Genomic DNA, 57,671 nt, shown 5'->3' with positions numbered 1-57,671 from the left:
TGCTCGATCTGTTGGCCAATCATGAAGAAGGTCGCTTTCCCTTGGCACTTTGCGAAGATGTCCAGCACCTGCGGGGTATACAGCGGGTTCGGACCATCGTCGAAGGTGAAGGCTACGGCCTTCTCATGGGTAGGCACACGGGTAATGACATCGTAGCTCGAAGACATACGGCTGCAACTCCTTTTAATATGAATGGATTCGTAGTTTTGTCATATAAATTGCATAATTCCCATTGAATATTTGAAGTGCATTTTCAGCGGTGGTATCCAAAACAGATGACGTAGGTACACTTCCGCTAAACGGACTAAATTCCATGACATCTATCGTTTCAAAGGTAGCTTTAATTTTTTGAAAAGCTCGGGTAAGCTGCTCCTTGTTCGTAATATCGGCAGCAAAGCCTTGAGCATTAATACCCATCTGTACAAATTTCTATTATCTTCTACGCAGTTCCGCAGGCTCCTCATTTGGCTTCAAATGGACAAGCGTTTTTGTATCGTTCCATAATTTTAGTGCTCGTTTTTCATCGTATGATAATTTTGAAGAACGTGTTTCGATTAATTTCCCATCATTTGATTGAAAATATTTCCCTGATCCTTTGGCATAAGTGGAATCGGCAGTAATTTTAGCAAGTGCTTTTCCTGAAAAATCTACGCTTCCCATAGTGACACCGGTACGCTTTAAAACCCAATTCATGAAAGAACTATCGCTGAGCCTCTGCATAGGTTTTGGCATGGCTCTAAGGAATCCTGTTCCTGAAGTAAGCCCGGGATCATACGCAATCGAAGCTATCGTACTACCCGATTTTCTTAGCCGGCGATCTAATTCATAAGCGTAAAGTATCATGCATAGCTTTGATGTTGCGTATAGCTTAGCGGCGTTAGGCGGCTTTTTACCGTCTTTACCTATATTGGCAAGCCCTATTGCGTCATATTCCGCCGCAATACCCAACATTCTTCCATCCACCGTGTCAGGATCGTGCGTTCCACTTGCCGTGTAAACAATACGACCTTGGTCCGATACGCGGTCAAACAGCAATTCGACCAGCAGGAAATGTCCTAAGTAGTTGGTGGCGAATGCCTCCTCGTAGCCGTCGGAGGTGTAAGAGACAGGACCATTGAGCCGTACACCTGCATTGCAGATAATGCCCTGTAGGGAATCGATCTCGCCATTGTCGAGCATGTTGCGGCATTGAGCAGCAGCAGCCCTTACTGAAGCTAGAGAGGATGTATCTAGCTTAATTGTACTCACTTTGACACCGTATTTCGTACGTAGTTCTTGCGCAACTGGTTCCATTCTCTCCAGGCTGCGGCCCCCAAGAACAAGATTAAGTCCATAAAAAGAAGCGAGTTGTCTGGAGCATTCAAGGCCAATCCCGCTGTGTCCGCCTGTTATCAGAATTGTAGGCATTACAAAAACCTCCTAATATTTATTTTGAGTTGATACGTCAACCAATGACAAACTCACTATAACACCACCATGTTGACGTGTCAACTCGAGTTATAATATAATTATCATATGAATTAAAATCAGCTGAATGAAAAGGAAATTTTTTATGGATAAGAACGAGCTAAATGAAAAAGAATTGCAACTATTTTATATGTGGAAGGGCACCTTCAAGAAAATTTTTGGTCGTGTAATTAAAGACATGTCTGAACACACAGGACTATCAGAGGGCGACTATGGAGTGTTAGGTATGTTAGTTGAAGCAGGTAATGGTGAGCTTCGCCAACAGGAATTAGCCGCCTTGTTGGATTGGACGAAGAGCCGATTATCTCATCATCTAACGCGGATGGAGAAGCGTGGGCTTGTTCTGAGGAAGTCTTTAGATACAGGGAATGGAGTTAATGTCATCATCACTCATACTGGAAAATTAGCATTTGATGCTTCCCGCCCAGTAGTTGCAATGGCGATACGCAAACATTTTCTTGATCAACTAACAAATGAGGACATTGAGTTGATAACAAAATTGGCTGAAAGGACAGAGTAATGGTCCTTGGACGGGGTTTTTATTAAGCCTATTGCCTGGTTAAATAAAATTAAGCGGTCTCTACTTTCGCAATATCTGCGATAATAGGACCGCTCTTTTTAATCTTGATTATCCCTTCACCGCACCGGCGGTCAAGCCGCTGACGATGTATTTCTGTCCGAACAGATACAGTATAAATACCGGCAGCGAGGTGAGCACCAGGTTGGCGAAGATCAGGTTCCAATCCCGGCTGTATTTACCGTAGAAATTATAAATCGATAACGGCATGGTCCAGGTGGAGCTATCCGTCAGGAAGTACAGAGGAATCGTGATGTCGTTCCACACTGACATAAATACCATGATGGCTACCGTGGCATTTACCGGTAGAATCAGTGGTGTTACGATGCGGAAGAATACACTGAACACGTTCGCTCCTTCCAGGAAAGCGACTTCGTCGAGCGCTTTCGGGATCGTCTTGATGAATCCGCTATACAGGAACACGCTGAATGCGGTGTTCAGGGAAGCGTAGATCAGAATAACGCTGGACATACTTCCGTAGAAGCCCAACCATTGCACGATGCGAATCGTGGTTATCGTCGACATGGGAGCAATCAGGCCCATGAAGAAATACATGTACAAGGTGTTGGCAAATTTCGTATCCCGGCGAGCCAGAATAAAGGAAGCAGCCGAAGAGGCGATAATGTTGATGACCGACGAAATTCCGGTAATGATTAAGCTGTTCATAAAGGCCCGGGGAATGCCCCCTTCTTCAAATACCCGTGCATAGTTGGAGAACATCCATTTCTCCGGAAGCGCAAGGGAGAAGCTGAGCACCTCGGCACTGGTCTTGAAGGAGCCAAAGATCATGATCAGGATGGGAAAGATAATCAGTAGTGAAGCCAGCAGCAGCAAGGCCTCCACGATATAGTTGCGTATTGCCAGTTTGCGTGTGAATCCCATTATTCAGAGACCTCCTTACGCCGCATGAAGATCAGCAGCGGGATAGCGATGATGGTCACGGCTACGAACAAGAGCGTGTTGATCGCAGTCCCAAGTCCCCAACTGCCTTCGCCAAAGGAACGCAGGATAATCGTACCCACGACCTGAGAGGCGTTTCCGGGTCCACCGCCCGTCAATACGAATACTTCGGAGAAGACCTTGAGCCCGCCGATTAAGGTAAGCATCAAGTTGATATTGATAGCCGGCAACAGCAGCGGCAACGTGATGTTCGTGAATTTATTCCAGGAGTTAGCCCCATCAATGGTGGCGGCTTCGTAATAATCCTGGGAGATGGATTGCAGTCCAGCCAGATAGATAGCCATTTGGAAGCCCGCATGTTGCCAAATCGAGATGATAGCAATCGTCCAGATAACAATCGCTGGATTGGTTAGCCAAGCCTGGCTAAGCCCATGCAGCCCAATAGCCTCTAACAGGCGGTTAACTGTACCTTCAGTACGCAGCATCGGGGTGAATACGATCCCGATCACCAGAATACTCAGAATAGAAGGGGAATAGAAAATAGCACGCAGCAGGTTTCTCGTCTTCAAGCGCATGTTCAATCCGACGGCCAACAGTATCCCGATCAAATTTTTGCCTAGTACGGTTACCACAGCAAAGATCAGGGTGTTCTTCAGTGCGAGAGTAAGCGTCTTGTCATTGAAAATCTTCGTAAAGTTCTCCCAACCGATAAAATTGATGGTCAGCCGATCCAGCCGCCAGTCGGTGAAGGAATAGTAAAAGCCCGCGAACGCAGGAATAACGAAGAAGATCGAATAGATCAACAAGGCCGGCAGCACGAGGTAATAGGAATACAAGCTTTTGATTGATTTTGTTTTCATGTCTCACACTCCATTATAGCTTGGGGCAGCATAAGGCTTGTTCACCTCATGCTGCCTGCTATGTTTCCTTCCGATTTTTAGAAACCGGCGATTTCTTTATCTTTCATCAATTGAGCAAACTTCTCATCCCAGTTCTTCAATACTTCTTCAGGTGTCAAACCGCCAGCAAATTGGTCTTGCAACAAGCGGTACAGTTCACTACGGTCAACCAGCATGAAGGCATCCGTCGTAAGCACGGTTTTCTTAGGTGTGATGTAGTTGTCTACGATTTCTTGCTTGTGTTCTGGCAATTCCGGTGTAGTGACATCGCTCAGGTTCGATACATAACCCTTCGAGTCTACGATTTTCTGAGCTACTTCTTTCTCAGCCAGGAAGTTCAGGAACTGCTTGGCTTCTTCCAGATGCTTGGCTTTCTTCGGAATGAACAATTGACCGCCCAGTGGGCTTGCGCCAAGTCTTGCATTTTCGACTGCAGGGATCGGGAACACGCCCAATTTCATGGATGGGTCTTGCTCAGCTACCCCTTCAATCAACCAGTCACCCATGAACATCATGGCTACTTCTTTGTTCAGGAATTTACCCACGGCCATATCGTAGCTGTCGCTCAGCACGTCCGCATTGGTATAGCCTTTCTTGTACACATCGTATTGCTGTTGCAAGAAGGTTTGGAACTCCGGAATATCGGACCATTTCCGTTTGTTGCTGTTCAGTTCGTCGAAGTAAGTAGGTTCAACGGTTGTGATGAAGTCAGCGAATGCTGCTGCTGGCCAGATATTTGCTGCCCAAGCATCCTTGTAAGGCATGAATACTGGAGTAACGCCACTGGCTTTAATCTTCTCACAGACTTCCAGGAACTCTTCGTAGCTGTTCGGGATGGACAAGCCGAGGTCTTCGTAAATTTGTTTGTTGTACACGACCCCTTGCATCCCGGTATCCTGGCTGACGTGGAAGCTGTACACATGTCCATAGGCCGACAATACGTCTTTGTTCTGAATCCGGCTTACCCATTCCTGGTCGTCAAGAATTTCGAAGTTCCGTTCCAGGTTAAGGTCGGTAGTTGCACTAGCCAGGTTGTACTGAATCAGGTCAGGCGTTTCTTCTACAGCCAGCTTGGTTTGCAGTACCGTGGTGGTTTGCTCGGCTGGAATCAATTGCAGGTTAACCTTGATGTTGGACTTTTGTTCGAACTCGTCAAGGATGTCTTGTTGTATGAATGCGGAGTCCTGAGAGCTCTTGGAGATGGCTAGCTCGATGGTCACCTTGTTTCCTTTGGCGGCGCCCCCGTCTTGTCCATTGCTTGCACCGTTGCCGGATTTGGAGTTGCCTCCGCAGGCGGCCAGCGATACGGCTAATAGACCCGTAATGACCAGCGTAGCCGTTCTCTTGATTTTGTGATTCAAGGTAAATCCCCCCGTCTTTTTTTGTGGTTTTTGAATCCGTTTACAACTAGATTATAGAATGGGTAACACGTAAGGTACATGTCTGAGCATGACTTCTTCTGTGTAAAATTCTGAACTTGAAACCGTTGTCATCCAGTAAACGGAAATGGTACAGTTAGAGCATTAAGTCTGTATCTGAGTTAAATGAGGCATTCAGGCACAGCAAGGAGGCGCTTAACCCTGCGATGAAACCCTACATCTTGGGCAAGGCTCAGTTCAGCTTGCAAACGAAAGTATTCTTAACCTTTGTTGCCTTGTTGTTATTTATACTTGGCTGTTTTGTCGTCTACGTCAACTGGGTCGTAGTCAAGCCACTCAAGGAGCAGACCGTGGAAGACAAGATCGCGGCGGCGGCCAAGGTAAGCCAGCAGCTTGACGATTTCATTGATAGCCAGAACCAATTGTCCCAGCGCATTCTATCGAGTAAGGATATCTTCTCTATTTTGGATCGAGGTTATCAATCTGACCTGAACATTGAGCGGTTGAATCAGAGCCGCAAACTTAAGGAATTAATGTTCCAGGCCATCGGCCCCCGAATGAACATCAAGGATATGATCATTTATGATCCACGAGGACAGCAAATCGTTTCTTATCTGGGAGAGCCTACGCCCTCGTCGTCGTTGCAGCCCTTTTTGGACGCGAGACAATCAGGCGGGAACGGCAACGGGTTTGTTCTAGTGCAATATGAGGGGACCCTGTCGTTTGTCAGACCCATCAGTAATCAAAATGGCAAAGTGTTCGGTTATTTGTCAATCGTCATGAATCAGGTAGATCTGCAAAGAATTACGGGAGGCGGAGGTTCGGGCAAGATTTATGTGCTGGATGCTGAATCTCATCCCATTGCCGGGCATGACCAAGATGTTGATCCTGCCGAACTAAGTATCGGCGAATTCGCAGAAGGAATGTATACCGACAGCTTTGATAACTATGTGGCCTACGTCCAGTCCGACAGCACGGGATGGACCACCTATCTGGTCACGCCAAAGCGGGATGTGCTTGGCTCCGTCAACTCGGTGCAATATATCTCCATGCTGCTGATCAGCTCCTTGCTATTAATCTCGTTTGTATACATTTATCTGACCACACGGAACCTGCTGCTGCCGATTCGCAAGCTGCGCAGCCAGATTTGGCGTATCAGCTATAGCAATATGAATATCAAGATGGAGAATCGGGCGCAGAACAATGAATTAATTTTGCTCAACGAAGCCTTTGAAGACCTGATGGAACGGCTCCAAGAGTCGATTGATCGGGAAAAAATAGCGCTGCATGAGGAAGTCAAGGCGCGGAACTCTGCTCTTCAAGCGCAAATTGCTCCGCATTTCATCCATAATGTGCTCTATCTGATCAGCATTGCTGCCCAGGAGGGGAAGACGCAGGTGGTATCGGATATGTGCAAGCATTTGTCGGACAGCCTGCGCTATATTGTGTCCTCTCCTTATGCTCATGTCACACTGGCGGATGAACTGGAGCATACGCGGCATTACCTGGCCTTGGTGCAACAGAAATATGAAGAGGACCTGGTCTGGGAGATCGAGGCGGACGAGCTTGCGCATAGCATTCAACTGCCCCGGCTGGTCCTGCAGCCTTTTGTCGAGAACTGCATTGAACATGCCTTCGAACATAGCGATCCACCATGGCGAATCCACATTACGGTGAAGCAATTTAACGGACTTTGGGCCGTGGAGATCAAGGACAACGGGGCGGGCTTCCCACCTGACAAAATCCAAGAGATCATGGATAAATTGCGAGAAGACGGACCAGAGAGCCGGGAACACCGCGATGAGCATACCAAGCTGGGGAATATGGGCATCGTCAATAGCGTAAACCGGTTGAAGCTGATGTATCAGAACCGGTTATTCTTTAATATTTTCAACCACGGGGAAGGGGAGACGGGGGCCACGGTGCAAATTATCGGGTCGCTGACGCAGGACTTCTATTAAGGGAGGGGGAGAGTCATGTACAATGTGATGATTGTCGAGGACAGCAAGCCCATTCTGCGAAATATCAAAATGCTGCTGAATTCGCTGGGGCTTCCAATCGAGGTAGTAGCAACGGCGGGGAACGGAGAAGAGGCCTTGGAGCTGCTGCAACAGCAGTCTGTGGATTTGGTGCTGACCGATATTCGCATGCCGAAGATGGATGGTCTGACCCTAATTGAACGAATAAAGCCAATTCGGCCGGATCTGCTATATGTGTTAATCAGCGGCTACAACGATTTTGAATATACACGCAAGGCTCTTAACCTCCAGGTATTTGATTATTTACTCAAGCCAGTAGAGATTAAGCAATTGTCGGAGGTCATGGATCGGGCCATGGAACGTCTGGAGCAGAGGACCTCGGGCGGCACGGAATTGCTGAAGGATATCGTTGATCCGAAGTATTACGCCAGTCTGCGGCTGGGTGACCAGTTCCACCATTATGGGAAAATAGTGCTGTTGCTCCGGAAGCAGCCCTTCACGCCAGGGGGAGAAGGTTGGACGCGGGATTTCATCCAGCAGGAGTTGAATGACACGTTAGCTCCCCATCTCTGCTGGGTGTTCCCTACCCGGACGTCCAAGGAATATCTTGTCCTGGCTCACAAGTCAGCCCTGGAGACCTATTCTTCCGTCTATAGCTGTCTGGAAGCAATCCGCCGCAGCTTGGGGGAGCGAGGACTTCAAGTGGCCGTGGGCGGACAGATGCAGCCTGCGGACCCGGGCGGCTTGCTGGAGGCCTATCACCGGATATCCGGTATTCTGGATGAAGGACAACGCATTCACCAGCCCATCGTCGTTGACACGGAGGTATCGCTTCCGCTGATTCACTCCGAATCTGCTGGGCTGGATCGAGCGACCGGTGCCATATTCGTTGAGTTAATTCGCAACAAGCGCAAGGAGCAATTCTTGCTCAAGCTGAATGAATGGCTAGGCAAATGGCGGGGAGAACCTATCCGGCTCGCCGAACTGGAACGATTCATTGGAGTGCTTACGGGCACCTTCGCTCAGACGGGTGTAGAGCAGGATCATCAATTCCGCATAGCCCTGGAGGCTTCTGCCGCTAGCTTGCTCGTAGCGGATAGCTATGACGGGTTCTGCCAGGAGTTTCAGGAATGGGCCAAGCAAAGCTTCGATCAGGTGCAGTCGCAGAATCGGAAGAGTGCGGAGGATTTGTTCCGGCAGATTGAGGAGTACGTCAGGATGAATCTCTATTCCTATCTGTCCATCACGGATGTAGCGTTGAAATTCCATGTCAGTCCGTCCTATATCAGCCGAATCATGAAGAAGTATACCGAGAGCACCTTCGTCCAGTATTATACGGAATTGAAGATCAAAGAGGCTTGCCGGCTCATGGCCAGCAAGCCGGAAATGAAATTCAGAGAAGTGGCTGATATCTTATCCTTCAGTGATCAGCATTACTTCTCCAAGGTGTTCAAGGAATACACAGGGTATAGTCCTACGGATTACAAGGAGAAGGTCTTGTCTGGCCTGCCTCAGGAGAAGCTGCCGGGACAAGAGCATGAAGAATAAGGTGCTCCTTATCGCTTGCCACCAAACAGATTGGCCAGTAATTCATAAGAGCGTAAGCGGGCCTGATGGTCATAGACTTGAGCGGATACAATAATCTCATTCGCTCCCGTGCGCTCGATCATCTGCTCCAGTCTGGCCGCCACCGTATCCGGTGAGCCGATAGCTGAATAGCCTAATTGGCGCTCGACCAGCGCTTGCTCCTGCGGCGTCCAGTCCAGCCGCTCGGTAGGTGGACTAAGCTGTGCGGTGCGCCGGCGAATCAGATTCAGGAATTGCTGATGCTGCGATGTTGCCAGATATTGAGCTTCCTCATCTGTATCCGCGACAATGACGTTAATGCCGATCATAGCATAAGGCTCTGGGAGCTCGGCAGAAGGCTGGAATTGCGAGCGGTACAACTCCAGCGCGGGCATCAGATAATCTGGCGCGAAGTGGCTGGCGAAGGAGAACGGCAATCCGAGTTGTCCCGAGAGTTGGGCGCTGAAGCCGCTGGAGCCGAGCAGCCAGATCGGGACGTTAAGTCCTTCGCCGGGAATGGCTCTTACCCGCATTGTGGAGCTGGATGTAGGCTGGAAGTAGCCACGCAACTCACTCAGCCGTTCCGGGAAGTCTTGCCCGTCGCTGCCTGGGCCACGGCGAAGCGCCTGCGAGGTGAGCGGGTCGGAGCCGGGGGCCCGCCCCAGGCCAAGATCGATCCGCCCAGGGTAGAGGGACTCCAGTGTACCGAATTGCTCGGCGATCACCAGCGGTGAATGGTTGGGCAACATGATTCCACCTGAGCCGACACGAATCGTGTGGGTGCCTCCGGCTACATACCCAATGGCGACTGCAGTCGCAGAGCTGGCGATTCCTGGCATACTGTGATGCTCGGCCAGCCAGTAACGGTGATAACCCCAGCCCTCGGCATGGCGGGCCAGGTCCAGCGTATTGCGCAGGGACTCGGTAGCCGTACTGCCGATAGTGATCGGCGCCAGGTCAAGGATGGATACAGGTATGTCTACGAGCTGCGAATTAGTCATATATCTAATCTCCTTTATAAAAGCTGAAAGTTTAAGATACTGAGTCATCATGACCCATTCAATTTATTATAATCCAAATTTGAACAAGAACGAAGCGACTTGCTTTGTCTTGCTGCAAGGTTACTCCCCAGGGAGGATTGTTCGGATGAAGAAATATATCCCGTTCACCTATAAAATGTTGATTCCATACCTGCTGCTGGCATTATTAACAGATGTTATTATCGGTTATGTTTCTTACTCCATGCTAGTGGATTCCCGGACAGAAATGGCCGAAACGAATATTCGTACCGGAATGGAGCAGGCCCGAAATAATATTCGCTACCAGATGGACGAGATTCAGCGGATGTCGGATACCCTGTTCGGGGATCTGGCATTTCAGCGTGCCTTGCAGACTCGGGGAGAGCCCTACGATATTTACCTGGTCATGATGGATGTGATTGTTCCCCAGGTTACGGCCCCCCTGAAATTATTCGGCAATGATATCCGCTTGATGCTCTACACGCTGAACGATGATCTGAACATGGTAGCAGGCGACCACTTGGAGGAGCCGATTTATGAGAGCGATTATTATATCCTCCCCTTTGAAGAGATGGAAGGCGCTGCATGGTATAAGGAGCTCAAGGAATCGGGACAGGACAATACGTGGGTACAGGTTGATACGGATGGACAGCTTGGAAATATTTCGCATATTCGGCGTTTGATCTCGTATAACGGCAATATGGCCCTGATTGGCTACCTTCGGATCACCGCTTCGCTGGATGATCTGTTTGGCGATTTCTCCACCTTCCCGGTGGAAGAAGGGATTACGGTACGGCTCATAAATAAGGCGCAGGATAACAAGCCGCTTTACCAGCGGGGAAGTGCAGCGACAGGGGCAAGCGCCGAGGGATACCTGAGTCTGTATGAGCCCATTCCGGGCTCGGATTTCATCATTGAAGCGCTGGTGCCGCAGGCTTATCTGAAGAAGGATGCAGGCCGCATGCAGCAGGTAGTCGTGACGGTATGCGGCATTAGCTTTGTGGGCATGACCGCGATCGGACTGGTTGTAGCACGTCTGTCCGGCAGGAAGATGAACCGGATCGTACGGTTGGTCCGTTCATTTCAGGAGGGGAACTTTCAGAAGCGGATTCGCTTTTCCGGCAATGACGAATTCGTGCATATCGCCGATTCCTTTAATTTGATGGCAGATGACATTCAAAAGTTAATTAACAGCGTATATGTACAGGGTATCGAGAAGAAGCAAGCTGAGCTTATGGCGCTACAGGCGCAAATTAATCCTCATTTTCTCTACAACACGCTGTCCACGATCAGTAGCTTGGCCAATTTGGGTGAGACGTCCAAGGTGACTGAGATGGTGCAGGGCTTGTCGCGATTTTATAGGCTAACGTTGAATCAGGGGCATGTGATTACGACGCTGCAAAATGAGTTGAAGCAGGTGGAGACCTATCTTGAGATTCAGAGAGTCAAGTATGCGGGGGCCTTTACGGTGCATATTGATGTTGACGCCGAAATCTTGCACATCCCGGTGATGAAGCTCATTCTTCAACCGTTTGTAGAGAATACGTTTAAGCATGCCTGGTTTGGAGAGACCATTGCCATTGTGATCACAGGGCAACGGGTGGGAGACTACGTAGAGCTTAAGGTCATCGACAACGGAATTGGTATGAAGCCGGAGGCGGTTGCTCGATTAATGGCGGGACCTGCTCAGTCGGGAGGTTATGGGGTTAAGAATGTCCATGAACGGATCAGGCTCAGGTATGGGGAGCCTTATGGAATCCGTATTGCCAGCATCTTTGGCGCAGGGACGACCGTGCAGATAAGAATTCCGTCAAACCCGGGAGCAGACTCCGCACCAGCACCTTTTTTCCAGGAAAACTAGTAAAATCAGTGAATATGTATATCTTTTCATTGAATACCGCTATGTTCAGGGCCAGGAAGGGCCAGTATGCTCAGAATGGGAGTAATTTAGCGCGGAGGAATGCGTGATGAATGTCAACGTATTATTGGTTGATGATGAAGCGGTTGATCTGGAATGGCTTCGACGTAGAGTGGTTGACAGCGGTCTGGATTTGCGGGTCATTGCGGCCGTGAACAGCGGGTTTAAGGCACTCAAGGTGATGGAACATGAGCAAGTCGATCTGATCCTGTGCGATATTCGTATGCCTATTATGTCGGGCATTGAGTTTGCACGAAGGGTTAAGGAACATCATCCAGGCGTCAAAATTGTATTTATCAGCGGGCATGAAGATTTCGAATATGCCAAAGAAGCTATTAGCATAAGCGTATCAGGGTATCTGCTCAAGCCGGTAGATGACCAGGAGCTCTATGATATGGTCAGCGGGTTGTGTGACGCCATCACACGGGAGCAAGAGCAGGATCGTACCTATACGGAGGCCTTGACCCTGCTGGGTGAAGGCATGCTGCTGCGGTGGCTGAACGGGATATCCCCAGAGCAGGTAGCCGAACATGTTCAGGGACTATTAATCCCAATGCTCCAGGCGGGGACGGTGGCCGCTATCGTGGAAGTGGATGATGTGCAGTGGAAGGCGGGGGGGCTGAATGAAGAGGAGAGGGACCGTCAGCTTCATAAGGTGTTTTCATTTGTGCAGTATTTTGCCGCCGAAATCAAGCTGGGCACGTTCATTATGGATCAACCGGCGCGTTATGTGCTCCTGGCTGGCATGCCGGAGCATTTGTTCCTCGAATGGATGGAGGAACTCGTCCGCGCCGTACGTCAAATCTCACCGTTCTCCATCACGATAGGGGTAGGCAGAGAGGCCAGAACGGAAGAGGATCTGCGCGATTCCTATCGGCAGGCGCAGGCTGCGTTAAGCGCGAAGTGGCTTGTGGGCAAGAATCGCTTGATTCGTGAGAACCGGTTGCTCACCACAGAGAACCGGCTGGTGTCGGAGCAAACGGATGATATCGTGAAGCGGATGCTCAAGGCCGTCCTGGGCTATGATCTGGTAGCCATTGATGATGGCTTGGTGGAGCTCTTCTATCATGGTAGACCGCTGGCTTACAAGAATGATGCGTATGATTTGATAATCCGTATGACCGGCAAGCTGCACGCCGGGCTACGCGAAATTCACGAGGATTTGTATGAACTGCTAAGGTGGGATGCTCATCAGCCAGAGCTTCTGTTCCAGTTCGAGACCATTCATGATATCGTCTCCTGGCTGCGTAAGAGACTCTTTGAATTATCGGAGCTGCTGTACGCCAAGAAGACGAAGCAGAAGCGCCGGGTCATCGAGGAGGTCATTCAATATGTTGAGGATCACCTGGAGCAGAAAATTACGTTGAAGGAAGTTGCGACCCATTTCGATTTCAGCCCCAACTACCTGGGCCATTTGTTCAAGGAAGAGACCGGGGAGCATTTCAGCGACTTCTTAAATGAGCTCCGAACCAGACGGATTTGTACGTTGCTGCAAAATCCGGGGTTTCGGATTTACGAGATTGCCGAGCGGATGGGGTATAGAAACATCATCTATTTCAACCGTCAATTCAAGCAAGCAACCGGTATGACGCCAGGGGAATACCGTAAAGCCCTTCGAGTGTAAGGGCATGCTAAGCTATCTCCCCTCCACTACTGCATGTTGCTAGAGGACGCGTAAGGTCTGTTTCAGGCCGGACGGGTCCTTTTTTTATAGATACTGGGAAATCAGGCGTGATCGTGGAATTAGTATTAGGATTAGTTGTTTTGCTGAATCCCTTTGGAAAGCGCTTAACTTTATACTATTCACTATAAAGAAAATCATCTAAGAGGGGAGTTCGAACCATGAAGCGAAGCGGGCTTTGGAACGATATCAAGAAATACAAGATACTGCTGCTTATGCTCACACCAGCGGTATTGTTTTTCCTGCTGTTCGCTTATGTACCGATGGCGGGGATTGTATTGGCATTCAAGCAATACAACTACACGGGAGGGGTGTTTGGCAGCCCGTGGAATGGACTGGACAACTTCCGCTTCTTCTTTGACTCGGGGGATGCCTGGCGAGTCACGCGCAATACCGGTCTCTATAATCTCGCCTTCATTATAGTGAACAACGCGCTCCAGATTTTCGCCGCTATCTTGTTGTTTGAGGCGGCGGGTCCATGGTTCCGCAAGATTACGCAAACGGTCATGTTCTTGCCTTATTTTATCTCATGGGTCGTCGTTGGGGCTATTGCCTACAATCTGTTCAACTACGATTATGGCACCATTAACGTACTGTTGGGTGCCCTCGGGCTGGAGCCTCTTGATATCTATAATACGGCATCCTACTGGCCACTGATTCTCATTGTGGTATCCGCGTGGAAGGCACTGGGGTATGGCACGATTATGTATTTAGCCGCGATTACCAGTATTGATACGGAGATGTATGAAGCCGCAGAAATTGATGGAGCTAACGTCTTCCAGCGCATACGTCGTATCACAATTCCAAATTTGTACCCTACGGCAATCATTTTGATGCTGCTGGCTATAGGCAATATTTTCAGGGGGGACTTTGGCATGTTCTACAATATGGTCGGCAACAACGGGCTACTGTTCTCCTCCACCGATGTCATTGATACGTTCGTCTTCCGCTCGCTAACGACTTCAAATGAAATTGGTATGTCGGCCGCCGCAGGATTCTATCAATCCATATTGGGCTTTGCCACGATTATGCTGGCCAACTATGCGGTACGCAAATATGATTCGGATCGCGCCCTATTCTAACACGCGGAGGTGAACTAAATAGATGAAGCTGATCGTTCCCAAGCTTACACCAACACAATCATCGGTGGGGAAAAAACGTATGGCCACGGATCGCTTGCTCCTGCACCTACTGGGATACACGGTGCTGACGGTACTGACCGTCTTCTGCCTATTCCCCTTCATCCTGGTGATCTCTTCGTCTCTAACCGAGGAGAGCAGCATTATCAGGGACGGGTTTCAGCTTATTCCCACCTCCTTCTCCCTGGAGGCTTACGCCATCTTGTTTAAATACCCGCAGGAAATGCTCAAGGCGTACGGAATTACCATTACCGTTACTCTGCTGGGCACTTTGTTTGGCTTGTTCCTGACCTCCATGACGGCCTATGTGTTATCCAGAAAAGATTTCAAATGGCGGAATCGCTTCTCGTTTTTCTTCTTCTTCACGACCTTGTTCAGTGGAGGGCTGGTTCCGTGGTATTTGCTGATCGTTAACTATCTTCAATTGAAGGACACGCTGCTTGTGCTTATTTTGCCGATGCTGATGAACGTCTTCTATATCATTGTCATGAAGTCGTTCATGAGCAGCATTCCGGAGGCTATTATCGAATCAACCAAGATTGACGGAGCGAACGATTTTCAAATCTATCTCCAGTTCGTGCTGCCGTTATCGAAGCCGGCGCTAGCGACCATCGGGTTATTTATCGCGCTGGGCTACTGGAATGATTGGTATAACGCCCTCTTGTTCATTTCCAACTCTGATCTGATGCCGCTGCAATATTACCTGTACCGCCTGCTTGGCAATATGGATGGGATGCGTAAGGCTATGATGGCCGCCGGGGCAGTTATGTCCTCGGATATCCCGACAGAGAGCCTGAAGATGGCGATGACGATTGTGGCTACAGGGCCTATTATGATCGCTTATCCTTTTATTCAGCGTTACTTCGTGCAAGGGTTGACGATTGGAGCGGTGAAGGGGTGACCTCAGGGCAACCTGGTTACTAATAGATGCATTTATCTTATTCCATAGGGGGAATTCCAGTCATGAAACAAAACAAGAACTTCATGTTACTGTTAGCCGTCATCTGTGTGTTGGTTGCGGTGCTCTCTGCGTGCGGAGGTGGCTCGGGACCAAATGCCAATCAAGCGAAGGAACCGGCTTCGCCAGGTAATACCGGAGCATCTGAAGCCTCTGAAGGAGCGGTGGACATCTCTCAGGAAGCGACGCTTAAGCTGCTGATGATCGGTAGCAAGCCAACGGATTACGACGAGGTATTCGGAGAATTGAACCGGTTGTTGAAGGAGAAAATGAACGCCACCGTTGAAACTGAATTTCTGGATTGGGCGGATTGGACGCAGAAATATCCATTGAAATTTGCCGCTAACGAAGATTTCGACATTGCTTATACGGCGAACTGGGCTTTCTATAACGACCAGGTGTTAAAGGGCGGGTTCCTCGAGTTGACTGACGAGATGCTGCAGCAATATGCCCCAAAGACTTGGGAGGCGTTGCCTGAAGCTGCATGGGAGCAAGCCAAGGTTAATGGTAAGCTATACATGGTGCCTAATAACAATCAGGAAGTCACGGATAAGGTGGTGTTAGTCCGCGAGGATTTGCGCAAGAAATATAATCTGGACCCCGTAAATAGCCCGGAGACTTATGCCGCTTACCTGAAAGCGATCGCTGCTGGCGAGAAGGGTATCAGTCCATTTGGAGCCAAGCCGGCCGATGGCTGGAAGTGGCATGAACTGGATCAGATCCTGCTGGAGCAGCAAAATGAATGGAATTTGGTCGATTATAATTTTCCGTTGGGCTACAAGTTGGACGATCCTTCCGGCAAAGTGTTTAATGTGTATGATACCCCGGAATTTACGCAGCTCATTGAGTATTACAAGGATTTGGCTGATCAGGGCGCCTGGTCCAAGAACATTGTCAGCAACAAAAATGATGTCTATCAGGATATCAAAGCCGGCAAAATCTCTTCCTATGCACAAAACCTGGGGACGATCTCCAGCAATGTCGGCGAGATTCGCCGTGACAAGCCGGAAATGGAGGTGAACGTAGCCGACTTAACGCCAGATAAGAAAAAAATTGGAGCGATCTCCACGCAAAACGGTATGAGCATTCATGCAATATCCAAGCAACCGGAACGTTCGCTGATGCTGATCGATTTGCTGCAGAACGATAAGGAAATACATGATCTTACGATGTACGGCATAGCCGGCAAGCATTATGAGCCTGTGGGCGATGATAAATACAACCCAGGTCCCAGCTATGCGAATTATAATCTATCGGGCTTCTCCGTATGGGGCTGGAACTCTCTGTTGAACCGTACGGATGCTTCTTATCCTGAAGAAGGTACAAAGATGCTCGAAGAGTGGCAATCCAAGGTACACCACTTCCCGCTGGAGTCCTTTGTATTTGACGACACGAAGGTGAAGAACGAAGTAGCGAACGTAGGTAATGTCATGCTGCGCTATGCGATTCCATTGGAATATGGCCTCATCAAAGATTTGGAGAAAGGGCAGGCCGATCTGATCAAGCAATTGCAGGCAGCGGGGCTAGATGTCATTCAGCAGGAACTGCAAAGTCAAATTGACGCATTTCTTGCCCAATAAGAGGAGGATTCCATGAGTGCAAGAGTGATGAAACATCTTCCAATCAGCGATAAGCTTCCCGTATTGATGCATGGAGCCGATTATAACCCGGATCAATGGCTGCATGATCCACAGGTTCTGGCTGAGGATATACGCCTGATGAAGCTGGCGAACTGCAATGTGATGGCCGTAGGGATCTTCTCTTGGGCGACGCTGGAGCCGGAGGAAGGAATCTACCATTTTGAATGGTTGGATGGGGTGCTGGATTCCTTTGCTGCTAACGGTATTTATGCCTGGCTGGCTACGCCCAGCGGCGCCCGGCCTACCTGGATGTCGGAGAAATATCCTGAGGTGCTGCGCGTGGAGAAGAACCGCGTGCGCAATCTGCATGGCATGAGACACAACCATTGCTTCAGCTCTCCGGTCTACCGTGAGAAGGTGGCGCAGATCAATAGCAAGCTGGCGGAGCGTTATTCCCATCACCCGGCTATTGTGGGGTGGCATGTGTCCAACGAATACGGTGGGGAGTGTCATTGCGATTATTGTCAGGAAGCCTTCCGCTCTTGGCTCAAGCGCAAATATGGTTCCTTGGATGCACTGAATCGTGCCTGGTGGACGGCCTTCTGGAGCCATACGTACACCTCGTGGACACAGGTGGAATCTCCAGCCCCACATGGGGAGACGATGGTACACGGGCAGAACCTGGATTGGCGCCGGTTCGTCTCGGATCAGACTATTGATTTCTGCAAGCATGAGATGCTTCCCTTACGTGAAGTCAATCCAGAGCTGCCTTGCACTGTGAATATGATGGATTTGTACGAGGGCTTGGATTACCGCGAATTTGCCAAGGTGGTGGACGTGATCTCCTGGGACGCTTATCCGACCTGGCATGATGCGACATCTGATGCCAGGACGGCTTCCTGGTTCGCATTTAACCATGATCTGTTCCGCTCCTTGAAGCAAAAGCCGTTCATGCTGATGGAGAGCACGCCTTCCTTGACCAATTGGCAGCCTGTCAGCAAGCTGAAGCGGCCGGGGATGCACAAGCTATCGTCTTTGCAGGCGGTAGCGCATGGCTCGGATACGGTGCAGTATTTCCAGTGGCGCAAGAGCCGGGGCTCCAGCGAGAAATTCCATGGGGCAGTGGTGGACCATGCCGGTCATGAGCATACTCGTGTGTTCCGTGATGTAGCGTCGCTTGGTGAATCGTTGTCCCGGCTGGAAGCTGTTGTTGGCACTTCAGTTCCGGCAGAAGCGGCTATTATATTTGATTGGGATAATCGGTGGGCTATCAAGGACGCTCAGGGCCCTCGTAACCAGGGGATTCATTACGAAGAGACGGTAATGCAGCATTACCATGCGTTATGGGAAATGGGTGTACCGACCGATATCATAGGATCATTTGATGATCTTGACAGCTATAAGCTTATTGTCGTTCCCATGGCTTATCTGCTTCGTGCAGAAACGGGTGATAAGCTGGAGCAGTTTGTGAGGGACGGCGGGACGCTACTCGCAACCTATTGGACGGGAGTCGTTGACGAGAACGACCTTTGCCATTTAGGCGGCTTCCCGGGCCCTCTACGCAAGACGGTTGGCGTATGGGCCGAAGAAATGGATGGCTTGCATGATCATGACCGCAATGCATTGATCATGACCGAGGGCAATCCGCTCAACCTGACTGGAGTGTTCGAGATTCACGAGCTTTGCGAGCGTATCCATGTCGAGGGTGCCAAGGTTATCGGGGTGTACCATCAGGATTTCTATGCTGGCGAACCGGTGCTGACCGTCAATGAGTTGGGTAAGGGCAAGGCTTATTACTTGGCGGCACGTGTGAGTGATTCCGCCTTCTATGAGGAGCTATATGGTCAACTGGTTCAGGAGGCAGGAGTAAGGCGTGCCCTTGATGCCAAGCTGCCGCCAGGAGTAACGGCCGGGCTGAGAAGCGATGGGGAGCACGAATATATTTTCGTGCAGAATTTCTCAGGTCAACCGGCTCTTGTTGAACTGCCTGGAACAGAGTATGAGGATGCCGAGAGCGGTCAGGTTGTAACTTCAAGCTCGATAGAGCTTCCGGCGAATGGTATCTGTGTTCTCAAGCGCCAGGTGAACCTATATAAGCGATGACTCAAAACTTGCTGTTAAATCTCATAAGATGCGAAATACTACTGACATTCAGTTGTCAGTAGTATTTTTGTATAATCTAAATATTAAACGGCCAAAGATGATACAAATGAACTTTGTTTAAAGCTTACTGAAGGAGACTTTACTATGGACACGGATAACAATCCATTTATCTTTGAAACACCCCTCATTGAAGGAGTAATTAGCAGACGACGAAATCGATTCATTATGGAAGTTGAAGTTGACGGCGTCGTTATTGATTGCCATTGTCCCACTACAGGACGTATAGGTGATATTGTTTTTCGCGATATCCCATGCCTGCTTTCAAAAAGCAATAATTTATCAAGGAAAACCCTTTATACGGTGGAGGCCATTTCCGTTGATTTACCCTCCGATGCCAATAAATCCTGGATAGGTATCAATCAAAATGCCGCCAATAGATATGTAGAACATTTTATAAAGAGCGGCCAACTTTCTAATATGGTGAGGAATGGCGGAGCCATCCAAAGAGAACAAAAAATAGGGAATTCCACCCTTGATTTTCTTGTAGGCAATACTTACATTGAAGTCAAAACGCCGCTTACCCGATTGCAGATTGAGGTTAAGGAACATATTGAAACCAAGAAAGGAAGCAGTTTCACCTCATTTGAACGATTTGTTAAGCACGTTGGGGAACTGGCCCATAGTTTGAATGCAAATGACAAAGCCATCTTGTTAGTATGTTTTATTTACGATAGTCCCAAATATATTGGCTCAACTCAGGGAAAGCATAGCAGTTATATCCGGAATTCTGTGCAATTATCAATTAATCAAGGGGTTGAAGTATGGCAGGTTAACTTCGAAATAACCCCCACAGGAGTCAATCTCGTACGTTATTTTGAAACAACCCAAGACATGCTGGGTGGTTGAATTCGAACAAGGGAGTGCAGCTTCAATTGAATAAAACAGAGCGTCTTTTAGCCATTGTAATGGAATTACAGCGAAGCAAATTGTTGACTGCCGATGCTTTAGCAGAGGTCTTGGGTGTCAGTGCAAGAACGATCTATCGCGATATGCAGGCTTTGAGTGAAGCCGGTGTTCCCGTCATGAGTGAGACCGGATCAGGATATTCCTTAATGGAAGGTTATTTTCTGCCACCTATCAGTTTCACTGTAGATGAGGCTGTATCGCTACTTCTGGGTGCTGAATTTATAGAAAAGCGGTTTGATCCTGCTGTTCGCCATAGCGCGCGTTCTTCCCACAGAAAAATTGAAGCCCTGCTGTCTCGTCCCATTCGTGAGGAGACAAGCCGCATACAAGGGAGCATCCGTCTGCTCCAAAAAGATGAATTGGATATCCTGACTAGGGAGAAATTAAATCTGGGAAGCATTCGCGAAGCTATGCGGGAGGGTAAGAAATTACGGTTCACCTATCACAAAGGGGTTGCTGGAGTGGATGGAAACCGGGTTACGGAGCGAACGGTATCGCCATTCGGATTGGCACATGATGAACAAAATGGCTGGCTGTTACTTGCTTTCTGTGACCTGCGGGAGGACATTCGCCATTTCCGAGTCTCTCGGATCAGTGATCCTGTCCTGACGGATGAGACGTTTCAACTTCCAGATAACTTCGACCTTCATTCATATCGGCCAAAGGATACCCGCAGCATTCGGGTCTGTGCCATCTTCAATCCAGCAGTCATCGACAAGGTTGAAGAAGCCAACAACTACTACATGGAGACTACCGAGTCTAAAGAGGACGGCTACCATGTCACTTTCCGTGTACGTCAACCGGAAGAGTTGCTGTCCTGGTTCCTTGGATGGGGGGCAGATGTGGTAGTTACGGAACCTGAATCCTTCAAACACCGAGTAAAAGAAGAAATCGCAAAAATGAAAGAACGCTACTGACATACTGTTGGCAATAGGGGTCTTGTACAATCAAGATATACAAACAACAAGGAGGACATTTATTATGTCAGCAATTGGACCGGATTTCATCTCACTTCAAGTGAGTGATCTTGAAGACTCTGCGAAATTTTATCAAAACTATCTTGGACTGGTTCGCTCACAGGCGGGTCCCCCTCATGCCGTGGTCTTTGATACCAAGCCCATTGCCTTTGCACTTCGTGACCTGATCCCAGGAACAGAACTCGGTTCAGCAACTCAGCCCGGACTTGGTGTTGCTCTGTGGCTTTATGCCCCGGATACGCAAGAAATTCACGACAAGCTTGCAGCAGCAGGCGTAAAGATTACAACCGCACCGATAGATGGACCCTTCGGGCGTACCTTTACCTTTGCCGATCCGGACGGTTACCTCATCACCCTTCACAGTAAAGCCTAGTTACACATGATGTAGTCAGTTCCCCATACAGTAGTCAGGTGAAATAATAATAACCTGTTGCTGTGAGGGGAGCTTTTTTATGTTGACCAATTAGCGCTCAATTGAATTTCTTGGTGAGTTGATTGTATTGATTAATGAGCTTATCCAGCCATACGGATTGACGGATGACATGAGGATGGCTTAATTGCCCATGATATTTTTCTGTCAGTACATGGAGTTTTTCTCTGGCTGCTTCAATGCGATCTTGGAGCCTTTGTAATTCCATATGAACACCCTCCCCATGTCATATTTTAGGGGATTATGTCAAATTCTTGTATAACTCATTGTTGGCATCAATTAATTAATAAAAAAAGACTCCCACAATGTAGGAGACTCTTTGTGAAATATTCAGCTATGTTCCCCATCCATGACCCATTACCTGAATTAAAATAGGTGTTCCAGCAAAAGTAATGAAGCTACACAGAATCAAAAAGTAGTAGATTTTTTTTCTCATTAATTTCATGCACCTCACTTGATAGTGTCTTGAACTTTAATTTGGCATCAGTGCTGGCATATTCTCTATATTTCTCAAATAAGGTGAAGCAAACCAAAATATTTTTCTCACTATTTATCCTAACGGACAATTCTAAACTTGCCAAGAGATACTCTAAAGCCTTCGTAAAATTCTGCTTTTGATTAAAAAAGTAAACGGCGAAATCTTTATAAAATCGAGCATGGGCCTCTTTTATAATGTCTCGTTGGTACGCTCCAGCAATTATGTCTTCAACCTGATAGGGTATGTATCCCGAAAATTTTTCCGCAATGTCGTCTACATTAATCCTGTGCATGTTTGCTACCTGAATAATATGGCACATTGCAATAAATATCTCATCCTCATGCACTGCAACGTAAGAAACATACTCTTCAAGGACCTCTAATTCACCCGACATTAAACGGTAGAGAAGCGTATTAATCGTGGCCCATTCAGTGAATTGAGCAATGATACGCGCTGCCATCTCGTCCTGCTCTCGAATCCAATGTTCACCATCTGCATAGAGGGCTACAAATTTCAACGCCATATTATAGTCGCCATAATGTTCATGAACGGTGGCACGGGCAAGATAGGCATAAAGGATGTAATAATACAATGGCTGTGTTGCTTGGACTTCCTCTAAACGATGTGACTCATTTTTTAAATGATACAAGGAGGATGCAAGTTGCTGTAGTTGAACTGCCAGTGATTCTACCTTGGACCATTTATGGACCATGCCAAAAATGTGCATAAGCTGCTTAAGGGCATCTAATTGTTCCATTTCAGGAAGGCGATTTGTATAAAGTTCAAACTGTGTAGCTGCTGCTAAGTTTTCTTCTAAATTTTCTCCTAATCGAAGGTTAAACAAGCGGTATCGGCAAAGAGCCAGTCGCTCAGAGTGCTGATATCTTTCAGATTCAGCAACCTGACTATAAATCAATGCTGCTGCTTGTAGTTTCTCTTGTTTGAAAAGTAGCTCAGCAATATCAAATAAGGCGATATTGTACTGACGATCCTCCAATAACTTTCCAACAACCTCTTCTATACAATCCAAGCGTCCTAGTTCAGCACAACGTATAATAAAGGGACGAATTCGACGTAAATTACTGGATGAAGCAAAGCATTCCTCAATATATTCTTGAAATAAGCCATCCTCTGGCAACTTCATACCGCTCGTAATTCGTTGTAGTTGCCCTAGGGATATAGGTTTTAACCCTTTCAGAATTCGGCTTAACGTCCCTGTATTAATAGTGGATAACTGCGAGAATTTGGATATAGACAACTCTTCTTCTTGCATATGTTGCTCTAATAGTTCCCGTATTGATCGCCGCAACTAAAGACCTCCAGCCCTGAATACCATATATTAGGATGTCCATTGAAATAATGTATACCTAAATTGAACATCGGTCAACTAGATATAATCACTAAAATGAATTAACTAAAACCTATAGAAATAGCTTGGTTATATTATACACGAAATATATTTCATGTATAATATAACATGTTTTATTTAACGTGATGCATAAATTGCTACTCCTCTATCATAAGAGTGAGAGGAGCAATGGGCATTGAAAATTAAAGAAGCAAGAGAAGCCGCTGGGTATACTCAAGAGAAACTGGTCTATCGGATTAACAACTCTATGAATTGCTCGTTGCGGAATTATCAAAATATAGAATATGGTACTGTAATTCCTAATGTCACATTGGCGCTATTGATTGCTCATTTGCTGGAAGTGGACCCCAGGGAGATAGATGAATGGAAGTTTAAATGGGATAAAGATTTGTAGCTCTGTAAATTAAAAAGCAGCCACCGGGATAAACAAACGGTTGGCTGCTTTATCTTTTATAATTGTATTGCTTGTTAGTCCGATCTTACCCCTTCACCGCACCGGCCACTACGCCTTTGACGATGTATTTCTGCAAGAAAATGAAGACGATGATCGAAGGCAGGACGGCCATAACCATGGCGGTCATTGCGTATTGCCAGTCGGAGGTATATTGTCCGACGAAGGTGTAGGCGGCCAAGGTCAACGTCTTGGTGGCCGGTGAGCCGTTCACCATCAAGAGTGGGAGCAGGAAGTCATTCCAGATCCACATCACATCAATAATGATGATCGTGGTGGTCACCGACTTTAACAGCGGGGAGATCACGCTGAAGAATAAGCGGAAGCCGGAGGCGCCGTCAATCGTGGCACTCTCGTCGATTTCCCGGGGGATGCCCTTCACGAAGCCGTGGTAAATGAACAAGGCCAGCGGAGCACCGAAACCCCAGTACAGGATACCCAGTCCCCAGGTGCTGTCCGACAAGTGGAAGCTCTTGGCCATCTGTAGTACGGTCAGCATGATGGATTGAAACGGAATAAGCATCGGCATGATACAGATGAAATAAATGATTGAGCTGAGCTTGGATTTGGTCCGGGCCAGTTTGTAGGCCGCGATGGACGAGATCAGCACGATGCCAGCCAGCCCCAGCACGGTAATCACCGTATTGTTCAGGAACAGCCGTGGGTAGTTGATGAACTCCCAGACGTAGCTGTAATTCTCGAAAGCCAACTTCTTCGGCAAGGCAATAACGTCAGTCATGACCTCGGAGAAGCTCTTCAGCGAGTTGTTGATGGTCAGGAACAACGGGTAGAGGAACAGGATGGACAGCAGCACCATGCCGATCTCTAAAATGATGCGGCCCACTTTGTTTTTACTCATTATGCCTCAACCTCCCTGCGTTTGAAGATGGTAAGCTGGATAATCGTAATAATCAGCACTGCTACGAACAGAATCAGCGCTTTGGCCGTACCGTAGCCGTACAGATTGTTCTGGAAGGTGTCGCGGTAGATGTCATACGCTACGCTGTAGGTAGTTCCGCCTGGACCACCGCCCGTCAGAGACAAAATCACGTCGAACACCTTAATCGAGTTGGTCAGCGCCATGAAGACGGAGATCGTAATTGAAGGAGCCAGCAGCGGCAACGTGATATTGAAGAAGCGGCGAATCGGTCCCGCACCGTCTACGGTAGCAGCTTCCTTGAGATCATCCGGCACCGATTGCAGGCCGGCGATGTAGATCACCATGTAGAAGCCGATGGACTGCCAGATGGAGACGAACAGGACGGATATGAAGGCAAGACCCGGCTCACCGAGCCAACTTAGCGCGAACATCCCCCATCCGGTGCTCTCCCCAAGCGATTCGAAGCCCTGCATGAAGATGAATTTCCAGATGAAGCCAACAATGACCAGGCTGAGAATATAAGGGATGAAGAAGGCGGCTCTCAGCCAACTCGTCGTCTTCAGCTTCATATCCAGGACCAGCGCTAGCAAAATCGCGAGGACATTGACCAATACGATGTAAAGAATGGCGTATTTGATCGTGAACCAGGCGGCACTCGTGAAGTTGGCGTCGCCCATGAAGATCTGCTTGAAGTTATCCAGTCCGATAAAAGTTGGATTCTTGGAAATCCCGTTCCATTTAGTCAGGGAATATCGAATCGTCATCATGAACGGATAATAAAACACGGCAACAATCGCGATCAGAATTGGCAAAGTGAAGACGCCAAACTCCAGTTTCTCGGCTCGCTTTCTCCCTAGTTTGGACATAAAGCACCTCTTTTTCATGACGTTTAGTGGGTATGCATGGTGTTTGCTTGTTCTACACACATCGCCCTTTTCGGCTATAATGTAATTATAAAACAGCGTTTACATTGCCAAAATGGATTTAAGAAAACAGTTAAGGGTAAAAAGGTGAACTGGCTGCATAGAGATGGACAGGCCGGGAACGGGGGCAGTATGTTGAACTGGATCAAGCGAGTAGTGATAAGGCTTAGGGACCGGGTGTCGCGCCGATTGGTCAATAAGCTTATTCTGTTATTTACGGCGATGATCGTCCTGGTCGTTGGCTTGTTGACCGTTATTTCCTACCAGATGCTGCAACGGGAATCGGTGAACCATAGCATTGATAGTACGAGCAGCAACCTGAAGCTGGTGAATCAGAAGCTGGAGGATTACATGCAGGGTGTCGAGCAGCTTTCTCTACCGCAAATCCGGTATGAGGAGATCCTGCAAGCCGTTGTCAGTGAAGAGACGGAATATGCGTCCAAGATGTATCTGGAGGATTATCTGCGGGAGTTGTTTTACTCACGTAATGACCTGGAGAGCATTTACTTATATCTGATCGATCAGGGGAAGTATTATTCGATTACCAGAGAGGCCTATAACATTACCGTTCGGTCCGGCTTCCGTGAAGGCATTCCGGAGCAAGCATGGTATCAGCGGGCGATGGAGAGCTCGCGGAACCGCTCCTATCAGTCCTTTATCGTGCCTGGTAGCGAATCTGGGTATGGCATGAACGAGGAGCCCAGCTTCATGGGTTATCATCGTGTGCTTCGTTCACTCGTCACGCGAGAACCCAAGGCGGTAGTCTCTTTCTACCTTAAGCCTACCGTGAAGGATCAAATCCTGAACGATGTACCGTTTGAGGATGGAGAGCATCTGTTGTTCCTCGGACCCGATAATGAGCCCTTCCATGTGGACAACCTCGAATTTCTGCGGCAGCTTGAACAGGCTCCGTGGCTGGACCATCTGGGACAGGACCCGTTCATGAAGCCCTTGACGTGGACCAACGAAGAAGGCCACAAGTATTTGGTCGTCTATAATGTGGAGAATACGGAGGGCTGGAAGCTGGTTAAGCCAATTCCCTATAGCAACATCTATGCGGCGGCCAATGCCACCCGGAACCTGGGCTATCTGATTGGACTCGTATTTCTGATCATTTCCATTATTCTTGTCACCTTGATATCCAATGCTATCACGCGCCCCCTGAAGGATTTGTCCCTGCAAATGCGACGGTTCAGCGAAGGGACCTTCGACGCGGAGATTCCGGTCCGGGGCAGGGATGAACTGGCGTATTTATCCCGGCATTTCAACCGGATGGTGCGGCGCACCCATGACCTTATTAATGAACGCTACAAGATGAAGCTGGTTGAGAAGAATGCGATCCTCAAGGCGCTGGAGGCGGAGATTAATCCCCATTTCCTCTATAATGCGTTGCAAGCTATTTCCACCAAGGCCCTGAAGAGCGGTGATGAAGAGGTGGCCGATATGGTGAATGCCCTGGCCTTAACTTTGCGCTATTGTATCAGTGGCAAGGATATCGTGAACGCCCGGGATGAACTAAGGCATATTGAGCGCTATTTGGTCCTCCAGCAGGCTAGATTCGGCAGCCGTTTGCAGGTGGAGGTGGAATGGGACGATTCTCTGAAGGACCTGCAAATTCCGAAGCTGTCTATTCAGACGTTGGTCGAGAATTCAATCAAGCACGGTCTGGAGAAGGTGTCGACGGGTATTGTCATCGTCATTCGGGCGGAGCTAAGTGAGACCCACGCGGTTATCTCTGTCAAGGATAACGGGCCGGGCATTCCTCCCGGGCGCTTGGAGCAAATCAAGCAGTCGTTCGCTATCGTTTGGGACGAGCAGGAGGGAGACAATATCGGGCTCAAGAATTTGTATACCCGGCTAAGACTACTCTATGGAGAAGAAGCCGAACTGGCAATCCGCAGTGAGGGGGCCGGAACCGAGATGATTATGTTAATACCGCGAGGGGGCAGCAGTCATGTATAAAGTATTGATTATTGATGATGAGGAGCCGCTTCGGGAAGCAATACGCATCTTAGGCAACTGGCAGGAGCTGGAGATTGAGGAGGTGCTGGAGGCGACGGATGGCAAGGCGGGGCTGGCTATGCTGGAGCAGCATAAGCCGGACATCATTATGGTAGATATGAAGATGCCGGAGATGAACGGGGTGGAATTCCTCAAGACTGTAGAGCAGGCCTACCCCGAGCTACTGACCATCGTCATCAGTGGCTATAATGATTTTGAGTTCACCAGACAGGCTATTCACTCCAAAGTAGTGGATTATCTGCTTAAGCCAGTCAACCGTCAGGACTTGAATCAGGCCTTACGTAAAGCCATCGACGTGCTCGCGGCCAAGCGGCAGTTGCAGAGCGAATCGATTACCAGAAACATTACCTTCAATATGTCGCTGCCCAAGTTGAAGGAGAAGATATACTTGTCCATTATCGACCGCAGCTTCAAGCAGCAGAGCAATCAGGGGTTCCTCCCCTTAATAGGAGCGGATGATTCAAATAATCGCTTCGGGGTGCTGGTGTTACGCATTCTGAATATGGAGGCCATTCGAGACAGCCGCTTCAATCAGGATACGGAGCTATTGTATTTCGCCGTAGCCAATGTCATTAACGAGGTGGCCGGAAATAACTTGATCTGCTTCAGCTTCGCCAACCCGAAGCAGGAACGGGAGATTATTGCCATCTATACAGCGCATGGTGGTTACCCGCAGGAAGTTGATTTCCGCTCGGGAGAGCTGATGAAGAAGGTGGTGTCGACCTTAAGCAGTTTGTTTGGCATTCTGTCAGCGGGGGGCGTCGGACCTGTCTGTGAGGATGTGCTGGCCTTGGCAGACTCCTATAAGGAAGCCGCAGCCAAGATCGAGTGGATCGATCTGCTCAAGCTTAAGGGCAAGGCCATTATCGGGAGTGGAGGTAACTCGCCTGTGCAGGATGGCTTCTCCTTCACCAGTCGCTTGCCCATGCTTCGCAGCACTCTGGAGGCGGGGAACCTTAAAGCTGCCAAGACGGTGATGAGTGAATACGCCAAAAAGATCAAGTCCGGCGAATCCTTCACCTTTGGCCAAGCGGACCGAACACTACGCGAAATGATCGTTCTATTAAACGATACGGCGACTGAGCTTGGTGTTCCGGCGGACCGACTTCCTGGTGCTGGAGGAGAGCGGGCGCTACGCGCGATAGGGTTGTCTACCGACTATGCTACCTTCGAGCAATACGAAGAGCTGCTCTGGCGACTGACGGCCTATTACAATGAGCAGATTCGTCGTTCGTTGGCAGGGAACAAACCATTTAACGTGGATGATATCAAGGCCTATATCGAAAATCATTATTTTGAAGACATCAAGATTTCAATGTTCACCGAGAAGTATTTTCTCAGCAGGGAATACTTGATGAAGCTGTTCAAGCAGCAATACGGCCATGGTATTCATGAATACGTCCAGAAGGTGCGGATGGAGAAGGCCACGGAGCTGCTGAATGATTCTTCCCTGAAGATTCAGGAGATTTCCGAGATGCTTGGCTATAAGGATAAGAACTATTTCAGCAAGGCGTTCCGGAACTATTACGACTTATCTCCCTCCGAATATCGAGCGCAGCAGGAAGCAGGGGTTAAAAAGTGAACTCGCCAATGATTCCACTTTTTTACCCTCAAATCACCACATATCTACATTTTGTCCGTTAGACCGATTCATTAGAATAAGGGCATAGCAGGTCAAGCATCCTGCTGTAAGGATGTTAACAACTTCAAAGAAGTGGGGGCGTTATGAAATGAAGAAAAAGATCCTTGCCCTGTCGTTCAGCCTCGTGCTGATTATGGGGCTGCTGTCAGCTTGTGGCGGAAACGGCAACAACGCTGAGGGTGGTGGAGCCGGAGGCGCCAATGCGGGAGGCAATAATGCAGCCGCTGACGAATCCAAACCGGTTACCATTAACATGTTCACGGCTTCGCCCGAATACACGGATGCCTTCAACGCCTACATCAAAGAATACAAACAAGTGAAGCCCAATGTAACCATTAATCTGGAGATCATGCAGGCGGACTACAATACCGTCCTCAAATCGAGAATTGCTGCCGGTAGCACACCGGACGTCTTCCAGACTACGGCGGGCGGTGATATCGACACTTTTGCCGAATACAGCGCAGATTTGACCAACGAGCCACTGGCCGCAGCCATGACAGACGCTGTTCGCGCCAATATGAGCTCTACGGACGGCAAGGTGCTGGGTCTGCCAGTCAAGGGCAACCTGTTCACCTTGATTTACAACAAGGATTTGCTCGATCAAGCAGGAGTGACCACCTTCCCGAAAACGACGGCAGAACTGGATGATGCCATCGCCAAGCTCGAAGCCAAGGGAATTACACCATTTGCTAATGCCTATAAAGAATGGTGGGTATGGAAGCATGTCTTCCAACATTTCGTGAATGCCGCGGCTCAAGATGCAGGCGTAACTTCACAGGAACTAGTAAGCGGATTCATTGCCGGAGATGTAAAAATCAAGGATTATCCGGCGCTCTATAACAACTTCTTCAGCTTCATCGACACAACGGTCAAGCATGGTACTGACAAGCCGCTGGAGCGTGACAGTAATGCCGAAGTCAGCGATTTTGCTTCCGGTAAAGCGGCCATCATGACAGGTAAAGGCGCATGGGACGAAGAATCGATTAAGAAAATTACACCGGATATTAAGATCGGTATCGCCGGGTATCCGGTCAGCGACAAGCCGGAACAAGCGACAATTATTACCGGTGCAGACCAAGCCTTGCGCATTAACAAGGATTCGGCTGTGGTCAAGGAGACTGTTGAATTCTTCAACTGGCTGTACACCTCGGATTATGGGAAGAACTGGTTCTCTGGCGTAGCCAAGGTTATTCCTCCAATCAAGGATGCTCCAATGCCAGAACTCGACATGCCGCAGCAGATGAATGAAATTTTGGCTTCTGAGCCATCGGGCGACCTGTCCGTGAACTACTCACTGGATACGTTCCACCAAAAATTCGGAGAAATTATGCAGGCCTACATTGGCGGCAGCAAAACAAAAGATCAGGCTGTGACTGAAATTGAACAGGCCTGGGTACAACTGGGTTCCGCTCAATAACTATACTGCTGCTTGCGATGAACTCAGCACCACCCTTGGTGCTGAGTTCATTTTTTGCCATCATCAAGATCATAACAACCTAAGGAGGAAGCACGATGTCTAAGCTTATTCAATTCATGGAGAACGGTCTTCATCTGGTCCTGGAAATCACTTCGGAGAAGGATGTCCGTCTGCTGCATTTTGGCACGGAGGAATGGGTGAACGAGCTGCTGCATGAAGAACAGAAACCCGGTTTTCGCCTGATGGAGCTGCAATTGACGGGCGAAGACCGGGCGGAATACCATGGGCGGACGCACCGCGCGACTTACCCGGGGCTTCGTATGGTTTATGACGGCCATACGGATGCCAGAAATGAGCTTGGGCGCAAGCTGGAGTTGACCCTGCTGGACCCGGTAACTTCGTTGCAGGCCGTGCAGCATATTCAGTTCTTCGATGGACTGCAAACGATTCGTTCCTGGGTCACATTGCTTAATAAGGGGCAGGCTATGCTGGGCGTGGAATATGTATCTTCGTTTGCCTTAACTGGTCTGGATAAGGAAGGACGGACGGATCGTGATGAGAAGATGCTTCTGTCCATTCCGCATACAGGATGGCAAAGCGAACTGCAGTGGCGGACATACCGTCTGCCGGAGCTTGGACTTTCCCATATGACGGACCGCAGCTCCAAGCGGATTACCTGTAGCAATACCGGGTCCTGGTCCACGGCGGAGCATGTGCCGATGGCTGTTTTGGAGAATCGGGAAGCCGAGAGCAGCCTGTACTGGCAGATTGAACATAATGGCTCCTGGCATTGGGAAATCATGGACCAGAACGACTATTTGACGCTGCTGATCAGCGGACCCACCGAGCATGATAACCACTGGTGGATATCGCTTGCACCGGATCAGTCATTCGTGAGCGTGCCGGTGGCCGTTGGCGCAGTGGCAGGTGGTTTCGAGCAGGCCGTTGGACAGCTAACCGCTTACCGCCGCCGCATTCGTCGGCCTAATGCCGACAATCGGGATTTGCGGATTATATTTAATGATTACATGAACTGTCTGTGGGGCTCTCCGACCACCGCCAAGCTGCTTCCGCTTATTGATGCTGCCGCAGAGGCGGGTTGCGAATACTTCTGCATCGATGCTGGTTGGTATGCGCCAGGCGAATGGTGGGATGGTGTAGGTGAATGGCTACCCTCTTCGGAGCGATTCCCTGAGGGCATCAAATACGTCTTGGACTATATACGCAGCAAAGGGATGGTCCCGGGGTTATGGCTGGAGCTTGAGGTGATGGGCATCCGTAGTCCCAAGCTTGCGGAGACAGAGGATAGCTGGTTCTTCATGCGGCATGGCAAGCGGGTGATGGACCGCAGTCGCTATCAGTTGGATTACCGTAATCCACAGGTCATTGCCCATGCGAATGAAGTCATCCGTCGGCTGGTTGAAGACTATGGTGTAGGCTATATCAAGATGGACTATAACATCAATGCCGGAATCGGCACCGAACTGGCGGCGGATAGCTTCGGGGATGGACTGCTGCAGCATAACCGCGCTTATCTGGCCTGGCTGGACGAAATTTTTGCCCGTTACCCCGATTTAGTTATCGAAAATTGTTCCAGTGGGGGCATGCGTATGGATTATGCGATGCTAAGCCGGTATAGCATTCAATCGACCAGCGATCAGGAAGACTACGTGAATTATGCAGCGATTGCCGCAGCTTCGCCTTCGGCGCTGGCACCGGAGCAATCGGCCATCTGGTCCTATCCTCTGCGAGAGGGCGATGATGAAGAGGTTGTGTTCAACATGGTCAACGCCTTGCTCCTGCGGGTGCACCAGAGCGGCCATCTGGCCGAGCTAAGCCCTCGCCGCCGCGCGCTGGTGAAGGAAGCGCTGGACTATTATAAATTGATCCGCAAGGATATTCCTGAGGCCTTTCCTTTCTGGCCGCTCGGCTTGCCTAAACGGGAGGACCACTGGATGAGCCTGGGGCTTCGCCGACCGGAGAAGCCAGTCATTTATTTGGCAGTATGGCGGGTAGGTGGAGACGCTACTTCTCAAGTATTGTCACTACCCGAGCTTCAGGGTGAAGCGTTATCCATTCGCTGCGCCTATCCGCAAAACTTCGAGGGGACCTGGAACTGGGATGCCGTTGCCGGGGAACTGAAAGTAACGTTGCCACAAGCTCGCTCGGCGCGATTATTTGAAATTCGACGCGGGTTGTGACGTTAGGCTAATGGTGATAGGGGGAGCCGGGCTTTTATCCAGGGGCCCATCTGGTATATAATGGTTGTGGACTTCATCCAGACAAGTTTTGGGCAATAGGTCAAGTTAAGCACCTGATATCAAAACGTTGAGGAGGCTGCAGTCATGAAGTATACGAGCTTGGGAAGAACCGGGCTAAAGGTAAGCCGTCTGTGCTTGGGAACGATGAATTTCGGACCTACCACCGAGGAGAAGGAAGCATTCAGGATTATGGATGCGGCGCTGGATGCAGGCGTCAACTTCTTCGATACGGCCAATGTGTACGGCGGAACACCGCATCGCGGCTGGACCGAGGAAATTATCGGACGTTGGTTCGCCCAAGGCGGCGGACGCCGGGAGAAGGTCGTGCTGGCCACCAAGGTATACGGCGGCATGGGCGACGCGGAGAAGGACCAGAATGGCGGGGCGGGGTTGTCGGCCTATAAGATTCGCCGTCATTTGGAGGATTCACTGCGCCGGCTAGGCACAGATCATATCGAACTGTACCAGATGCATCATATTGACCGGAACGTGAGCTGGGACGAGCTATGGAATGCTTTTGAAATCGCCCAGCACCAAGGAAAGATCGGTTATGTCGGGTCCAGTAATTTCGCAGGGCGCGACTTGGTGAAGGCTCAATACGAAGCCAAGGCCGGTGGACGGCTCGGACTAGTCTCCGAGCAGCATAAGTATAGTCTGCTATGCCGTTTGCCTGAGCTTGAGGTATTGCCTGCTGCCGAGGAGTTGGGCATCGGCGTTATTCCGTGGAGCCCGCTGGACGGCGGTGTTCTCGGTGGGAACCTGAATCCGCAGCCAGGCTCAAGAACGGCCAAGCAAGCAGAGCGGGTGGAGAAGCTGCGCCCGCAGCTAGAGAAGTTCTCCAAGCTGTGTAAGGAGCTGGGAGAGTCGGAGGCGACGATCGCCTTGGCTTGGACGCTGGCTAATCCTGCAGTAACCGCTCCGATTATCGGGCCACGAACGCTGGAGCAGTTCGAGGAATCTTTGCGGGTAGTTGAAGTCGAGTTGACTAGCGACACACTGCAAGCCATCGATGAAATTTTCCCAGGACCAGGGGGCGAAGCTCCAAGGGCTTATGCCTGGTAAGCTGATGTTTCCATCGCTCTGCATGATATAAATACTCCATAAACTGTAAGGCGGGAGAGTGTTGACACTTGGCCCGCCTTTCGTTTATCATCATGTAGACTGATCGGTCTAATTCCACGAAAGAAAGAGGAAGAGCGGTATGTCCACTGAGAACCCAACGCGCCGGCTATTGATTGAAACGACGGCCAAATTGTTGCAAAATCAAGGCTACAACGCGACCGGCTTGAATCAGATTACTCAGCTTAGCGGCGCACCCAAAGGATCATTATACTACCACTTTCCTGATGGCAAGGAGCAATTGGCTTGTGAAGCTGTGAGCCATACGAAGAAGGTAACGCTAGCTGGCCTGAGAGATGCGCTGGATGCCTCGCCTGACGCGGTGGTCGCCGTACAGGGGTTATTCACCTTCATTGCCGACAATTATGACCAGGATGCGGACCTGGGCGTTCCGATTGGCATTGTCGCGCATGAGACAGCCAGAAGCAACGAGAACATTCGTCAGGCTTGCTGTGGTGTATACCACGCCTGGATTGGCGAGTTCGAGAAGAAGTTCAAGAGCTGTGGTTATGAGGCTGAAGAGGCGGCTGATTTGGCGGTAGTGATTAACGGCATGGTGGAGGGCGCGATTATTATGTGCCTGACGCAAAAGAGTAGTGTTCCGTTGCGTACGACGGCGAAGCTGATTCCGCGACTGTTTAAGAGGTAGATCGGTCTCGTATAATTTTAAATTTTATATATAGAACGGTCTAATAAAGAACAAAATAACATGGCAAAGCCCAGGTCCAGGTTGCTATGCGATATATTTCGCGGGTGACCACCCTGTTCATATACACATACAGAGTAAGTGAGAGAAATAGAGAGAACAGAGAGATTTAACTACAATAGGATAGTTTGGAGGTACCCTGTACAATGAATATTTCAACGCAAGCTGCACCACAAGGGGCGGGAATCGAAGGGATCAAGCGTCTTCCCATTACAATTGCCCTGGTGATCGGGGCCTTCGTGTCCATTTTGAATGAAACATTATTGAATGTGGCTTATACGGATTTAATGCACGAGCTTCAGGTTGGACCATCGACCATTCAATGGTTGTCTACCTCTTATATGCTGGTCATCGGTATTCTTGTGCCCATTACGGCCCTGCTGATGCAGTGGTTCACAACTAGACAGATGTTCTTATCCGCGATGCTCTTATTCCTGGTCGGTACCATTGTTTGTGGCATAGCCCCTTCCTTTAGTGTGCTGCTGTTGGGCCGGGTAATCCAGGCCATCGGTACGGGATTACTGCTGCCCGTGATGATGAATACAATTATTACAATCTATCCCCCGGAAAAAAGAGGCACAGCCATGGGTACCATCGGATTGGTCATTATGTTCGGTCCGGCTATTGGTCCTACGTTGTCTGGGCTCATTCTCGATTCCTTCAATTGGCGCTGGTTATTTTACATGGTAGTTCCGCTGGTCGTGTTCTCGATTTTGTTCGGCGCAGCCTACTTGCGCAACGTGTCCGAACTTACAAGACCGAAGGTGGATATCTTCTCAATTCTGTTATCCACGGCAGGCTTCGGGGGTATTGTGTACGGCTTCAGTAGAGCGGGCGAAGGCGAAGGTTGGTCCAGCCCTATCGTGTACACTTGTCTGATTGTCGGATTTGTATCCTTGATCTTGTTTGTGTGGCGGCAGTTGAAGGTGAAAGAGCCTACACTGGATGTCCGAGTGTTTAAATATCCAATGTTCGCTCTATCGGCAGCCTTGCTGATGGTAATGATGATGACGTTGTTCTCCACCTTGATCATTCTGCCGATGTATCTGCAAGGAGCCCTGATGATGGCTCCATTCATTGCGGGTCTGGTGTTACTCCCCGGCGGGGTAGTGAACGGGTTAATGTCACCGGTAGCCGGACGACTGTTCGATAAGTTTGGCCCACGGGCGCTGATTACTCCAGGGCTGCTCATCGTAGTCGCAACGCTGTGGTTCATGCGTGGCTTGGAGACAACAACGCCGACCGGCACGGTCATCGGGCTTCATATCGCCTTGCTCGTTGGTATTTCCCTGGTTATGATGCCTGGGCAGACGACGGGGCTTAATCAATTGCCGCGGAGACTATATCCGCACGGCACAGCTATCATGAACACGCTGCAACAGGTATCCGGTGCGATCGGGACCGCGTTGTTCATGGGGATCTTCTCCAACGGGCAGATCCGTTATCTGGCTGGCGTGGCTGATCCCGAGTCGGTGACGGAGAAGGCGAATGCCTTGGTCTCCGGCTTGCATAGCGCCTTTAATATTTCCATGTATGTTGGGATTGTGGCGCTCGTCATTGGCTTCTTCCTGCGCCGCACCCAGGCGCCGGTAGAACCTCCGCTCAAGCCGGAGTTTAAGGTGGAAGTGAAGACAGAAGGCTAACTAAACCTGGCTGAATTCAAGATTTTACAAGGGTTGCTTCTTAGGCCGCTAACCCCGGCTTGAGAGCAACCTTTTTTGCGTCTTTTTGTGAACATTTAGGAAATATTGTTCAGGGGAGTTGAACATCTGCGGGGGAACGGGGATGATGATAGGAGGATTTTACAGACTGGAGTGAACCCGTAATATGAAGAAGTCCAGCCCCATCGGCGTGCTGCTGGCACAGATCGGTACGCCTTCAGCTCCTACGGCTAAGGCGGTACGCCCTTATCTACGCCGATTTCTCTCGGATCGACGCGTCATCGACTATTCGCCACTGCTATGGCAGCCACTACTGCACGGTATTATCTTAACTGTCCGCCCGCGGAAGTCGGCCAACCTCTACCAGCAGATTTGGACCGAGCAGGGCTCGCCTCTGCTGGTTCATTCCCTGCATCAGCAGGAAGGCTTGCAGCAGCGGCTGGGTGACGGCTATAAGGTTGAACTCGGCTTTGCCTACAGCAAGCCGGATATCCGTGATGCTATGAGCCGTCTGGAAGCGGCGGGAGCTGAGCGCATCCTGGTGCTGCCGCTCTTCCCGCAATACTCGTCTACGACGACCGCCGCGGTCTATGACGCGGCCTGCTTCGCGGCGCTTGGCAAGAGCCGAAGATATGGCTCTTCGGCGAAGCGGTTCGTGCCAGCCCTGCGCCTGGCCGGAGCGTTCTTTGACCATCCCGGCTATATCCGCGCGATGCAGAAGCATCTGGCTGAGCAAGCGGGAAGCCTGGCGCGGCCGCCAGAGCGGTTCGTGCTCAGCTTCCATGGTATTCCGCAGCGGTATGCGGATACTGGTGACCCATACCCCGGGCAATGCCAGGAGACCGCACAGCGGCTGGCGGAAGCGATGGGCTGGGCGCCGGAGCAGTGGGCGATTGCCTATCAGTCCCGGTTTGGACCGGAACCATGGTTGGGGCCTACTACGGAGGAAGTGCTGCGTAGCTTCACCCAGCGTGATGCAGAGCGCACCATGGTCTTTGCTCCAGGCTTTGCCGCCGACTGTCTGGAGACGATATACGAACTGGGCGTGGAGGCCAGGCATAATCTGATGTCTAAGGCGGGTGATAATCTGAACACATCGCCTGCTGAGTTTCAACTGGCCCCCTGTCTGAACGCCCACCCGGCATGGCTGGACTTTCTGGCTGACTTCGCTCGGGATAGCACCGCTGGATGGGAGAAATAAAAAAATATTGTTACCCGCTTTAACCTGTGTGAGACCCTTTTTAAGTGCGAGTTCAAAAAGTCGGGTTAGCAGGACCGAAGCTTATGCTTTCGATGTGCGTTTTTTCAAAACGCTTGAGTTGGATGAAGCTAGGGACTGAGTAGCGGAGCTACACGTTTTCCAAGAAAACGACTCCGGAAGCATAGCTTTACGTGAGCAACTTCAATGTTTCTGCAAGAAACATACTTCGGAAGCCTACGCTTGGCCCGGCTGAATTCAAGATTCGATGTCGATTCTACTCCTCGAACAACTTCGTTCTGGGAAGACGATTTTTTGAACAACCTTTTTTTAAGATTGGGTAATCATATAATAAGGATGCAGGGCATACTCTGAATTCTGAGTGCCTAAACATGCAGACAGGAAAGGCGGAGCATTATGAAGAACGGATTACTGGCGGTAGTTCCTTTGCTTCTTATCATGATGATTCCTTCGGTGGATGCCAGGCTGGCAACACCGGGATGGGTGCAGGCTGAGTCCGGAGTAGCGGCTGCCGCTCCATTCGTAGAAGCCCCTGATTCTCTCACGCTTACTGTCTATCTGCATGATGTGCAGATGAGTCAGAGTGGTGGAACGCTGCTGGTAGACCCCATTGAGTGGTATGAAGGCGAGCAGGCGGATAAAGTATTCGCAGAGCGCGAGCCGGATGCAGGCATTGATGGCCCACCTGACGGTTATTATATTGTGAATGAGGAAGAAGAAGACGTGGCTTACCCCGTAGCCCCGGATGCCGAGGTGCGGCTGCAAATTTATGATCGAACCGGGCAAGGCGGAGATATGAATATCCAATGGAATGAAGCGGTATCGCCGCCGCAGTTCAGCAAGCTGTTCCAGCAGAAGGACCGACTTGATTTGGGATGGTTCCCTTACCACTTGACCATAACCGATGGGCAGGTCGTACGAATCGTACAGCAGTATGTTCCCTAAGGGTGAAGAATTGAATTATAAATAGACTAGGAACTGAAGAATCTTCGGTTCCTTTTTGTATACATTTATATCCAAAATGATGAGTCCTTCTTTTGATACTAACGTCCTTTATCAACTACAATGAACGTAGGAATAGAATTGTGAGAAAGGTGGAACTTTTTATCAAAACCTACCATTCATCCTCAGCACTTGGCGAGTTCATACGTTCCCGGCGGGAGCGCCTGCAGCCAGAAGAAGCCGGGATTCAACGAGTCCCGGGCCGTCGGCGCACTCCCGGACTACGCCGGGAAGAAGTCGCCTATCTTGCAAACATGAGTGTGACCTACTATACGTGGCTGGAGCAGGGCAAGGAACTTAATCCTTCGCAGGACATTTTGGTTAACATTGCCCGCGCACTTCAACTTAGTAATTCAGAACAAGAGTATTTGTTGTCACTGGCAGACACTTCTTCAATCAACGATCATGTCGCTGATGCCAGAAGAGATATTCTGCTGCTACAGATGCTCGCGAGGCAGCTTCAATATCCTTGCTTCATCATCGATGAGAGTACGGATATTCTGGCGTGGAACCGCTCTGCCGAGTTAGTGTTTGCTGATTTTGAGTCGATGCCCGTTCAAGATCGTCATATTCTAAATTTGGTCTTTCTGAACAAGGATTTTCGCAATAGGCTTGTGAATTGGGACGAATTTGCCCGTTATACTGCAGCGTGGGCTCGAACTAACTTTGAGCGGAGTAAGAACAATTCCAAATATATAGAGCGATTTGAGCAGCTCAATAGGGACAGTGAGGATTTTCGGCGATGCTGGGACTTGTTCGAGGTAAAACAGAAACATGTTATGGACGTAACCTTTCGGCTTCCGGATGAGCAACTGCTGGAATTTGAAATTCATTCCGCTAGTCGGATTGACCAAGATCCTAGTCTGATTTGGTCCATCTTCGTTCCAGTCGCGGGCAGTGACACTGACGTACGCCTTACAGAGCTGTTAGAAGGGAGCTAGGGCTTGCGAACAAATGAATGAACCCCAATGCCTAGCCTATTAATACGGTTACCTGTATCACCCTGCTCTGGTTGGACTTTTCAAATGGCATTATGCTGGACAAGAGTTCAATCAAGGGAAGGATGATCGAAATGCAAACTTGGTTTATCACGGGGGCTTCAGGCGGTTTGGCCGCACCGTTAACACGCAAATTACTGGAAAGGGGCGACCGGGTTGCTGCCACAATACGCAGACCCGGTGTACTCGACGAGTTGAAGGCCGTTCATGGCGACCGACTCTGGATTTCTCATCTGGATCTAACGAATCCGCAGCAGATCGAAGAAGTTGTGCGCCGGGCTTTTGCCGAGTGGGGGACAATCGATATTGTTGTTAACAATGCAGCATATGGTCTTTATGGTGCGATAGAAGAAGCAAGCGATTCACAGATTGAGCATCAATTTGCTACTAATGTATTCGGTTCGCTTCGTGTTGCTCGCACTGCTCTGCCATTTCTGAGAAATCAGGGGCGAGGGCATCTGATTCAGATTGCTAGTTCTGCCGGGCATTATGCCATTCCAGGCATGGGACTGTACTGTTCAAGCAAATGGGCAGTTGAAGCTGCCTTTGAGGCGCTGGCTAAAGAAGTAGCTCCATTTGGCATACAGACCACGATGGTGGAACCGGGTGGTATTCGCACCAACTTCTTGGGGGGGAACGCCGTATACGGTGAGCCGCTGGAAGTGTACCATACCCAAGCAGCGGGGCAGTTCACACGCATGATGAAGGGTGAGGTTCCGGGTATGGATACACCGGAGGCGTTCAATCGCTCTATTATTGGCGATCCCGCCAAGATGGCTCAGGCCATTATAGATCGAGCCGATGCCGGAAATGGACCGCTCCGCTTGGCTCTAGGTAGCGATGCCTATGCCGTTATTCGCGAATCGTTGCTGGAGCGACTTGCCGCTCTGGAAGCCCAGAAGGACTTAGCATATTCAACAGATGCTGAGGATGTACAGTCGGTGTAAGACATATTGGCTAAGCTGAATTGAGGCTTATCGAGAAATAGAAAGCTCCCTATAGAAGCAGGTTGTGTATGATTTCGCTGCCTGCTTACTATACAGGGAGCTTTTTTATGAACAAAGAATGCCTGGATTCAGTGGTAAGTAAATTAAAAATAAGATATCCTTTGTTAAGTAATGCACAGGCTACGTGTAGGCCAGGCTCCTGCACAAACTACATACAAGAAGGATGATGGAAGGCATGATTACCAAGTTTTTGAGGCTGGTAGAAATTCAGACAAAGGCGGCAAGCCTGATTCCGCTGCTGATGGGGACGTTATATGCGGTGTACCGGTTCCATATTTTTCAGCCCGGACACTTTGCCCTGATGCTGTTGTCCTTGCTGACCTTTGACATGACGACGACCGCTATCAATAATTACTACGATTATAAAAAAGCCGCCCGCAAGCACGGTTACGGCTATGAGACGCATAATCCAATCGTTAAATACGGGATGAACCCACGGGCGGTGCTAGCCTTGATCATCTTGATGTTCCTGATTGCGGTAGCCGCGGGCATAATGCTGTTCCTGCAGACCGGTTGGCTGCTGCTCTTGCTGGGAGGGTTGTCGTTTGCGGTGGGGATATTGTATTCCTTTGGCCCTATTCCCATTTCCCGCATGCCGCTGGGGGAGATATTCTCAGGCTTATTTATGGGGTTTGTAATTATTTTTGTATCGGCCTATGTACATGCGGGAGACAAGCTGGCGTCCTTGACACTGGAGGGTGGGGCGGTCACACTGCAAATTCAATTGCTCGAAGTGCTGCTCATCTTCCTGATCTCCATTCCGGCCATCTTCGGGATTGCCAATATCATGCTAGCTAACAATATCTGTGATATGGAGGAAGACATCGAGAACAAGCGTTACACCTTGCCCATCTATATTGGTAAGCCGGCGGCGTTGCTATTATTCAAACTGCTGTATTATGCGGGGTATGCGGACTTGATCATTCTGGTATTCCTGGGCGTCCATCCGTTGATTCTGGTGATGGTATTGGCAACCCTGATTCCGGTTCATCGCAATATCAGGCAGTTCTCCCAGCAGCCGACCAAGCAGTTCACATTTCGACTCGCCGTCAAAAATTTTATATTGACCAATATGGCCCGGATCGTTGCCCTAGGCCTGGCCATTATATTTTCTTTATAAACAAAGGACCTTCAAGACCACCACTTGCTCTGAAGTGGGCCAGGAAGGTTCTGTGTTTTTACGGCGAGTAGTCTTAATTACGCTTTCTAGGGGCGAGCATGACGCCAGCACCGATGGCAATCAAGGCAATCGCTAACACGGGTTGGCCGAAAATAAGTCGGTTATACAGCGATCCCAGGGAGAAGACGGCAAAGAACAGCAAAGAGAGTGCGGTCAAAATATTAATGGGAATCAGCAAATATTTATTCCGCGTACCGAACCAGTAGAATTCAAACAAGCCAACAGCCGGAGCCAGGATGAATCCGGGCCACAGGTACTCCCAGCTATCAAACAGTGTGGCGATTTGGCAGACGAGACCCACGGTAAATAAAATCCCTCCGGGGATCAGCAGTCCCGTAGCTCTGCGTTCCGACATGGAGAAATACATCCAGTGAAATAGCAGACCAAGTGGGATAATAAATATTGTCGCCCAGAAGGTGCCGAATAGCGTGCCCGCACTGATCGCTTCCTTACGGAAGAACAGAAGATATACTCCTAATAGCATCAATGCGGGCCCAATCCATGCTTTCTTATTCAAGTTCATTGTTCTATCTCCTTTGCGTATGTACTCACTTGCTAAAAAGGTAGTTCAAAAAGTCGACTTTCCATGACGGAGTTGTTCGAGGAGTAGATTGGTCCTGCAAACCCGACTTTTTGAACTCGCATTTAAAGCATACTATAAAAGCCGAAATACGGCTTCGGTCTCTGGGGAAGTCAGGAACTGGACCTAAGTCCAGTCTGTCCCAAGCATAAAAATACAGACTCCAAGAAACGCTAACACCAAAGGAATGGAAGCACAGACTAGTGTCTGGCTATTTCCTAAAATGACTTAGGAGGCCCAGCAAACCATGAAGCATGATCAGCATAAGCCAGTTCCAGGCAACAGCAATAATGGCGATGTTCCCACAGCGGATAATGGTGGAGAAGCCAGGAATGGCCGGAAGGCTCAAATGAAGAACCACCGTAGCGAAAATGGAGAGACCCTTGATGAATTCATTACCGGAAAAGACTTGTACGAGGGTTAGAAGTCTTGCCTACGTGAAATAAAAAAGCGGGCTGCCGGGGGATCATCCTCAGCAGCCCGCTTTGTGACTATGGATTAACGCACGTGCATATCGTTAGGGTGGGAGCCCTTGCGTCGATTTTTATTCAAACCGTTGATTTGCTCCATGTCCTCGGCAGTCAACTCGAAATCAAAGACGTTAAGGTTCTCTTCAATTCTTGATGGAGTCACGGACTTTGGAATGACGATGGTTTGATTCTGCAAATGCCAGCGCAACACAACCTGAGCAGCCGTCTTGCCGTGAGCCTTGGAGATTTGCTGAACCACCTCGTCCACAAGCACCTCTCCACCTTGATCAAGCGGGCTCCAGGCCTCCACGAAAATATCGTGCTTGGCACAGAAAGCCTTCAGTTCGTTTTGTGCCAGATAGGGATGGCATTCGACCTGATTGAGTACAGGCTTGATTTCGGTCTCGCTCAACAAACGCTCCAAGTGCTCAATCTCAAAGTTGCACACCCCAATGGCTTTGGTGCGTCCATCCCGGTATAGTTGCTCCAGCGCTTTGTATGTATCTACATACTGATCGAATTGTGGAGTAGGCCAATGAATCAAATACAGGTCTACATAGTCCAGCCCCAGTCTTTCCAGACTTTCGTTGAAGGCGCGAAGTGTAGATTCGTACCCTTGGTCTGCATTCCATACTTTCGTCGTAATGAACAGATTTTCCCGAGCTATTCCGGAATCCTTAATGGCTTGTCCGACCCCGGATTCGTTACGATAAATCATGGCTGTATCAATTGACGTATAGCCTGTTTTTAATGCGGTGCCCACGGCGGCAGCCGCTTCTTCATTAGGTACCTTCCATACACCGAAGCCGAGCTGCGGCATGCGAAGACCATTATTCAAAGTGACGAATTGCATATGCAACACTCCTTTTTATGTACAGAATTTACAGTGGATGGCTAAGACCCAAGGGTCCCCACTCATTTGCGATGTGAGTATAACACGGTCAATATCGGTTTGCAAATCATTCCAAACGGAAGCGAACAAGCCGGAGTTGCTGAATTGATATGGTAAAATAGGATGGATGAGAGGAGCTGAAAGACTTGACGAAGCTGAGCGGAGAACCGGTCATTCGCCTGGTTGATTTGCAGATGAGCTATGGGAGCAAGCAGGTGCTGAATGGTGTCGATCTTGAAGTGTATCCTGGACAAATTATCGGTTATATCGGCCCGAACGGGGCAGGCAAAAGCACGACAGTAAAAATTATGCTTGGCTTGGTGGAAGGGTATCGCGGCGAGGTGCACGTGTTTGGGCAAGACCCCAAAGAGGGTGGCGTTGATTATAAAAAGCGCATTGGTTATGTGCCGGAAATTGCGGAAATGTACGATACTTTGACGGCCTGCGAATATTTGACGTTTATCGGTGAGTTGTATGGACTCACTGCCGATGAGGCGGAGAGCAAGGCACGCCGCATGCTGCATGTCTTTGGTCTGGAGGATGTATTCCACAGCCGAATTTCTACGTTCTCCAAGGGGATGCGCCAGAAGGTGTTGCTGACCTCCAGTTTGTTGCATAACCCCGACGTGTTGTTCCTGGACGAGCCGCTTAGTGGGCTGGATGCTAACAGCGTGATGGTGGTTAAGGAAATGTTGGCTCTATTGGCGGAGCAGGGCAAGGCTATCTTCTATTCCTCCCATATTATGGACGTGGTCGAGAAAATCAGCAGCCGAATCGTGTTGCTGGATGGCGGACGGATTATGGCGGACGGCAGCTTCGAGGAATTGAAGGAACGCAGCCAAGAGGGCTCGCTGGAGCAAATCTTCAATCAGATGACGGGATTCAACGACCATGAGGATATCGCTGCCAGGCTGGTATCCATTGTTCAAGAGGTGTAGCGGATGAGAGAGATGAGGACGCTACGTGTGCTTGACCGCTTTGCGGGGCTGTTTGAGCGAATGGGCGTAAATTATACGGTCATGCGGCGAATTCTTCAGGTCAAGCTGACGATGGATGCACGGAGAGTGCCGATATTGTCTAATCGATCGAAGAAGAACCAGAAGGATACACCGGATGAGAGTAATCAATTTCTTCGTTCATTGTGGCTGTATGTACTATTCGGCGGGTTCAGCTCAACGCTGCTGCTCGCGGGGGACAATTATATTTTTCATACCAGTTTGTTATTCGGCATTATGATGTTCATGATTATGACCTCGATGATCTCCGACTTCTCGACCGTGCTGCTGGATATTCGGGATCGGAATATTCTGGCGACCAAGCCGGTAAATCGGCGGACGATTACGATGGCCAAGACGATGCATATTTTTATTTACTTGTTCTTTCTCACCGGAGCGATTGCCATCATTCCTTTGGTGGTAGGTCTGGCGAAGCATGGGATCTTATTCTTCCTGATCTTCTTGCTGGAACTGCTACTGATGAATTTGCTCATCGTCGTTCTGACGGCATTGTTGTACTTGACGGTACTGCGTCTGTTCGATGGGGAGAAGCTGAAGGATATAATCAATTATGTACAGATCGGGTTAACCATCACGATTACGATCGGCTATCAGGTGTTGATTCGTTTATTTGACATCACCGCTATGGACGTCACATTTAAGCCAGCCTGGTGGCAGGTGTTATTGCCGCCCATCTGGACAGGTTCGGCCTTCCAGGTATTGCTACAACCGGGGACGGCTACGAATGCCTTCGTCCTCCTGGCTGTGCTCTCCGTGGTCGTTCCGCTGATCGCTTTCCTTGCCTACCTAAGGCTGATGCCGGCTCTGGAGCGTAATTTGCAGAAGCTGGCTGAACCGGGTTCCCATAGCGGGTCTAAAGGGGGAGGCGTGGTGCGACGTATGGCTAGATTGATCTGCTCAACGCCCCAAGAGCGCGCGTTCTTCCGATTTGCCTGGACGATGCTGGGGACGGAGCGGGATTTTAAGTTGAAGGTATATCCGACACTGGGGTTCTCTATTATCTTCCCCTTTATTTTCTTGTTCTCCGGTAATTTTGAGTTGGAGAATTTAGGCTCGGGTGGGTCTCGTATGTACCTGCTGATTTATTTCAGCGGTATGATGCTGCCGACAATTATCAAAATGCTTGGGTATTCCAGCCAATATAAAGCAGCCTGGATTTATCATACAGCCCCGCTGGAGAACATGAATCCTGTCTACAAAGGCACACTGCTGGCTTGTCTTATTCGTTTGATGCTTCCTTTATTTATCTTGGAGGCTATTGTGTTTACGGTGTTGTTTGGAGCGGGGATTCTTCCCGAACTGATTATAGTGGGAGTGGCGCTGCAGTTCTATGCGATTATCAGCTTCCTGATTATGGGCAAAGCGCTGCCATTCTCGGCCCCCTTCGAGTCCATGCAGCAAAGTGCCTCGGTACGAATCCTCGGGTTGTTGTTACTCCTTGGGGTTCTGGCTCTGCTGCATTTAGCAGCTCTGCAGATCCCTTACGGTGGCATCATCTATGGTGTGCTGCTTATTGCCGCCACTTGGGTAGGATGGCGTAAAGCCTTCGCTGTGGCTAATTAACGGAAACTAATCCATATTAGAAATAAAACAGGCCCTACCGGAGTTTCTTTCGGTAAGGGCCTGCTTGGCTTCATTCTTGAATTATTGGGATATGATACTGCCCAAGACATCGTCGATAATTTGACTGTTGGCTAATACACCGGTATAAAACCAGCTAGAATCTCTCGGGTACTCATAGACATGGCCGTTCTTGACGGCAGGGATACCCGACCAGATTGGATCGGCTTGCATTTGTTCCTTCGTAACCGCGGTATCATTGATAATAAACAAATAGTCTGCATCCAGTTCTGCCAGTACCTCTGTGGCAATCGGATTCCAGTTGGCTTCAGCACCTTCAGAAATTTCATGCACTTGCGCTGGAACCTTCATACCCAAATCATGGTAGATAACATCGCCACTGGACAGATTCTCGCTAACAATGAAGTTGTTCTTCTCTAGTATCCAGATGACGGCAGCCGATATCTCACCAAGCTCCTGCTGAATGCTCTCCTTAGCTTGGGTTGCTTTGGCTTCATATTCATCCAGTGCCTTCTGCGCTTCCTCGGATTTGTTCAACACATCTCCGATGGCCAGCAATTCCTTACGCCAATCGTTGTTCTGTTCTGTTCCGACTACATACGTCGGTGCGATCTTGGAATACTGCTCGTATTTGTCGCCAGAGGCCATTTCTGCGCTGTCCAGAATGATCAAGTCAGGATCAAAGCTCATAACTGCTTCAAAAGGAAGGTCAAATGGAATCGGTGGAACGTCTTTGAGCGAACCTTGTAAATAACCCTGCAAGGAGGTGCCGTCACCAATGGACCACTGAGCTACAGGCGTAACGCCCAGGGCTACCAAGTGATCCTCCAGGTAAGAAGCTATTACGCGCTGCGGATTCGCAGGTACAGTCACCTTATTGCCGAGGCCGTCGGTCACTTCGCGTTCAGTAGCCTCTGGTTCGGCTGTATTTTGGTCAGCATTTTGCTCCCCGGTGTTATTGCCGGCTGAGCTGGCTTCATTTCCGGTGGCTGGCGTGTTTGCATCCTTACTTCCGCACGCCCCCACAATGAGAGTTAGTCCCAGCAGCAAGGCCAAGGCTAACGCATATTTCGCATTTCTCTTCATGACATATTCTCCCCTATAATTTGATGATAATGATAATTATTATCAGATAAAAGGGCGATTTATGCAAGCTTGTTTTTTTAACGGTCAATCTAGCTGGGTATAGCAAGCCTATGAAGACAGGCTTATTCACAATAATGTCATATGTAAAAGCAGTCTAAAAAACGCTGGAATGGCGCGGTGTTTGCGCACTGTCAATCAGGTGTGACATTTGTCATGTGATTTCTGTCACAAAATTATTGCAATTTTTGCGTTCGTTTTTATTGACTGGTGATAGAATTCACATTAGATAATAATTATTAGAAAGTAGGGAAAGAAATGCTTGATCCAGTTATGCTTGCACGCCTTCAGTTTGCAGTCACCACGATTTTTCATTTCTTCTTCGTTCCCTTGTCTATCGGTCTGGTGCTCCTGATCGCGATTATGGAAACGATGTATGTGGTGAAAGGGAAAGAACAATACAAACGGATGGCCAAGTTCTGGGGGAAACTGTTCCTTATCAATTTTGCGGTAGGGGTCGTGACGGGGATTCTTCAGGAGTTCCAGTTTGGGATGAACTGGTCGGATTACTCCAGATTCGTAGGAGATGTGTTCGGTGCACCACTTGCAGTAGAAGCGCTGTTCGCCTTCTTCATGGAATCGACGTTTATCGGATTATGGATTTTTGGTTGGGACCGCTTGTCCAAGAAGGTCCATTTGCTGTGCATTTGGTTGGTAGCTCTGGGAACGACGGTATCCGCGTTCTGGATTCTGGCAGCTAACTCCTTCATGCAGCGTCCGGTCGGATTTGAGATCAATAATGGACGCGCGGAGATGAATGATTTCTTCGCCTTGCTGGGCAACGGACAGCTATGGGTGGAATTCCCGCATACCGTGCTGGGAGCCTTCGCTACCGGAGCATTCCTGATTGCCGGCGTCAGTGCCTATAAGCTGATAAAGCGCCAGGATGCCGATTTCTTTAAGAAATCATTTAACATCGCTATTATCGTAGCGCTTATCTCATCGTTTGCCACTGCGCTATTCGGGCATCAGCAAGCACAATATCTTGTTGAGACGCAGCCGATGAAGATGGCTGCTACTGAAGGGCTATGGGGGGAGTCGGGAGATCCGGCACCATGGACGATTTACGCTCATATCGATTCGGATGGCGGGAAGAATGATTTTGAAATCAAGATTCCTTATTTGTTAAGCTTCTTGTCCTACAGCAAGTTCACGGGTGAGGTCAAGGGCATGAACGAATTGCAGGCTCTATATGAAGAAACTTATGGTCCTGGAGATTATATTCCTCCCGTACGGACGACCTTCTGGAGCTTCCGCATTATGGTCGCAGCCGGTAGCTTGATGATCGTGCTTGGCATGTACGGAACGTATCTGGCTTGGCGCAAGAAGCTGGACCGGCCCAACAAATGGTTCTACCGCATCATGTTGTGGTCCATCTCGTTGCCGTTCATCGCTAATACCTCGGGTTGGATTATGACGGAGATCGGGCGTCAGCCGTGGACGGTCTTTGGGCTGATGCAGACGAAGGATAGTATTTCGCCAGCGGTTACAGGGGGGCAAATTCTGTTCTCGCTCATTGCCTTTACAGCCATCTATGCTGTGCTGGGCACAGTAATGACTTACTTGTTCGTCAAGGTCATTAAGAAAGGGCCAAATGACGAGGAAGGTGACGGCTCCGAAACTTCGGAAGACCCGTTCGGTAAGGAGGGTTATCATGTTGTCTCTTAATGAGCTATGGTTTGTGTTGGTGGCTGTGTTGTTTGTCGGTTTCTTCTTTCTGGAGGGTTTTGACTTCGGAATTGGAATGAGCACGCGTTTCCTGGCCAAAAATGACATGGAGCGCCGGGTACTCATCAATTCCATCGGACCGTTCTGGGATGCCAACGAAGTGTGGCTGATCACCGCAGGCGGAGCGATGTTCGCCGCCTTCCCGAACTGGTATGCTACGATGTTCAGCGGTTATTACACGCCGCTTGTCGTGCTGTTGCTCGCTCTGATCGCAAGGGGTGTAGCCTTTGAATTTCGGGGTAAGGTTGGTAATCAGAAGTGGAAGACCACCTGGGATGCCGCGATCTTCTTCGGCAGTCTGCTGCCGCCATTCTTGCTTGGCGTGGTGTTCTCCGGGATGCTCAAGGGCTTGCCGATCGGTGAGGATATGGAAATGAGAGCCGGCTTGTTCGATATGGTTAACCTGTATACCGTGGCTGGAGGCATTACCGTAGTTATGTTGTGCATTGTGCATGGCTTGCTGTTCGCCTCCTTGCGCACGACGGGCAGCTTGCAGCAACGGGCCAATAAATTGGCGGGCAAGCTGTTGATACCACTGGCTGTGGTCCTTGTTCTCTTCGGGACGCTAACATTTTTTGAGACCGATGTATTTAAAATTCGTGGCGTTTTGCTAAGTGTTGTGGCTATACTGGGGGTAGTGGCTTTTCTGCTGGCAGGTTACTTCATTGCTAAGCAGCGGGACGGCTGGGCCTTCGGGATGACGGGAACACTGATTGCGCTCTCGATCTCGGCGGTATTTATCGGGTTGTTCCCGCGTGTGATGGTCAGCTCGATTAGCGAAGCCTTCTCCCTAACGATTCACAATGCCGCGTCCGGCCAGTATTCGTTGAAGGTCATGACCATTGTGGCCTTGAGCCTGCTGCCGTTCGTGCTCGGATATCAGATCTGGAGTTACTTCGTATTTCACAAACGTGTACATGAGAAGGAGCATTTGGAATATTAATGGGCCGTGGTTTAATGAAACTTCAAGGCATCAAGCCGGTCATGGTGATCATGGCCTTGCTGACTCTGATTCAAAGTGTTGCCATTATCGGGCAGGCTAAATGGCTGGCGGAGATCATCTCCGCCCTGTTTGCCGGAGCCAAGCTGCAGGAACAAGCCGGCGGGGCCGGTTTGTTCCTGCTTGCTTTTATCGTTAGACAATTATGCGGAATGATGCAGCAGAAGACGGCGTATTCCTTTGCCGAGCGGACGGGGCGTGACCTGCGCAAGCAGGTGCTGGACAAGCTGTTTGAGCTGGGCCCACGCTTTGCGGGGAAGGAAGGTACAGGGAATCTGGTTACGCTGGTATTGGAGGGCGTCACCAAGTATCGTAATTATCTGGAGCTGTTCCTGCCACGAATGCTGGCAACCGGCATGACACCGGTATTGGTGCTGGCTTATGTGACAATGCTGGATGTGGCTTCCGGGATTATTCTATTGATTACGATGCCCATTCTGATCGTGTTCATGATTCTGGTGGGGCTGGCCGCCCGTAAGCAGACGGAACGTCAGTTGAAATCGTATCGTACTTTGTCCAATCATTTTGTAGATTCGTTGCGAGGGTTGGAGACGCTTAAATTCCTGGGTCGCAGTAAGGCTCATGAGGCTTCCATTGCGAAGGTGAGCGAATCGTACCGATCGGCAACGATGCGTACGCTCCGAGTGGCCTTTCTCTCCTCCTTTGCGCTGGATTTCTTCACGATGCTGTCTGTCGCTTCCGTGGCGGTCAGCTTGGGGCTGCGTCTGGTGAATGGAGAAATGGTATTGCTTCCTGCATTAACTGTGCTGATTCTGGCACCGGAATATTTCTTGCCGGTTCGCATGGTTGGTGCGGATTTCCATGCGACCTTGGACGGGAAGGAAGCGGGAGAAGCGATGAACGCGATTGTGGCGGCCGGGGTGGAGGAAGCGGGTCGTGCCTCGGCTGTGCCCCTGGAAGCCGTTACCGAGTGGACGAACGAGAGTGAGCTTCGTTTGCGGGGGATAGGCGTGACTCATGAAGAAGGCGGCAAGCCTTCTTTGGAGGAAGTTGAGCTTGCTTTTGCCGGAATAGGGAAGATGGGTATCATCGGGGAGAGTGGAGCAGGCAAGTCGACCCTGATCGATGTTCTCGGCGGCTTCTTGCGTCCTAGCTCCGGTGAGTTTGAGCTGAACGGGGTGCCGCTTGGCGATTTGACCTCGACTGCTTGGCGGCAGCAAATCACCTATATTCCGCAGAGTCCTTATATTTTCAGTCATACGCTGGCGGAAAATATTCGCTTCAACGCCCCAGACGCTTCTCGGGCGGAGGTGGAGCGCGCGGCAGTTGCGGCTGGGCTGGGAGGACTGGTGGACAGTCTGCCCAAGGGGCTCGATGAGCCAATCGGTGGCGGAGGCCGTTCCCTGAGTGGGGGGCAGGAGCAACGTGTGGCTTTGGCCCGTGCGCTGCTAAGCCGCAGACCGATAATTTTGCTCGATGAGCCAACCGCTCATTTGGACATTGAAACAGAATATGAATTGAAGAGCGAGATGTTGCCTTTATTTGAAGGGAAGCTGGTCATCCTTGCTACGCACCGGCTCCACTGGATGCGGCAGATGGACCAAATTGTAGTGATGGAGCAGGGGCGTGTGGCAGAGACGGGCACCCATGAGGAACTGATGGCCCGGCGTGGAGCTTATTATGCGATGGTCACAGCGCAGCAGGAGGAGATTATATGAACCGGCAATCCTGGATTCGCCCCTATTTTCGCATCTACAGCGGGCGTTTTGCCCTCTATTTGCTGCTGGGTACGCTGACGCTGCTCGCAGCCGCCATGTTGATGTTTACCTCCGGGTATCTAATTTCCAAATCTGCGCTACAACCTTATAATATCTTGCTTGTCTACGTGCCAATTGTAGGGGTGCGGACCTTTGGGATCGGCCGTGCGGTCATTCACTATGTCGAACGGTTGGTTGGGCATGATACGGTGCTGAGAATTTTGGCCCGGATGCGGGTACGCTTGTACCGTGTGCTGGAGCCACAGGCCTTGTTCTTGCGCTCACGCTATCGGACCGGAGATATTCTGGGTGCACTGGCTGATGATATTGAGCAATTGCAAAATGTATATATTCGTACCGTATTCCCAAGCGTAGTAGCGCTTATTCTATATGCGGCTGTCGTAGTCGCCATGGGCGTATTCGATGTTACGTTTGCTCTGTTACTGGCGGGCTATTTGTTCGTATTGGTCTTTGTGCTTCCTTATTTCTCATTATGGCTGACACGTCGGTTAAATGAGGAAGTGAAGCGGGAGCGCAATGGACTGTATCAGACATTGACTGACGCTGTCATGGGCATCGGTGATTGGATGATCAGTGGACGCTCTGCGGAGTTCCTTGCCGCCTATGAGCAGGATGAGGCAACGGTGGCCCGCAAAGACCGCCGTCTGCGGGCCTGGGCGCGCTGGCGCAGCTTGATAGGCCAGCTTGTCGTGGCCCTTATCGCGGTGTCGATGGTGTATTGGGCGGGCGGTCAAGCGCTGGAAGGGCATATGGACGTCACGCTGATCGCTGCGTTCGTGCTGACCGTCTTCCCGCTGGCAGACGCCTTCCTGCCTGTCTCCGAGGCGGTGGAGCGCACGCCGCAATACCGCGTGTCGCTGGAACGCCTTGCGCGCATCGCGGGCGGTGGCGATGCGGCTGCTGCGGGCGAAGGCGCAGCAGGAGAAGCGGGAGGCAGGGTCCTGGCGGCGAGCCAGCGCACTCGCCCGCGCCAAGCGCAGCTACGCTGCGCCTGGACGGCGTACGCTTCGCTTACGCCGAGCAAGACGCCGCCTCGGTAGACGGCGTGTCGCTGGACATCCCGCAAGGCAAGCGGGTGGCGGTGATCGGGCGCAGCGGCGCCGGCAAGTCGACGCTGCTGAAGCTGATCCAGGGGGCGCTTGCCCCAACTGCCGGGACGGTGACGATCAATGGCCTATCCGCGTCCGCCTGGGGCGACCGGATGCCGGAGGTCATCTCCGTCCTCAACCAAAGCCCCCACCTGTTCGACACGACGGTGGCGAACAATATCCGTCTTAGCCGGGCCGAGGCCACGGACGAGGAAGTGCTGCAAGCTGCGGAAGCCGCGCAGCTTGGCCCGTTAATCGCTTCTCTGCCGAAGGGCCTGGATACGCCTATGCGCGAGACGGGACAACGCTTCTCCGGCGGAGAGCGGCAGCGTGTAGCTCTGGCTCGCGTGCTGCTTCAGAATACGCCGGTGCTGATTCTTGACGAGCCGACGGTCGGGCTTGACCCCCGTACCGAGCGGGAGCTGTTGTCGACGGTCTTCCGTACGACGCAAGGCAAGTCGCTGATCTGGGTGACACATCATCTGGTGGGTGCAGAGCAGATGGATGAAGTGATCTTTATGGAGCATGGCCAAATCGTCATGCGTGGCACTCACGTCGAGCTGTTAGAGAAGGAGCCAAGATATCGTAATCTCTACCAGTTGGATCGTCCGGAAGGCTAGGGTGCTTGTGCAAAACGGGCGAATGGCTTAGCTCGATACTTAATGATTTACTTATCTTAAAAAGGCGGTGCAGGAAGGAAACCCTGCACCGCCTTTTTGGTGTACTCATTTCCGCCAAGAAAAGGGAAATCGCTTTCTTGGCTTCCGTTTCCCGGATGAAGTCGATATAATGGTATTTAAACTATTTACATGCAATGTAAAGTTGTTTAGAATCCGAACCGACTTGGAATAATCCAGGAAGAGTTATGGTCAGACGATAGATTAGTAAAATGAGCATGCGGGGGTGAAGGAAATGGAGCTACGGCAAATTCAATATTTTATTGAAACGGCCAAGCTGGAGCACGTTACGGAGGCATCGTATGCGCTGCATGTATCGCAGTCGGCGGTGAGCAGGCAAATCTTCAAGCTGGAATCCGAGCTTGGCGTAGACTTGTTCGTCCATGAAGGCCGCAAGGTGAAGCTGACACCGGTAGGTCGGCAGTTCCTGGGGCATATGGAACAGCTCATGAAGCTCATTGAGCATGCGCGTCAGGAGATCGATGAATATCTTGACCCGGAGCGCGGGACCGTGCGAATCGGGTTCCCAAGCAGTTTGGCAGCCAATATGGTGCCTTCCGTCGTGTCGGCCTTTCGTCGCCTTCATCCGCAGGTGCATTTTCAATTACAGCATGGGTCATATCGGGAATTGCTTGATGGGGTAATTGGCGGCGAGATCAACTTGGCGATGATGGGTCCGGTTCCAAAGAAGGAGCTGCAGGTGAAGAGTGAGGTGCTCTTCCGGGAGAAGTTCAAGGCGCTCCTGCCCGCAGGGCATCGCCTGGCTGGTCGAGCCTCCATCAAGCTTAGCGACCTGAAGGACGATGGCTTTGTATTGTTTCCTCAGGGGTTTATTTTACGGGAGATCGTCGTGGAGGCGTGCGAGCAAGAAGGCTTCCAGCCGAAGGTATCCTTTGAGGGAGATGATCTGGACGCCATTAAAGGGCTGGTCTCCGCTGACTTGGGGTTAACGTTGCTGCCGGAGATTGCGCTTGGAGAGCATATTCCTTCCTCTATCGTATCCTTGCCAATGCAAGAGCCGGAGGTCATTCGCGACGTCGGGGTCATCATTCCGATCAACCGGGAGTTATCGCCTACCGAAAAGCTATTTTACGAATTCCTAAAGCTGGTATCGCCGCAAGAACTGGGTCTTAATGCATACAAATAATATAAAAATAACTAGGCGCCGTGAAAAATATCACTTTCACGGTTCTTTTTTATTGATTTTATGTTACAATTTTAAGCGTATTGTTACGTGTTTAGATGTGCAATTTTTCACTAGCTTGCCACATTTTAGGATATATCGTAAGTATATAAGCTGAACTAAAGACTAGGTAAAACAAGCAAGCGAGAAAAATGATTCTGAAGAAGTGGAGCGTTCGCCTTTGGGAATGGATTTCTACTTCATCTGAATTCGTTATATCAAGAAATCCATGAGGGGCAGCGATCGGTAAGAACATTTTCTCGTCTGCTTCTTAGCCTAAGTCAGAAGTTCAGCTTATATAGAAACATCTGATTCACGATTTGGCCAGCTAGTCCCTACACTATGTTAAAGGAGAATGGGATATGTCAGAAACGATTACAGAATCCAAGATCGAGCCGAGTGTAACCGCTACCGGCCAGCAGGAGCTATTGGAACAGCTCTTGAAGCCAGAGGTGCAGCAGTCGCTGAATACACTGGTAGAACAGCTTCCCAAGATTAATGAGATGCTGGGCGCATTGACCCAAACCTATGACTTTGCTAAATCGGTAGCCACCGATGAAGTACTGAAGAATGATATTGTTGGCGGTTTTTCCGAAGTGGCTGGACCGGCTGTAGGCAAGGTGAAGCAAGTTGCGGCGAATGTCATCGAGGCGAAAGACCGTGCGGAAGCCAGTCAAGAGACGATCGGCCTGTTCGGGCTGATGAAGATGCTCAAGGACCCGCAAGCTCAGAAGCTATTTCGCTTTATGAATGCCTATCTGCAAGTGTCCGGTGAACGGGACAGCCAACAAAAATAACGGGGGATACGACGATGTCAAAACATATTCTGATTTTGGGTGCTGGTTACGGCGGAGTGCTTAGCGCTTTGTCCGTTCGCAAATATATGGATAAGTCGCAAGCGCGGGTAACGGTGGTGAACCAATATCCGACGCATCAGATTATTACCGAGCTTCACCGTCTGGCCGCAGGCAGTGTGTCTGAACGTGCGGTGGCGTTGCCGCTGGAGAAGTTGTTCAAGGGCAAGGATATTGATTTGCGGATCGCCAAGGTAGAGAGCTTCTCTGTCGATAATAAGGAGGTTAAGCTGTCCGATGGTACCTTGTTATCCTATGACGCTTTAGTGGTTGGTCTGGGCAGTACCACAGCATATTTCGGTATTCCAGGTCTGGAGCAATACAGCATGGTGCTGAAATCCGCGGAGGATGCCGGGAAAATTCATAAGCATATTGAAGCACGAATTCGCGAATATGCGGTGTCCGGCAATGAGGCCGATGCTACCATTCTGATCGGTGGCGGCGGATTGACCGGTGTGGAGTTAGTCGGAGAAATTGCCGACAAACTGCCGGAATTGACGAAGAAATACGGCGTTCCACGCGAAGCGATCAAGCTGTTGCTTGTGGAAGCAGGGCCGAAAATTCTGCCAGTGCTGCCGGATGTACTGATTCAGCGGGCAACGGCCAGCCTGGAGAAGCGTGGGGTTACGTTCCTGACCGGGTTGCCTGTAACGAACGTAGAAGGCAACGCTATCGATCTGAAGGATGGGCAGAAAGTAATCGCCAATACTTTTGTCTGGACGGGCGGCGTGCAAGGCCATCCATTGGTAGGACAATCGGGATTGGAAGTTAATCGCGGCCGTGCTTCGGTCAACGACCAATTGCAATCCATATCCCATCCTGACGTATTCGTCGCAGGGGATAGCGCTGTGTATATGGGGCCAGACGGTCGTCCCTATCCACCAACAGCCCAAATTGCTTGGCAAATGGGCGAACTAATCGGATATAATTTGTTCGCTCAGCTTGAAGGTAAATCGCTGGAAGATTTCCATCCGGTGAACTCGGGCACACTGGCGAGCCTGGGCCGTAAAGATGCCGTGGCAACCGTCGGAGCGAACAACACGCAATTGCGCGGGTTGCCAGCTACGCTGATGAAGGAAGCAAGCAACATTCGCTACTTGTCCCATATCCACGCGCTCGACGCATTGGCATATTAAGTTGATGTATTTAAAGGGCCATCCTCCTGTAGAATTCATCTACTTGGAGGATGGCCCTTATTTCAATCAGAAGGCTATATCAACTATACGATACCGTGTGCCAGCATGGCATTGGCAACCTTCAGGAAGCCAGCGATATTGGAGCCGACTACGAGATTACCTACATGACCGTACTCTTCTGCCGCGTTAACACTGTTACGGTAAATATTTTTCATAATATCCTTCAGCTTGTCATCAACTTCCTCAAAGGTCCAGGAGAGTCTTGCACTGTTCTGGGACATTTCCAGAGCGGAGACGGCTACGCCTCCGGCATTGGCGGCTTTGGCAGGTCCAAAGTATACATCGTTCTTCAAGTACACTTCGATCGCTTCCAAGGACGAAGGCATGTTTGCGCCCTCGGCTACGTATTTCACTCCACCAGCTACAAGCTGCTTGGCTGAGGCTTCATCGATTTCGTTTTGCGTAGCACAAGGCAAGGCGATGTCACAAGGAATGCTCCAGATGCTGCGGCAGCCTTCCACATACTCGGCGGCTGGATGCTCATTGACATAATCCTTGATCCGTTTTCTTTCTACTTCTTTCAGACGTTTAACCGTATCCAGGTTAATACCGTTAGGGTCATAGATATATCCGTTAGAATCACTGCAAGCTACGACCTTGGCACCAAATTGCTGTGCTTTTTCAATAGCATAAATCGACACATTGCCCGAA

General features: G+C 49.9%; 49 protein-coding genes and 1 pseudogene (2 of these 50 only partly in view). 35 read left to right on the top strand and 15 right to left on the bottom strand.

Annotated features, from left to right (window positions below; genetic code table 11):
• The 3 genes in view from BN3279_RS08350 to BN3279_RS08340 are tightly spaced (at most 16 nt apart) and all read right to left on the bottom strand, a layout consistent with a single transcriptional unit that may run on beyond the window.
• On the bottom strand, positions 1–167 hold the 5' end (the start) of the coding sequence (locus BN3279_RS08350) for a polysaccharide deacetylase family protein (protein WP_059050163.1). The gene continues 466 nt to the left of window position 1, outside the view; 167 of the gene's 633 nt are visible here — the first part of the coding sequence; the start codon lies at positions 165–167; its stop codon lies beyond the left edge, outside the window.
• 16 nt (positions 168–183) lie between these two features.
• Complete coding sequence (locus BN3279_RS08345) at positions 184–417, bottom strand: SDR family oxidoreductase (protein ID WP_059050162.1); 234 nt, start codon at positions 415–417, stop codon at positions 184–186.
• A 15-nt stretch (positions 418–432) separates the two neighbouring features.
• On the bottom strand, positions 433–1,407 hold the full coding sequence (locus tag BN3279_RS08340; RefSeq protein ID WP_059050161.1) for an SDR family NAD(P)-dependent oxidoreductase: 975 nt from the start codon (positions 1,405–1,407) through the stop codon (positions 433–435).
• Between the two features lie 145 nt (positions 1,408–1,552).
• On the opposite strand from BN3279_RS08340, the gene BN3279_RS08335 reads away from it, so the two are divergent.
• Positions 1,553–1,987 carry a MarR family winged helix-turn-helix transcriptional regulator gene (locus tag BN3279_RS08335; RefSeq protein WP_059050160.1) on the top strand — a complete coding sequence of 145 codons (435 nt, stop codon included), beginning with the start codon at positions 1,553–1,555 and terminating at the stop codon, positions 1,985–1,987.
• Between the two features lie 108 nt (positions 1,988–2,095).
• Here the strand turns inward: BN3279_RS08335 and BN3279_RS08330 are convergent, their stop codons facing one another.
• The 3 genes from BN3279_RS08330 to BN3279_RS08320 form a co-directional block, all read right to left on the bottom strand.
• The gene (locus tag BN3279_RS08330; RefSeq protein ID WP_059050159.1) at positions 2,096–2,926 is read right to left on the bottom strand and encodes a carbohydrate ABC transporter permease; all 831 of its coding nucleotides are present in this window, start codon (positions 2,924–2,926) and stop codon (positions 2,096–2,098) included.
• A complete protein-coding gene (locus BN3279_RS08325; protein ID WP_059050158.1) occupies positions 2,926–3,804 on the bottom strand; it encodes a carbohydrate ABC transporter permease in 879 nt (292 codons plus the stop codon). Before BN3279_RS08325 ends, BN3279_RS08330 begins: the two co-directional genes overlap by 1 nt.
• Before the next feature lie 77 nt (positions 3,805–3,881).
• Positions 3,882–5,204 carry an ABC transporter substrate-binding protein gene (locus tag BN3279_RS08320; RefSeq protein WP_059050157.1) on the bottom strand — a complete coding sequence of 441 codons (1,323 nt, stop codon included), beginning with the start codon at positions 5,202–5,204 and terminating at the stop codon, positions 3,882–3,884.
• A gap of 224 nt (positions 5,205–5,428) precedes the next feature.
• Between BN3279_RS08320 and BN3279_RS08315 the strand changes: the two genes are divergently transcribed.
• Together BN3279_RS08315 and BN3279_RS08310 are read left to right on the top strand one after the other, a co-directional pair.
• Positions 5,429–7,183 (top strand): cache domain-containing sensor histidine kinase, encoded by a 1,755-nt coding sequence (locus BN3279_RS08315; RefSeq protein WP_059050156.1) that lies wholly within the window; start codon positions 5,429–5,431, stop codon positions 7,181–7,183.
• 15 nt (positions 7,184–7,198) lie between these two features.
• Entirely contained in the window at positions 7,199–8,749 is a 1,551-nt protein-coding gene (locus tag BN3279_RS08310; RefSeq protein WP_059050155.1) for a response regulator, read from the top strand.
• An 8-nt stretch (positions 8,750–8,757) separates the two neighbouring features.
• Here the strand turns inward: BN3279_RS08310 and BN3279_RS08305 are convergent, their stop codons facing one another.
• On the bottom strand, positions 8,758–9,768 hold the full coding sequence (locus tag BN3279_RS08305; protein WP_059050154.1) for an LLM class flavin-dependent oxidoreductase: 1,011 nt from the start codon (positions 9,766–9,768) through the stop codon (positions 8,758–8,760).
• Positions 9,769–9,913: 145 nt separating this feature from the next.
• On the opposite strand from BN3279_RS08305, the gene BN3279_RS08300 reads away from it, so the two are divergent.
• The 9 genes from BN3279_RS08300 (at position 9,914) to BN3279_RS08260 (ending at position 21,481) form a co-directional block, all read left to right on the top strand.
• Entirely contained in the window at positions 9,914–11,647 is a 1,734-nt protein-coding gene (locus BN3279_RS08300) for a sensor histidine kinase (RefSeq protein ID WP_059050153.1), read from the top strand.
• A 106-nt stretch (positions 11,648–11,753) separates the two neighbouring features.
• Positions 11,754–13,328, top strand: coding sequence for a response regulator (locus tag BN3279_RS08295; protein ID WP_059050152.1), 1,575 nt, complete (start codon positions 11,754–11,756; stop codon positions 13,326–13,328).
• Between the two features lie 218 nt (positions 13,329–13,546).
• On the top strand, positions 13,547–14,467 hold the full coding sequence (locus BN3279_RS08290; RefSeq protein WP_059050151.1) for an ABC transporter permease: 921 nt from the start codon (positions 13,547–13,549) through the stop codon (positions 14,465–14,467).
• A gap of 79 nt (positions 14,468–14,546) precedes the next feature.
• Positions 14,547–15,425, top strand: coding sequence for a carbohydrate ABC transporter permease (locus BN3279_RS08285; RefSeq protein WP_187377769.1), 879 nt, complete (start codon positions 14,547–14,549; stop codon positions 15,423–15,425).
• A 62-nt stretch (positions 15,426–15,487) separates the two neighbouring features.
• Positions 15,488–17,062, top strand: coding sequence for a DUF3502 domain-containing protein (locus BN3279_RS08280; RefSeq protein ID WP_059050149.1), 1,575 nt, complete (start codon positions 15,488–15,490; stop codon positions 17,060–17,062).
• Positions 17,063–17,074: 12 nt separating this feature from the next.
• Positions 17,075–19,165, top strand: a complete 2,091-nt coding sequence (locus BN3279_RS08275; protein ID WP_059050148.1) for a beta-galactosidase — start codon at positions 17,075–17,077, stop codon at positions 19,163–19,165.
• 144 nt (positions 19,166–19,309) lie between these two features.
• The gene (locus tag BN3279_RS08270) at positions 19,310–20,071 is read left to right on the top strand and encodes a DNA/RNA nuclease SfsA (protein ID WP_059050147.1); all 762 of its coding nucleotides are present in this window, start codon (positions 19,310–19,312) and stop codon (positions 20,069–20,071) included.
• Between the two features lie 26 nt (positions 20,072–20,097).
• Positions 20,098–21,048: a helix-turn-helix transcriptional regulator gene (locus tag BN3279_RS08265; protein WP_059050495.1), complete on the top strand. Its 951-nt coding sequence runs from the start codon at positions 20,098–20,100 to the stop codon at positions 21,046–21,048.
• Positions 21,049–21,112: 64 nt separating this feature from the next.
• Positions 21,113–21,481, top strand: coding sequence for a VOC family protein (locus BN3279_RS08260; RefSeq protein ID WP_059050146.1), 369 nt, complete (start codon positions 21,113–21,115; stop codon positions 21,479–21,481).
• Between the two features lie 97 nt (positions 21,482–21,578).
• Here BN3279_RS08260 and BN3279_RS08255 read toward each other — a convergent pair whose 3' ends face one another.
• Positions 21,579–21,746 (bottom strand): aspartyl-phosphate phosphatase Spo0E family protein, encoded by a 168-nt coding sequence (locus BN3279_RS08255; RefSeq protein ID WP_059050145.1) that lies wholly within the window; start codon positions 21,744–21,746, stop codon positions 21,579–21,581.
• Between the two features lie 190 nt (positions 21,747–21,936).
• Complete coding sequence (locus BN3279_RS08250) at positions 21,937–23,289, bottom strand: transcriptional regulator (RefSeq protein WP_148466817.1); 1,353 nt, start codon at positions 23,287–23,289, stop codon at positions 21,937–21,939.
• Between the two features lie 271 nt (positions 23,290–23,560).
• On the opposite strand from BN3279_RS08250, the gene BN3279_RS08245 reads away from it, so the two are divergent.
• The gene (locus tag BN3279_RS08245) at positions 23,561–23,779 is read left to right on the top strand and encodes a helix-turn-helix transcriptional regulator (protein WP_059050143.1); all 219 of its coding nucleotides are present in this window, start codon (positions 23,561–23,563) and stop codon (positions 23,777–23,779) included.
• Between the two features lie 85 nt (positions 23,780–23,864).
• Here the strand turns inward: BN3279_RS08245 and BN3279_RS08240 are convergent, their stop codons facing one another.
• Both BN3279_RS08240 and BN3279_RS08235 read right to left on the bottom strand, forming a co-directional pair.
• Positions 23,865–24,695 carry a carbohydrate ABC transporter permease gene (locus BN3279_RS08240; protein ID WP_059050142.1) on the bottom strand — a complete coding sequence of 277 codons (831 nt, stop codon included), beginning with the start codon at positions 24,693–24,695 and terminating at the stop codon, positions 23,865–23,867.
• Entirely contained in the window at positions 24,695–25,582 is an 888-nt protein-coding gene (locus BN3279_RS08235) for a carbohydrate ABC transporter permease (protein ID WP_059050141.1), read from the bottom strand. Before BN3279_RS08235 ends, BN3279_RS08240 begins: the two co-directional genes overlap by 1 nt.
• Before the next feature lie 189 nt (positions 25,583–25,771).
• On the opposite strand from BN3279_RS08235, the gene BN3279_RS08230 reads away from it, so the two are divergent.
• From BN3279_RS08230 to menA, 12 genes are all read left to right on the top strand, one after another.
• Positions 25,772–27,601 (top strand): cache domain-containing sensor histidine kinase, encoded by a 1,830-nt coding sequence (locus BN3279_RS08230; protein ID WP_059050494.1) that lies wholly within the window; start codon positions 25,772–25,774, stop codon positions 27,599–27,601.
• Entirely contained in the window at positions 27,594–29,243 is a 1,650-nt protein-coding gene (locus tag BN3279_RS08225; RefSeq protein ID WP_059050140.1) for a response regulator transcription factor, read from the top strand. Before BN3279_RS08230 ends, BN3279_RS08225 begins: the two co-directional genes overlap by 8 nt.
• A gap of 148 nt (positions 29,244–29,391) precedes the next feature.
• Positions 29,392–30,720 carry an ABC transporter substrate-binding protein gene (locus tag BN3279_RS08220; protein ID WP_059050139.1) on the top strand — a complete coding sequence of 443 codons (1,329 nt, stop codon included), beginning with the start codon at positions 29,392–29,394 and terminating at the stop codon, positions 30,718–30,720.
• 95 nt (positions 30,721–30,815) lie between these two features.
• A complete protein-coding gene (locus BN3279_RS08215; protein WP_059050138.1) occupies positions 30,816–32,921 on the top strand; it encodes a glycoside hydrolase family 36 protein in 2,106 nt (701 codons plus the stop codon).
• 144 nt (positions 32,922–33,065) lie between these two features.
• Positions 33,066–34,043 (top strand): aldo/keto reductase, encoded by a 978-nt coding sequence (locus tag BN3279_RS08210; protein ID WP_059050137.1) that lies wholly within the window; start codon positions 33,066–33,068, stop codon positions 34,041–34,043.
• Between the two features lie 139 nt (positions 34,044–34,182).
• Complete coding sequence (locus tag BN3279_RS08205; RefSeq protein WP_059050136.1) at positions 34,183–34,749, top strand: TetR/AcrR family transcriptional regulator; 567 nt, start codon at positions 34,183–34,185, stop codon at positions 34,747–34,749.
• Positions 34,750–34,952: 203 nt separating this feature from the next.
• The gene (locus BN3279_RS08200; RefSeq protein WP_059050135.1) at positions 34,953–36,449 is read left to right on the top strand and encodes an MDR family MFS transporter; all 1,497 of its coding nucleotides are present in this window, start codon (positions 34,953–34,955) and stop codon (positions 36,447–36,449) included.
• A 184-nt stretch (positions 36,450–36,633) separates the two neighbouring features.
• Positions 36,634–37,668, top strand: a complete 1,035-nt coding sequence (gene hemH / locus BN3279_RS08195; RefSeq protein ID WP_059050134.1) for a ferrochelatase — start codon at positions 36,634–36,636, stop codon at positions 37,666–37,668.
• Positions 37,669–38,082: 414 nt separating this feature from the next.
• Positions 38,083–38,631, top strand: a complete 549-nt coding sequence (locus tag BN3279_RS08190; RefSeq protein ID WP_059050133.1) for a hypothetical protein — start codon at positions 38,083–38,085, stop codon at positions 38,629–38,631.
• A 149-nt stretch (positions 38,632–38,780) separates the two neighbouring features.
• Positions 38,781–39,629 carry a helix-turn-helix domain-containing protein gene (locus tag BN3279_RS08185; RefSeq protein WP_232436785.1) on the top strand — a complete coding sequence of 283 codons (849 nt, stop codon included), beginning with the start codon at positions 38,781–38,783 and terminating at the stop codon, positions 39,627–39,629.
• A 131-nt stretch (positions 39,630–39,760) separates the two neighbouring features.
• Positions 39,761–40,633, top strand: a complete 873-nt coding sequence (locus BN3279_RS08180; RefSeq protein ID WP_059050132.1) for an SDR family oxidoreductase — start codon at positions 39,761–39,763, stop codon at positions 40,631–40,633.
• Positions 40,634–40,868: 235 nt separating this feature from the next.
• Entirely contained in the window at positions 40,869–41,813 is a 945-nt protein-coding gene (gene menA, locus BN3279_RS08175) for a 1,4-dihydroxy-2-naphthoate polyprenyltransferase (RefSeq protein ID WP_059050492.1), read from the top strand.
• Between the two features lie 73 nt (positions 41,814–41,886).
• Here the strand turns inward: menA and BN3279_RS08170 are convergent, their stop codons facing one another.
• Positions 41,887–42,396, bottom strand: a complete 510-nt coding sequence (locus BN3279_RS08170; RefSeq protein ID WP_082672984.1) for a hypothetical protein — start codon at positions 42,394–42,396, stop codon at positions 41,887–41,889.
• A gap of 304 nt (positions 42,397–42,700) precedes the next feature.
• Between BN3279_RS08170 and BN3279_RS23975 the strand changes: the two genes are divergently transcribed.
• Positions 42,701–42,877, top strand: a complete 177-nt coding sequence (locus tag BN3279_RS23975; protein ID WP_187377752.1) for a hypothetical protein — start codon at positions 42,701–42,703, stop codon at positions 42,875–42,877.
• A gap of 74 nt (positions 42,878–42,951) precedes the next feature.
• Here the strand turns inward: BN3279_RS23975 and BN3279_RS08165 are convergent, their stop codons facing one another.
• Complete coding sequence (locus BN3279_RS08165) at positions 42,952–43,776, bottom strand: aldo/keto reductase (protein WP_059050131.1); 825 nt, start codon at positions 43,774–43,776, stop codon at positions 42,952–42,954.
• Positions 43,777–43,970: 194 nt separating this feature from the next.
• Between BN3279_RS08165 and BN3279_RS08160 the strand changes: the two genes are divergently transcribed.
• The gene (locus BN3279_RS08160) at positions 43,971–44,753 is read left to right on the top strand and encodes an ABC transporter ATP-binding protein (RefSeq protein WP_232436814.1); all 783 of its coding nucleotides are present in this window, start codon (positions 43,971–43,973) and stop codon (positions 44,751–44,753) included.
• 3 nt (positions 44,754–44,756) lie between these two features.
• Positions 44,757–46,394 carry a hypothetical protein gene (locus BN3279_RS08155; protein WP_059050130.1) on the top strand — a complete coding sequence of 546 codons (1,638 nt, stop codon included), beginning with the start codon at positions 44,757–44,759 and terminating at the stop codon, positions 46,392–46,394.
• Positions 46,395–46,475: 81 nt separating this feature from the next.
• On the opposite strand, the gene BN3279_RS08150 is transcribed toward BN3279_RS08155, so the two are convergent.
• A complete protein-coding gene (locus tag BN3279_RS08150; RefSeq protein WP_059050129.1) occupies positions 46,476–47,498 on the bottom strand; it encodes an ABC transporter substrate-binding protein in 1,023 nt (340 codons plus the stop codon).
• 315 nt (positions 47,499–47,813) lie between these two features.
• Here BN3279_RS08150 and BN3279_RS08145 point away from each other — a divergent pair, with 315 nt between their 5' ends.
• From BN3279_RS08145 to BN3279_RS08115, 7 genes and pseudogenes are all read left to right on the top strand, one after another.
• Complete coding sequence (locus BN3279_RS08145; protein WP_059050128.1) at positions 47,814–49,223, top strand: cytochrome ubiquinol oxidase subunit I; 1,410 nt, start codon at positions 47,814–47,816, stop codon at positions 49,221–49,223.
• Positions 49,210–50,226, top strand: a complete 1,017-nt coding sequence (cydB, locus tag BN3279_RS08140) for a cytochrome d ubiquinol oxidase subunit II (RefSeq protein ID WP_059050127.1) — start codon at positions 49,210–49,212, stop codon at positions 50,224–50,226. Before BN3279_RS08145 ends, cydB begins: the two co-directional genes overlap by 14 nt.
• The gene (gene cydD, locus BN3279_RS08135; RefSeq protein WP_059050126.1) at positions 50,226–51,962 is read left to right on the top strand and encodes a thiol reductant ABC exporter subunit CydD; all 1,737 of its coding nucleotides are present in this window, start codon (positions 50,226–50,228) and stop codon (positions 51,960–51,962) included. The genes cydB and cydD overlap by 1 nt, the downstream gene beginning before the upstream one ends.
• Positions 51,959–53,730, top strand: a pseudogene (cydC, locus tag BN3279_RS23970) (thiol reductant ABC exporter subunit CydC). Before cydD ends, cydC begins: the two are co-directional and overlap by 4 nt.
• Positions 53,731–54,022: 292 nt before the next feature.
• Entirely contained in the window at positions 54,023–54,934 is a 912-nt protein-coding gene (locus BN3279_RS08125; protein WP_059050125.1) for a glutamate biosynthesis transcriptional regulator GltC, read from the top strand.
• A 398-nt stretch (positions 54,935–55,332) separates the two neighbouring features.
• On the top strand, positions 55,333–55,767 hold the full coding sequence (locus BN3279_RS08120) for a DUF1641 domain-containing protein (protein WP_059050124.1): 435 nt from the start codon (positions 55,333–55,335) through the stop codon (positions 55,765–55,767).
• A gap of 14 nt (positions 55,768–55,781) precedes the next feature.
• Positions 55,782–56,960, top strand: a complete 1,179-nt coding sequence (locus tag BN3279_RS08115) for an NAD(P)/FAD-dependent oxidoreductase (protein ID WP_059050123.1) — start codon at positions 55,782–55,784, stop codon at positions 56,958–56,960.
• Between the two features lie 83 nt (positions 56,961–57,043).
• On the opposite strand, the gene gdhA is transcribed toward BN3279_RS08115, so the two are convergent.
• Positions 57,044–57,671: the 3' end of an NADP-specific glutamate dehydrogenase gene (gene gdhA / locus BN3279_RS08110; RefSeq protein ID WP_059050122.1), read on the bottom strand. The gene runs 749 nt beyond the window's last position; the window shows 628 of its 1,377 coding nt (coding positions 750–1,377); its start codon lies beyond the right edge, outside the window; its stop codon occupies positions 57,044–57,046.

The sequence above is a fragment of the Paenibacillus senegalimassiliensis genome, assembly GCF_001486585.1.
Lineage (GTDB): Bacteria > Bacillota > Bacilli > Paenibacillales > Paenibacillaceae > Fontibacillus > Fontibacillus senegalimassiliensis.
Note: the sequence above shows the minus strand (reverse complement) of the source record. Positions and strands in the feature narration are given on the sequence as shown.

Excerpts from the sequence above, each read along its gene's own strand:
- BN3279_RS08180 (WP_059050132.1), top strand. The coding sequence starts at position 39,761 with ATGCAAACTTGGTTTATCACGGGGGCTTCAGGCGGTTTGGCCGCACCG.
- BN3279_RS08255 (WP_059050145.1), bottom strand. The coding sequence starts at position 21,746 with ATGGAATTACAAAGGCTCCAAGATCGCATTGAAGCAGCCAGAGAAAAA.
- BN3279_RS08200 (WP_059050135.1), top strand. The coding sequence starts at position 34,953 with ATGAATATTTCAACGCAAGCTGCACCACAAGGGGCGGGAATCGAAGGG.
- BN3279_RS08300 (WP_059050153.1), top strand. The coding sequence starts at position 9,914 with ATGAAGAAATATATCCCGTTCACCTATAAAATGTTGATTCCATACCTG.
- BN3279_RS08315 (WP_059050156.1), top strand. The coding sequence starts at position 5,429 with ATGAAACCCTACATCTTGGGCAAGGCTCAGTTCAGCTTGCAAACGAAA.
- BN3279_RS08330 (WP_059050159.1), bottom strand. The coding sequence starts at position 2,926 with ATGGGATTCACACGCAAACTGGCAATACGCAACTATATCGTGGAGGCC.
- BN3279_RS08280 (WP_059050149.1), top strand. The coding sequence starts at position 15,488 with ATGAAACAAAACAAGAACTTCATGTTACTGTTAGCCGTCATCTGTGTG.
- BN3279_RS08250 (WP_148466817.1), bottom strand. The coding sequence starts at position 23,289 with ATGCAAGAAGAAGAGTTGTCTATATCCAAATTCTCGCAGTTATCCACT.
- BN3279_RS08310 (WP_059050155.1), top strand. The coding sequence starts at position 7,199 with ATGTACAATGTGATGATTGTCGAGGACAGCAAGCCCATTCTGCGAAAT.
- BN3279_RS08220 (WP_059050139.1), top strand. The coding sequence starts at position 29,392 with ATGAAGAAAAAGATCCTTGCCCTGTCGTTCAGCCTCGTGCTGATTATG.
- BN3279_RS08165 (WP_059050131.1), bottom strand. The coding sequence starts at position 43,776 with ATGCAATTCGTCACTTTGAATAATGGTCTTCGCATGCCGCAGCTCGGC.
- BN3279_RS08275 (WP_059050148.1), top strand. The coding sequence starts at position 17,075 with ATGAGTGCAAGAGTGATGAAACATCTTCCAATCAGCGATAAGCTTCCC.
- BN3279_RS08345 (WP_059050162.1), bottom strand. The coding sequence starts at position 417 with ATGGGTATTAATGCTCAAGGCTTTGCTGCCGATATTACGAACAAGGAG.
- BN3279_RS08210 (WP_059050137.1), top strand. The coding sequence starts at position 33,066 with ATGAAGTATACGAGCTTGGGAAGAACCGGGCTAAAGGTAAGCCGTCTG.
- BN3279_RS08225 (WP_059050140.1), top strand. The coding sequence starts at position 27,594 with ATGTATAAAGTATTGATTATTGATGATGAGGAGCCGCTTCGGGAAGCA.
- BN3279_RS08235 (WP_059050141.1), bottom strand. The coding sequence starts at position 25,582 with ATGTCCAAACTAGGGAGAAAGCGAGCCGAGAAACTGGAGTTTGGCGTC.
- BN3279_RS08260 (WP_059050146.1), top strand. The coding sequence starts at position 21,113 with ATGTCAGCAATTGGACCGGATTTCATCTCACTTCAAGTGAGTGATCTT.
- BN3279_RS08170 (WP_082672984.1), bottom strand. The coding sequence starts at position 42,396 with ATGAACTTGAATAAGAAAGCATGGATTGGGCCCGCATTGATGCTATTA.
- BN3279_RS08325 (WP_059050158.1), bottom strand. The coding sequence starts at position 3,804 with ATGAAAACAAAATCAATCAAAAGCTTGTATTCCTATTACCTCGTGCTG.
- BN3279_RS08240 (WP_059050142.1), bottom strand. The coding sequence starts at position 24,695 with ATGAGTAAAAACAAAGTGGGCCGCATCATTTTAGAGATCGGCATGGTG.
- BN3279_RS08155 (WP_059050130.1), top strand. The coding sequence starts at position 44,757 with ATGAGAGAGATGAGGACGCTACGTGTGCTTGACCGCTTTGCGGGGCTG.
- BN3279_RS08190 (WP_059050133.1), top strand. The coding sequence starts at position 38,083 with ATGAAGAACGGATTACTGGCGGTAGTTCCTTTGCTTCTTATCATGATG.
- BN3279_RS08305 (WP_059050154.1), bottom strand. The coding sequence starts at position 9,768 with ATGACTAATTCGCAGCTCGTAGACATACCTGTATCCATCCTTGACCTG.
- BN3279_RS08285 (WP_187377769.1), top strand. The coding sequence starts at position 14,547 with ATGGCCACGGATCGCTTGCTCCTGCACCTACTGGGATACACGGTGCTG.
- menA (WP_059050492.1), top strand. The coding sequence starts at position 40,869 with ATGATTACCAAGTTTTTGAGGCTGGTAGAAATTCAGACAAAGGCGGCA.
- BN3279_RS08295 (WP_059050152.1), top strand. The coding sequence starts at position 11,754 with ATGAATGTCAACGTATTATTGGTTGATGATGAAGCGGTTGATCTGGAA.
- BN3279_RS08125 (WP_059050125.1), top strand. The coding sequence starts at position 54,023 with ATGGAGCTACGGCAAATTCAATATTTTATTGAAACGGCCAAGCTGGAG.
- BN3279_RS08290 (WP_059050151.1), top strand. The coding sequence starts at position 13,547 with ATGAAGCGAAGCGGGCTTTGGAACGATATCAAGAAATACAAGATACTG.
- BN3279_RS08230 (WP_059050494.1), top strand. The coding sequence starts at position 25,772 with ATGTTGAACTGGATCAAGCGAGTAGTGATAAGGCTTAGGGACCGGGTG.
- BN3279_RS08120 (WP_059050124.1), top strand. The coding sequence starts at position 55,333 with ATGTCAGAAACGATTACAGAATCCAAGATCGAGCCGAGTGTAACCGCT.
- BN3279_RS08205 (WP_059050136.1), top strand. The coding sequence starts at position 34,183 with ATGTCCACTGAGAACCCAACGCGCCGGCTATTGATTGAAACGACGGCC.
- BN3279_RS23975 (WP_187377752.1), top strand. The coding sequence starts at position 42,701 with ATGAAGCATGATCAGCATAAGCCAGTTCCAGGCAACAGCAATAATGGC.
- cydD (WP_059050126.1), top strand. The coding sequence starts at position 50,226 with ATGGGCCGTGGTTTAATGAAACTTCAAGGCATCAAGCCGGTCATGGTG.
- hemH (WP_059050134.1), top strand. The coding sequence starts at position 36,634 with ATGAAGAAGTCCAGCCCCATCGGCGTGCTGCTGGCACAGATCGGTACG.
- BN3279_RS08150 (WP_059050129.1), bottom strand. The coding sequence starts at position 47,498 with ATGAAGAGAAATGCGAAATATGCGTTAGCCTTGGCCTTGCTGCTGGGA.
- BN3279_RS08215 (WP_059050138.1), top strand. The coding sequence starts at position 30,816 with ATGTCTAAGCTTATTCAATTCATGGAGAACGGTCTTCATCTGGTCCTG.
- BN3279_RS08335 (WP_059050160.1), top strand. The coding sequence starts at position 1,553 with ATGGATAAGAACGAGCTAAATGAAAAAGAATTGCAACTATTTTATATG.
- cydB (WP_059050127.1), top strand. The coding sequence starts at position 49,210 with ATGTTGTCTCTTAATGAGCTATGGTTTGTGTTGGTGGCTGTGTTGTTT.
- BN3279_RS08145 (WP_059050128.1), top strand. The coding sequence starts at position 47,814 with ATGCTTGATCCAGTTATGCTTGCACGCCTTCAGTTTGCAGTCACCACG.
- BN3279_RS08270 (WP_059050147.1), top strand. The coding sequence starts at position 19,310 with ATGGACACGGATAACAATCCATTTATCTTTGAAACACCCCTCATTGAA.
- BN3279_RS08340 (WP_059050161.1), bottom strand. The coding sequence starts at position 1,407 with ATGCCTACAATTCTGATAACAGGCGGACACAGCGGGATTGGCCTTGAA.
- BN3279_RS08115 (WP_059050123.1), top strand. The coding sequence starts at position 55,782 with ATGTCAAAACATATTCTGATTTTGGGTGCTGGTTACGGCGGAGTGCTT.